At 66.8% G+C, this 55329-nt stretch carries 57 protein-coding genes and 1 tRNA gene (1 of these 58 only partly in view); 27 read left to right on the top strand and 31 right to left on the bottom strand.

The window, feature by feature from the left end:
- A protein-coding gene (locus tag FFS56_RS10360) for a response regulator transcription factor (protein ID WP_046747263.1) crosses the window boundary here: on the bottom strand, positions 1-331 show its 5' portion. The gene continues 272 nt to the left of window position 1, outside the view; only the first 331 of its 603 coding nucleotides appear in the window; its start codon is at positions 329-331; its stop codon lies off the left edge, out of view.
- Positions 328-1527: a histidine kinase gene (locus FFS56_RS10355; RefSeq protein WP_249352972.1), complete on the bottom strand. Its 1200-nt coding sequence runs from the start codon at positions 1525-1527 to the stop codon at positions 328-330. The genes FFS56_RS10360 and FFS56_RS10355 overlap by 4 nt, the downstream gene beginning before the upstream one ends.
- A gap of 156 nt (positions 1528-1683) precedes the next feature.
- On the opposite strand from FFS56_RS10355, the gene FFS56_RS10350 reads away from it, so the two are divergent.
- From FFS56_RS10350 to FFS56_RS10330, 5 genes are all read left to right on the top strand, one after another.
- Positions 1684-2232 (top strand): hypothetical protein, encoded by a 549-nt coding sequence (locus tag FFS56_RS10350; RefSeq protein WP_058630427.1) that lies wholly within the window; start codon positions 1684-1686, stop codon positions 2230-2232.
- A gap of 61 nt (positions 2233-2293) precedes the next feature.
- A complete protein-coding gene (locus FFS56_RS10345; protein WP_127011819.1) occupies positions 2294-2629 on the top strand; it encodes a metalloregulator ArsR/SmtB family transcription factor in 336 nt (111 codons plus the stop codon).
- Positions 2629-3336, top strand: a complete 708-nt coding sequence (locus FFS56_RS10340) for a cation transporter (protein WP_127011818.1) — start codon at positions 2629-2631, stop codon at positions 3334-3336. Before FFS56_RS10345 ends, FFS56_RS10340 begins: the two co-directional genes overlap by 1 nt.
- Before the next feature lie 34 nt (positions 3337-3370).
- Positions 3371-4279 carry an SDR family NAD(P)-dependent oxidoreductase gene (locus FFS56_RS10335; protein WP_127011817.1) on the top strand — a complete coding sequence of 303 codons (909 nt, stop codon included), beginning with the start codon at positions 3371-3373 and terminating at the stop codon, positions 4277-4279.
- 38 nt (positions 4280-4317) lie between these two features.
- The gene (locus FFS56_RS10330; protein ID WP_127011816.1) at positions 4318-5223 is read left to right on the top strand and encodes an arginase family protein; all 906 of its coding nucleotides are present in this window, start codon (positions 4318-4320) and stop codon (positions 5221-5223) included.
- Positions 5224-5239: 16 nt separating this feature from the next.
- Here FFS56_RS10330 and FFS56_RS10325 read toward each other — a convergent pair whose 3' ends face one another.
- From FFS56_RS10325 to FFS56_RS10315, 3 genes are all read right to left on the bottom strand, one after another.
- Positions 5240-6520, bottom strand: a complete 1281-nt coding sequence (locus tag FFS56_RS10325; protein WP_113681772.1) for a hemolysin family protein — start codon at positions 6518-6520, stop codon at positions 5240-5242.
- Positions 6521-6614: 94 nt separating this feature from the next.
- Positions 6615-7643 carry a TerC family protein gene (locus FFS56_RS10320; protein WP_127011815.1) on the bottom strand — a complete coding sequence of 343 codons (1029 nt, stop codon included), beginning with the start codon at positions 7641-7643 and terminating at the stop codon, positions 6615-6617.
- A gap of 234 nt (positions 7644-7877) precedes the next feature.
- Entirely contained in the window at positions 7878-8567 is a 690-nt protein-coding gene (locus FFS56_RS10315; protein ID WP_233437382.1) for a GntR family transcriptional regulator, read from the bottom strand.
- A gap of 114 nt (positions 8568-8681) precedes the next feature.
- Here FFS56_RS10315 and FFS56_RS10310 point away from each other — a divergent pair, with 114 nt between their 5' ends.
- The 5 genes from FFS56_RS10310 (at position 8682) to hrpB (ending at position 15889) form a co-directional block, all read left to right on the top strand.
- Positions 8682-9644: a bile acid:sodium symporter gene (locus tag FFS56_RS10310; RefSeq protein WP_046747260.1), complete on the top strand. Its 963-nt coding sequence runs from the start codon at positions 8682-8684 to the stop codon at positions 9642-9644.
- Between the two features lie 84 nt (positions 9645-9728).
- A complete protein-coding gene (locus FFS56_RS10305; protein ID WP_127011814.1) occupies positions 9729-10901 on the top strand; it encodes a DUF418 domain-containing protein in 1173 nt (390 codons plus the stop codon).
- Positions 10902-11065: 164 nt separating this feature from the next.
- Positions 11066-11494, top strand: a complete 429-nt coding sequence (locus FFS56_RS10300) for a MarR family transcriptional regulator (RefSeq protein ID WP_046746699.1) — start codon at positions 11066-11068, stop codon at positions 11492-11494.
- A gap of 170 nt (positions 11495-11664) precedes the next feature.
- Entirely contained in the window at positions 11665-13257 is a 1593-nt protein-coding gene (locus FFS56_RS10295; protein ID WP_046746700.1) for a flotillin family protein, read from the top strand.
- Between the two features lie 76 nt (positions 13258-13333).
- The gene (gene hrpB / locus FFS56_RS10290; protein WP_127011812.1) at positions 13334-15889 is read left to right on the top strand and encodes an ATP-dependent helicase HrpB; all 2556 of its coding nucleotides are present in this window, start codon (positions 13334-13336) and stop codon (positions 15887-15889) included.
- A 20-nt stretch (positions 15890-15909) separates the two neighbouring features.
- Here hrpB and FFS56_RS10285 read toward each other — a convergent pair whose 3' ends face one another.
- The 5 genes from FFS56_RS10285 to FFS56_RS10265 all read right to left on the bottom strand — a co-directional run bounded on the left by FFS56_RS10285 (position 15910) and on the right by FFS56_RS10265 (position 20522).
- Positions 15910-16644 (bottom strand): ABC transporter permease, encoded by a 735-nt coding sequence (locus tag FFS56_RS10285; RefSeq protein ID WP_046746701.1) that lies wholly within the window; start codon positions 16642-16644, stop codon positions 15910-15912.
- Positions 16641-17426: an ABC transporter ATP-binding protein gene (locus FFS56_RS10280; RefSeq protein ID WP_208644295.1), complete on the bottom strand. Its 786-nt coding sequence runs from the start codon at positions 17424-17426 to the stop codon at positions 16641-16643. The genes FFS56_RS10285 and FFS56_RS10280 overlap by 4 nt, the downstream gene beginning before the upstream one ends.
- Before the next feature lie 134 nt (positions 17427-17560).
- A complete protein-coding gene (locus FFS56_RS10275) occupies positions 17561-18157 on the bottom strand; it encodes a TetR family transcriptional regulator (RefSeq protein ID WP_058631477.1) in 597 nt (198 codons plus the stop codon).
- 42 nt (positions 18158-18199) lie between these two features.
- Positions 18200-18955: an AAA family ATPase gene (locus FFS56_RS10270; RefSeq protein WP_127011811.1), complete on the bottom strand. Its 756-nt coding sequence runs from the start codon at positions 18953-18955 to the stop codon at positions 18200-18202.
- Between the two features lie 70 nt (positions 18956-19025).
- Positions 19026-20522 carry an L-serine ammonia-lyase, iron-sulfur-dependent, subunit alpha gene (locus FFS56_RS10265; protein ID WP_046746704.1) on the bottom strand — a complete coding sequence of 499 codons (1497 nt, stop codon included), beginning with the start codon at positions 20520-20522 and terminating at the stop codon, positions 19026-19028.
- A gap of 126 nt (positions 20523-20648) precedes the next feature.
- On the opposite strand from FFS56_RS10265, the gene FFS56_RS10260 reads away from it, so the two are divergent.
- Entirely contained in the window at positions 20649-20945 is a 297-nt protein-coding gene (locus tag FFS56_RS10260; protein WP_046746705.1) for a hypothetical protein, read from the top strand.
- 84 nt (positions 20946-21029) lie between these two features.
- On the opposite strand, the gene FFS56_RS10255 is transcribed toward FFS56_RS10260, so the two are convergent.
- Positions 21030-22760 carry an FAD-binding protein gene (locus FFS56_RS10255; RefSeq protein ID WP_046746706.1) on the bottom strand — a complete coding sequence of 577 codons (1731 nt, stop codon included), beginning with the start codon at positions 22758-22760 and terminating at the stop codon, positions 21030-21032.
- 71 nt (positions 22761-22831) lie between these two features.
- Between FFS56_RS10255 and FFS56_RS10250 the strand changes: the two genes are divergently transcribed.
- On the top strand, positions 22832-23770 hold the full coding sequence (locus tag FFS56_RS10250; protein WP_046746707.1) for a LysR family transcriptional regulator: 939 nt from the start codon (positions 22832-22834) through the stop codon (positions 23768-23770).
- Between the two features lie 101 nt (positions 23771-23871).
- Here FFS56_RS10250 and FFS56_RS10245 read toward each other — a convergent pair.
- A tRNA-Arg gene (locus tag FFS56_RS10245) sits at positions 23872-23944 on the bottom strand.
- A 64-nt stretch (positions 23945-24008) separates the two neighbouring features.
- Positions 24009-24593, bottom strand: a complete 585-nt coding sequence (locus FFS56_RS10240) for a hypothetical protein (protein ID WP_058631503.1) — start codon at positions 24591-24593, stop codon at positions 24009-24011.
- 129 nt (positions 24594-24722) lie between these two features.
- On the opposite strand from FFS56_RS10240, the gene FFS56_RS10235 reads away from it, so the two are divergent.
- On the top strand, positions 24723-25562 hold the full coding sequence (locus FFS56_RS10235; RefSeq protein ID WP_127011810.1) for an SDR family oxidoreductase: 840 nt from the start codon (positions 24723-24725) through the stop codon (positions 25560-25562).
- Positions 25563-25610: 48 nt separating this feature from the next.
- Here FFS56_RS10235 and FFS56_RS10230 read toward each other — a convergent pair whose 3' ends face one another.
- The 8 genes from FFS56_RS10230 to FFS56_RS10195 all read right to left on the bottom strand — a co-directional run bounded on the left by FFS56_RS10230 (position 25611) and on the right by FFS56_RS10195 (position 31427).
- Positions 25611-26471, bottom strand: a complete 861-nt coding sequence (locus FFS56_RS10230) for a hypothetical protein (RefSeq protein ID WP_127011809.1) — start codon at positions 26469-26471, stop codon at positions 25611-25613.
- Positions 26471-26716: a hypothetical protein gene (locus FFS56_RS10225; protein WP_127011808.1), complete on the bottom strand. Its 246-nt coding sequence runs from the start codon at positions 26714-26716 to the stop codon at positions 26471-26473. Before FFS56_RS10225 ends, FFS56_RS10230 begins: the two co-directional genes overlap by 1 nt.
- 112 nt (positions 26717-26828) lie before the next feature.
- Positions 26829-27494, bottom strand: coding sequence for a GntR family transcriptional regulator (locus FFS56_RS10220; RefSeq protein WP_046746712.1), 666 nt, complete (start codon positions 27492-27494; stop codon positions 26829-26831).
- 114 nt (positions 27495-27608) lie between these two features.
- Complete coding sequence (locus FFS56_RS10215) at positions 27609-28250, bottom strand: NAD(P)-binding domain-containing protein (protein ID WP_127011807.1); 642 nt, start codon at positions 28248-28250, stop codon at positions 27609-27611.
- Between the two features lie 56 nt (positions 28251-28306).
- Positions 28307-29248 carry a GNAT family N-acetyltransferase gene (locus tag FFS56_RS10210; protein WP_164734081.1) on the bottom strand — a complete coding sequence of 314 codons (942 nt, stop codon included), beginning with the start codon at positions 29246-29248 and terminating at the stop codon, positions 28307-28309.
- 16 nt (positions 29249-29264) lie between these two features.
- Positions 29265-29699, bottom strand: coding sequence for a Fe-S cluster assembly sulfur transfer protein SufU (gene sufU, locus FFS56_RS10205; RefSeq protein WP_046746714.1), 435 nt, complete (start codon positions 29697-29699; stop codon positions 29265-29267).
- Complete coding sequence (locus FFS56_RS10200; RefSeq protein ID WP_127011805.1) at positions 29696-31003, bottom strand: SufS family cysteine desulfurase; 1308 nt, start codon at positions 31001-31003, stop codon at positions 29696-29698. Before FFS56_RS10200 ends, sufU begins: the two co-directional genes overlap by 4 nt.
- A 43-nt stretch (positions 31004-31046) precedes the next feature.
- Positions 31047-31427, bottom strand: a complete 381-nt coding sequence (locus FFS56_RS10195) for a helix-turn-helix domain-containing protein (protein WP_127011804.1) — start codon at positions 31425-31427, stop codon at positions 31047-31049.
- Between the two features lie 89 nt (positions 31428-31516).
- Here FFS56_RS10195 and FFS56_RS10190 point away from each other — a divergent pair, with 89 nt between their 5' ends.
- Positions 31517-31924 (top strand): nuclear transport factor 2 family protein, encoded by a 408-nt coding sequence (locus FFS56_RS10190; RefSeq protein ID WP_046746717.1) that lies wholly within the window; start codon positions 31517-31519, stop codon positions 31922-31924.
- Positions 31925-32000: 76 nt separating this feature from the next.
- Entirely contained in the window at positions 32001-32648 is a 648-nt protein-coding gene (locus FFS56_RS10185; RefSeq protein ID WP_046746718.1) for a LysE family translocator, read from the top strand.
- A 10-nt stretch (positions 32649-32658) separates the two neighbouring features.
- Here the strand turns inward: FFS56_RS10185 and FFS56_RS10180 are convergent, their stop codons facing one another.
- The 6 genes from FFS56_RS10180 to FFS56_RS10155 form a co-directional block, all read right to left on the bottom strand.
- Positions 32659-33459, bottom strand: a complete 801-nt coding sequence (locus FFS56_RS10180) for a DUF1206 domain-containing protein (protein ID WP_058631512.1) — start codon at positions 33457-33459, stop codon at positions 32659-32661.
- A gap of 76 nt (positions 33460-33535) precedes the next feature.
- Positions 33536-34171, bottom strand: a complete 636-nt coding sequence (locus tag FFS56_RS10175; protein ID WP_046746720.1) for a GyrI-like domain-containing protein — start codon at positions 34169-34171, stop codon at positions 33536-33538.
- An 84-nt stretch (positions 34172-34255) separates the two neighbouring features.
- Entirely contained in the window at positions 34256-35122 is an 867-nt protein-coding gene (locus tag FFS56_RS10170; protein WP_127011803.1) for a GyrI-like domain-containing protein, read from the bottom strand.
- A gap of 93 nt (positions 35123-35215) precedes the next feature.
- Positions 35216-35350, bottom strand: coding sequence for a methionine/alanine import family NSS transporter small subunit (locus FFS56_RS10165; protein ID WP_082108540.1), 135 nt, complete (start codon positions 35348-35350; stop codon positions 35216-35218).
- Complete coding sequence (locus FFS56_RS10160; RefSeq protein ID WP_058631515.1) at positions 35347-36969, bottom strand: sodium-dependent transporter; 1623 nt, start codon at positions 36967-36969, stop codon at positions 35347-35349. Before FFS56_RS10160 ends, FFS56_RS10165 begins: the two co-directional genes overlap by 4 nt.
- Positions 36970-37038: 69 nt before the next feature.
- Positions 37039-37713 carry a haloacid dehalogenase type II gene (locus FFS56_RS10155; protein WP_127011802.1) on the bottom strand — a complete coding sequence of 225 codons (675 nt, stop codon included), beginning with the start codon at positions 37711-37713 and terminating at the stop codon, positions 37039-37041.
- Between the two features lie 923 nt (positions 37714-38636).
- Between FFS56_RS10155 and FFS56_RS10150 the strand changes: the two genes are divergently transcribed.
- The 5 genes from FFS56_RS10150 to FFS56_RS10130 all read left to right on the top strand — a co-directional run bounded on the left by FFS56_RS10150 (position 38637) and on the right by FFS56_RS10130 (position 46529).
- Positions 38637-40535 carry a site-specific DNA-methyltransferase gene (locus tag FFS56_RS10150; RefSeq protein ID WP_164734080.1) on the top strand — a complete coding sequence of 633 codons (1899 nt, stop codon included), beginning with the start codon at positions 38637-38639 and terminating at the stop codon, positions 40533-40535.
- Positions 40532-43030 (top strand): DEAD/DEAH box helicase family protein, encoded by a 2499-nt coding sequence (locus tag FFS56_RS10145; protein WP_137771926.1) that lies wholly within the window; start codon positions 40532-40534, stop codon positions 43028-43030. Before FFS56_RS10150 ends, FFS56_RS10145 begins: the two co-directional genes overlap by 4 nt.
- Before the next feature lie 244 nt (positions 43031-43274).
- Positions 43275-44039: a DUF6338 family protein gene (locus FFS56_RS10140; protein ID WP_127011798.1), complete on the top strand. Its 765-nt coding sequence runs from the start codon at positions 43275-43277 to the stop codon at positions 44037-44039.
- Positions 44040-44341: 302 nt separating this feature from the next.
- Positions 44342-45454 (top strand): DNA sulfur modification protein DndB, encoded by a 1113-nt coding sequence (locus tag FFS56_RS10135; protein WP_127011797.1) that lies wholly within the window; start codon positions 44342-44344, stop codon positions 45452-45454.
- Positions 45455-45626: 172 nt separating this feature from the next.
- Entirely contained in the window at positions 45627-46529 is a 903-nt protein-coding gene (locus FFS56_RS10130) for a hypothetical protein (RefSeq protein ID WP_127011796.1), read from the top strand.
- A gap of 96 nt (positions 46530-46625) precedes the next feature.
- Here the strand turns inward: FFS56_RS10130 and FFS56_RS10125 are convergent, their stop codons facing one another.
- From FFS56_RS10125 to FFS56_RS10115, 3 genes are all read right to left on the bottom strand, one after another.
- A complete protein-coding gene (locus tag FFS56_RS10125) occupies positions 46626-47195 on the bottom strand; it encodes a recombinase family protein (RefSeq protein WP_127011795.1) in 570 nt (189 codons plus the stop codon).
- Positions 47196-47453: 258 nt separating this feature from the next.
- Positions 47454-47972, bottom strand: coding sequence for a DUF305 domain-containing protein (locus tag FFS56_RS10120; RefSeq protein WP_200838872.1), 519 nt, complete (start codon positions 47970-47972; stop codon positions 47454-47456).
- Positions 47969-48370 carry a four-helix bundle copper-binding protein gene (locus FFS56_RS10115; protein WP_082750002.1) on the bottom strand — a complete coding sequence of 134 codons (402 nt, stop codon included), beginning with the start codon at positions 48368-48370 and terminating at the stop codon, positions 47969-47971. Before FFS56_RS10115 ends, FFS56_RS10120 begins: the two co-directional genes overlap by 4 nt.
- Before the next feature lie 215 nt (positions 48371-48585).
- On the opposite strand from FFS56_RS10115, the gene FFS56_RS10110 reads away from it, so the two are divergent.
- The 7 genes from FFS56_RS10110 (at position 48586) to FFS56_RS10080 (ending at position 54250) form a co-directional block, all read left to right on the top strand.
- A complete protein-coding gene (locus FFS56_RS10110) occupies positions 48586-48867 on the top strand; it encodes a metal-sensitive transcriptional regulator (RefSeq protein WP_053095982.1) in 282 nt (93 codons plus the stop codon).
- 30 nt (positions 48868-48897) lie between these two features.
- On the top strand, positions 48898-49221 hold the full coding sequence (locus tag FFS56_RS10105) for a heavy metal-associated domain-containing protein (protein ID WP_060921756.1): 324 nt from the start codon (positions 48898-48900) through the stop codon (positions 49219-49221).
- Positions 49222-49360: 139 nt separating this feature from the next.
- Positions 49361-51415 (top strand): heavy metal translocating P-type ATPase, encoded by a 2055-nt coding sequence (locus FFS56_RS10100; protein ID WP_231919681.1) that lies wholly within the window; start codon positions 49361-49363, stop codon positions 51413-51415.
- Between the two features lie 47 nt (positions 51416-51462).
- Positions 51463-51993, top strand: coding sequence for a DUF6153 family protein (locus FFS56_RS10095; RefSeq protein ID WP_127011794.1), 531 nt, complete (start codon positions 51463-51465; stop codon positions 51991-51993).
- Complete coding sequence (locus FFS56_RS10090) at positions 51990-52586, top strand: DUF305 domain-containing protein (RefSeq protein ID WP_026049681.1); 597 nt, start codon at positions 51990-51992, stop codon at positions 52584-52586. The genes FFS56_RS10095 and FFS56_RS10090 overlap by 4 nt, the downstream gene beginning before the upstream one ends.
- 143 nt (positions 52587-52729) lie before the next feature.
- Positions 52730-53575, top strand: coding sequence for a F510_1955 family glycosylhydrolase (locus tag FFS56_RS10085; protein WP_017201937.1), 846 nt, complete (start codon positions 52730-52732; stop codon positions 53573-53575).
- A gap of 420 nt (positions 53576-53995) precedes the next feature.
- Positions 53996-54250 carry a hypothetical protein gene (locus FFS56_RS10080; protein ID WP_081859903.1) on the top strand — a complete coding sequence of 85 codons (255 nt, stop codon included), beginning with the start codon at positions 53996-53998 and terminating at the stop codon, positions 54248-54250.
- A gap of 91 nt (positions 54251-54341) precedes the next feature.
- Here FFS56_RS10080 and FFS56_RS10075 read toward each other — a convergent pair whose 3' ends face one another.
- Complete coding sequence (locus FFS56_RS10075; protein ID WP_127011793.1) at positions 54342-55064, bottom strand: hypothetical protein; 723 nt, start codon at positions 55062-55064, stop codon at positions 54342-54344.
- Between the last annotated feature and the right edge of the window lie 265 nt (positions 55065-55329).

The raw sequence follows: 55329 nt of genomic DNA, 5'->3' as shown, positions 1-55329 counted from the left end.
CGACCTCATCGGCCCCACGGGACTTCGGCAGGAAGCCGGAGACACCCGAGGCCAGGGCACGGCGCAGCACGCCTGGACGCGCGTGACGGGTGACGACCACGCACCGCGTCGCGATCGCCCTGTGCAGCTTCTCGGCCACCTGAACGCCGTCGAGCCCCGGCATCTCGAGGTCCAGCAGGCACACATCCGGCTGAAGTCGCAGAGCCTCGACGACCGCCTGCTCGCCGTCCTCGCACTCGGCGATGACCTCGATATCGTCTTCCAAGCGGAGGAGGGCTGCGAGCGCGGATCGGATCATCGCCTCGTCATCGGCGAGCAGCACCCGGATCATCGAGCCTCCTCCGATCCCATCGGCACAGTGACGACGACGACGAATTCGGTGGCCTCACGCCGGACATCGAGAGTTCCGCGCGCTTCCTCGATCCGCCGCCGCACACCGTCGAGGCCCGATCCGTCGTGCTCGATATCGGCGTCGACCGCGACATCATTCGCGATCTCATAGCGCCAGTCGTCGCCGACGCGACCCAGCAGGAGGCGTGCATACCGTCCGCCGCCGTGTCGGAGAACGTTCGTCGTCGTCTCCCTGATGACCGGACCGAGGGCGGATGCCGGTGCGGCGTTCGCATCCGCATCGATCGTGGCTCCCACATCGAGGCCGGCCGCCGTCAGGAGATCACGGGCGTTGGCGAGTTCGTCTCCCAGCGGCACGGAGCGGAAGCGCGTCGCGAGGTCTCTGGTCCCCTGTCGCGCCTCGTCGACGCTGATCCGCGCCGCACGGAGTTGCTCCATCCCCGCATCGGCGTCACTCGGCAGCAGACGCTCGGCGAGCTCCAGCTGCAGCGCGATGACCTGGAGGTGATGCCCCTGCAGGTCGTGCACGTCGGTCGCCACCCGGAGGCGTTCCTGCGTGGCGGCGAGCCGAGCCTCGGAGGCCCTGGCGCGACCGAGGGTGATCAAGACATCCCACCACCACAGCGAGGTGACCGTCATCACGGGGAGGAAGACGGTGTAGGCGGCGGTGAAGAGGAAGGGCACCTCGGGAGCGACGTCGAGGTGCGAGTCGACCACTGCGAGGGCGGCCAGGACGACCGTCGCAGCGATGACGACCTTGTATCGGACACCCGGCTGCCAGTTCAGCAGCACGATCGACTGCACGATGGGCATGAGGGCGAGCTGCCAGCTCCCGATCAAGCCGCCGGCAGCCGCACCATAGGCGACCGCGATGAGGAGCGGTGCGCCGAGGCGCATCCAACGCACACCCGGCTCCGCGTCCAGACGATGCCGATAGTCGAGGAGCAGCGAGACTGTGGAGGCGACCCAGAGGATTCCACCGCCTCCGACGATCACACCGCCGATACCCCGGAGGTCGACCGCGAGCGTGGTGACCGTCCACGCAGCGACAAGCGCGAGTTCGAACATGATGACTGCGGACGCCGTGTACCACCAGGTCGCGGTCACACCCCGCGACAACTGCCTCGCTCCCGGACTCGGCCCGACGGGGGCAGGGGGCTCGATACGACTGCTCACGCTCCCCACGATAGGGCCGTGACAGTTGTCACGGACGCGTCGTGCGATCTGCCCGGGAAGCGATGACAGGCCGACACTGCCGCCGCAGGGAGCATTCGGCTGGACTGGAGTCATCGCATCGGAGACTCCGATCGCACCGACAACCGGGAGTATCCCATGAACCTCATCGAGACCTTCCAGAACCTGGTGGCCCAGGTCCCCGAACTCGTGCAGCCGCTCATCGTCGCCCTCGCCGGCGCGATCCCCTTCATCGAGGGTGAAGGGGCGGTGAGCATCGGCATCATCGGCGGCATCTCTCCGGTGATAGCCGCGATCGCCGCGATCGTGGGCAACTTCCTCTGCGTCCTGGTGGTAGTGATCGTCAGCTCCGGAGCCCGACAGGCCGTCGTGAACCGTTCGCGAGCCAAGACCGCGGCGCTCGCCGGTGCCGGCGGCGGCACGATCGACGAGCCGGCCGCGGATGCGGCCGACACTGGTCGCGGCACCGCGCGTCGCGAGAAGTTCCAACGTGCGTTCGAGCGCTACGGCGTTCCCGGGGTGAGCCTGCTCGGACCGCTCCTGCTGCCGACGCAGTTCACCGCGACCATGCTTGCGGCTTCCGGCATCGGCAGGGCGCGCATCCTCTTCTGGCAGGCTCTGGCCATCATCGGCTGGACCACCGTCGTCGCCGTCATCGTCGGAAGCGCGGTGTACGCGATCCGCTGATCTTCGTGAGGAGACTGGATTCAGAATGTCTTGAATTCAGTCTTTTCTGTACAGTTGAGCTGTGAACACCGCTCTCGCCTCCCTCACCCACACGGCAGCAGTCGCCCGTCTGGGGCACGCCCTCTCGGACGCCACCCGGGCCGGTGTGCTGCTGGCACTGCGAGAAGCGCCCCGATACCCCGCCGACCTGGCCGATGCGCTCGGCGTCTCACGCCAGGCCATGTCGAACCACCTCGCCTGCCTCCGCGGATGCGGGCTCGTCGAGAGCGTTCCGGACGGACGCCGAAGCAGCTACCGACTCGCGGATCGCCACCTCGCTCCAGCCCTCGACATGCTCATGCGGGTCACGCTCATCGTCGAGCCGGACTGCTGCTCGGGTGAAGGCTGCACCTGCTGATGACCCCCACGGCAGCCGCGACGCGCCGCGAGACCCTCCACCACCGCATCCGCCTGATCGTCGGAATCACCATCGGATACAACCTGATCGAGGCGGTCATCGCGATCGCCGCCGGATCCGTCGCCTCGTCAGCCGCGCTCGTCGGCTTCGGACTGGACTCCACGATCGAGGTGCTCTCCGCGGCCGCGGTCGCCTGGCAGTTCACCCGCCGCGATCCGGAACGCTGGGAGAAGCCGACTCTGCGCGTGATCGCCATCGCCTTCTTCGCACTGGCGATCTATGTGACGGCGACGTCCGCGACCGCGCTGGTCACGGCCGAGCGCCCCGAGCACAGCACGATCGGCATCGCTCTGACCGCGATCAGCGTCGCGGTCATGCCGTTCCTCTCCCTCGCCGAACGCCGCGCGGGGCGAGAACTGGGTTCGGCCACGGCGGTCGCAGACTCGAAGCAGACCCTCATCTGCACCTACCTCTCCGCCGCGGTGCTGGTCGGGCTGGTCGCGAACTCGCTGCTCGGCTGGTGGTGGGCCGATGCGGTCGCCGGTCTCGTCATCGCCGCCTTCGCGGTGCGCGAGGGCCTCGAGGCATGGCGGGGCGACGCCTGCGCGACGTCGGTCGGGATGCTGCTCGAGGACGACGCCCACGACCACAACCACAACCACAACCACAACCACAACCACGACAACGACCCCGACGACGCGCGCTGAAGCGGCCCCCAGGGGCGGCACCTAGGCTGAGGGGATGGAAACCGCTCCTCCGACGTCGGCTCGGGATCTGCTCGGTCGGACGGTTCTCGTCACGGGCGCGAACGCGGGCATCGGCTACTGGTGTGCGGAGCAGCTCGCCGCACGTGGCGCACGCGTCGTCCTCGGCTGTCGCTCCCCCGAACGCGCGCGCACGGCGGTCTCCTCGATCAGAAGCCGGGTGCCGGACGCCGACCTGCGCGTGCTGGCACTCGACCTCGGCTCGCTCGGAAGCGTGTCAGACGCAGCCTCCGGAGTGGACGAACGCCTCGACGCGATCATCTGCAACGCCGGCGTGAAGGCGGCGGATCGGGCGGCGCGCACGAGCGACGGCCACGACCTCATGGTCGGCACGAACTTCCTCGGTCACTTCGCCCTGGTCGCACAGCTCGAGGCGGGGCTCGCTCCGGATGCCCGTGTGGTCGCGGTCGGCTCGATCGCCCACCGTTTCGCACGCCTCGACCCGGCGACGCTCGACGACCCGTGGACCGGTTCCTCACTGCAGCAGTACGGGCGGTCGAAGGCGTCTCTGATGGCTTTCGCGTTCGAGCTGGCACGGCGCTGGGGCGGCTCATCCCGCTCGGCGGTCTGCGCGCACCCGGGCTATGCGGTCGACCCGCTCACCCCTCAGCGCCCCGGCCTGGCGGCGGTGCCCGGAATCGTCCGCGCGCTGGCGGCACCGACCAGGGTGCTCGTGCAGGGCAAGGATGGCGGGGCGCTGCCGATCGTCCATGCTGCGACATCGGCGGAAGTCCTCAACGGCGAGTACTGGGGTCCCGGCGGTGTGCTCGAGTTCCGCGGAAGCCCCGCGCGGGTGGCGGCGTCGGAGGAGGTGCGCTCATCCGAGGTGGGCGCGGCGCTGTGGGCGGCGGCCGAGCGCCTCACCGGGGTGCCCTTCCCGACGTGACGGTGCCGGGTGTCCGACCCCCGCGACAGGATGAGGCCATGATCACGCTGCTCTCCGCGCCGTCCAACCTCGGCCTCCGCCCGCCACAGCCCGGCGCGGTTCCGGGTGCGGCGAAGGCCCCGGAAGCGCTGCGCGAGGCCGGGCTGTTCAGCCGATTCGCCGCGTTCGGCGCCACCGACTCGGGCGTCGTCCTCCCCGGACGCTATGTCGACGACGCCGCGACGAGGCCCCCCGGCCACGTGCGGAACGAGGTCGCGATGGTCGATCACGCGCGACGCCTCGCCGCCCGCATCGGTCAGGCGTTCGACAGGGATGAGGCGCCGCTGGTGATCGGCGGCGACTGCTCGATCCTCCTGGGTGCAGGCATCGCCTCCGCCCATCGCGGCGGGATCGGACTCGTGCACATCGACGGCCACACCGACTTCCGCCACCCCGGCAACGACCCCGACAGTGCGAGCGTGGCCGGGGAAGACCTCGCCGCGGCGGTGGGACTGCACTGGCCGGCCATCGCCGACATCGACGGCAGCGGCCCTTACTTCCCTGCCGCCCGCACCGCGCACATCGGCCACCGCGACGACGACGAGCAGCAGCAGGAGGCACGCGCCGTCCTGGGGAGGGTTGCTCCGGCAGCGGAGGTCCTGTCCCGCGGAGCACAGTGGGTCGGCGCGGAGTGTGCCGCAGTGGCAGGGCCGGCCTACTGGCTGCAGCTCGACGTGGATGTGCTCGACCCCTCCGTCATGCCCGCGGTCGACAGTCCCGACCCGGGAGGGATCGGCGCGGCGGAGCTCACCGCACTGCTGCGGGAGCTCGCGCCGCGCGCCGTCGGCGCCTCCGTGACGGTTTTCGACCCCGACCTCGACCCCGATGGGCGCTACGCCCGCCTGCTGGTCGATGTCCTCTCGGAGGGACTCCACGAGCTGGGAACCCTGACACCGCGCACCTGACGACGGAGGCGCGGGATCAGGCGTCCGACTCCGCGATGGGATCGGTCATGACCCGCACGCGCGCGATGCGTCGGCGGTCCATCTCGGCGACCTGGATCGTCGCACCGGGAACCTCCACGGTGTCTCCGACGACGGCGAGGCGTCCCAGCTGCTCGGTCACGAAGCCGGCGATGGTGTCGGACGATCCGCGCGGCATCGCCAACCCGGTCGCCTCTTCGAAGTCCTGCAGGTTGAGTCGCCCGTCGATGCCGTCGTCCGCCGAGATGAACACCTCCGCGTCGTACTCGTCGAAGATCTCGCCGACCACCTCCTCCACGAGGTCTTCGAGGGTGACGAGACCGTCCGTCCCGCCGTACTCGTCGACGACCACCGCTATGTGATGCCCCTCGGCCCTCATGCGGGTCAAGGTCGGCAGCACGCGCGCGGTCGAGGGGATGTAGGGGATGTCGCGCATGAGCGCGCTCAGCGGACGAGTCGGATCGTCGGCGGCAGCCTCGAACAGGTCGCGCACGTGCACGAACCCGGTGATGTCGTCGATCGAGGTCTCCGACACGGGGTAGCGCGAGAACGGCAGGTCGCGCACCTGCGCGATCACCTCTCCGACCCGCGCGGCCTCGTCGAGGGCGACGACCTCGGGGCGCGGCCGCATGACCTCACTGACCTGGCGTCCGCGCAGGGACAGCACGTCGTCGAGGATGCGTCGTTCGTCATCCGGGAGCCCCTGGTGGCTCGCCACGATGTCGCGCACCTCCTCGTCGGTCATCTCGTCGCTGGTCTTGTGCGGATCCCCTCCGAGCAGCCGGACGAGGGCGTTGGTCGAGACCGAGAGCAGCCAGATCACCGGACGCATGATCGTCGCGAACCCGTTGAGGGCTGGCGCGACCGCGTAGGCGAACTGCGCGTTGCGCTGGATCGCGAGACGCTTCGGCACGAGCTCGCCGAGCACCAGCGACAGGTACGCGATCACGAGGGTGAGCACGAGCGTCGCGACGGTCAGCGAGAGGGCGGGCGTCAGCCCCCACGACTCGAGAACCGGTGCCAGGGACGGCGCGATCGACGTCGCACCGTATGCCGCCGAGGCGAAGCCCGCGACAGTCACACCGATCTGCACCGCGGACAGGAAGGTGTTGGGATTGCGAGCGAGGGAGGCGACCTTCGCTCCACGACGACCGCGCTGCCCGATGGCGTTGATCTGACTCTCACGCAGCGTGACCAGCGCCATCTCCGTCGCAGCGAAGACACCGCCGATCAGCACGAACGCGAGGACGAGGGCGATGTTCCAGAGCAGGTCGCCCATCAGCGGGCCGCCTCGTCTGTGGTGGGGTGAGCGCCCGGGACGAACCGGGCGCTCGTACTGTCAGAGTCCGAAGAGTCAGAACAGCGCTGCGCGCTCAAGAATGCTCCTTGTTGTTGGTGTGGGTGGTGGATTCGGTGGATGAGACCTCGTGGCCCGAGGCCGGGACGCGACGGGTCTTGATCAGGCTGGCCACGGTGGCCACGGCGATCGTCGCGCCGATGAAGAGCAGCGAGAACCAGATCGGGATCTCGGGGGCCCACTCGACGCCCTGGCCGCCGTTGATGAACGGAAGCTCGTTGACGTGCAGCGCGTGCAGGACCAGCTTGACGCCGATGAACGCGAGGATGACGGCGAGGCCCTGAGCAAGGTAGACGAGCCGCTCGAGCAGCCCGCCGATCAGGAAGTACAGCTGACGCAGACCCATGAGCGCGAAGGCGTTGGCCGTGAAGACGATGTACGCCTGGTCGGTGAGGCCGTAGATCGCGGGGATCGAGTCGACGGCGAAGACGAGGTCGATGAACCCGATCGCGATGATCGTGAGGAGCATCGGGGTGACGAAGCGCTTGCCGTTCTTCACGACGGTGAGCCGGTCGCCGTTGTACTCGTCACTGACGGGCAGGTGCCGGCGGACGAAGGTCATGAAGCGCCCGTTCGCCGGGTTGCTCTCGTGGTTGCTGAACGCCTGACGGTAGGCGAGCACCAGCAGAGCAGCACCGAACACATAGAAGATCCAGGAGAGATTCTCGATGAGCGTCGCGCCGATGGCGATGAAGATGCCTCGCAGGATCAGCGCGATCACGATGCCGATCATCAGCACCTTCTGCTGATAGATCCTGGGCACGGCGAAGCCGGTCATCAAGATGAGGAAGACGAAGAGGTTGTCGATCGACAGGGCCTTCTCGGTGAGATATCCGGCGAAGTACTCGCCGCCGAACGTCCACCCGGAGAAGACGCCGATGCCGACGCCGAACAGCAGCGCGAGGCTGATGTAGAAGATCGACCACCGTGCCGATTCCGCGATCGTCGGTTCGTGCGGCGTGCGCACGTGCGCGAAGAACTCGTAGACGAAGAACGCGATCGTGACGGCGATCGTGATGATCCAGATCAGGGGGGTGACGTCCAAATTCGGGCTCCAGACTCGGGGTACGACAGTACCGCCAAAGTCTTCTCCATTCCATGGAACATGGAACCGGTGGCCCGGGATGCGACATGCATCCGTAATGACGACCCCACCGTGTCGGAGTACTCCCCTTGGGTTCCCCCAGACTAGGAGAACACCCTTTGCGCTTCCTGTGGATCTGCCGGGAACGTCCCGCTCCGAGCGAGGAAGGAGCGTCGGCGATCGATGCGGGAGCTGCTAGTCCCCGATCTCGGGCCGGGTGAGCTCCTGCTCCTCGGCGCGATCGATGATCGCGGGGAGCACTTCATCGAAGAACGTCACGAGCACGGCCCGGGTCCCCACGGCATCACGCTCGAGGATCGCGCTGCGCAGGGAGTCGACGAATCCACCGACGCCCTCCCAGTCGAAGGCATCCCTCGCGTGCTGACCGAACCGGCGGATCTGCGGCCCGAGGCGTTCGATGATGACCGCCCGCGAGGCGTTGCCCTCGATGCGCGCGAAGCCCGTCGCCGTGCCTCGCAGTGCGACACCGAAGCCGGCGACGTCGCGCGATTTGATCGCGGCGGACATCTCATCCGCGAGCTCGGCGAGGTACGCGAGATCGTCATCCTGGATGAGCGGCATCACGTGGCGCACCGATCCGATCCAGATGTCTCCGAAGAGGTCGACCGCGTTGCGGACCTGATCGAGGTCGATCGGCGCGACCCGGGTGTAGCGGTTGCGCTGCATCTCGACGAGGCCGTGGTCTGCCAGTCGGTCGAGAGCGTGCCGGATCGGAGTCTTCGAGGTTCCGAGGCGCTCGGCGAGCTCGTAGTCACGCAGCCGCTCTCCCGGGCGCAGCTCGCCGCTGATGATCGCGTCCTGCAGCCGGTTGTAGGCCTCATCGCTCATCGACCTGCGCTCGAGGGGTCCGCCTGAGAGTGCCACTGCCTTGTCCTCCGCTCGAGCACGCAAATGTAGTAGAGCCTGAAGTTCTACCTACACTGCAATGTATCGCATCCCGCGTAATCGCCGTGAAAAAACAGGGTCTTGGAGGTGGTGATGCGCGAGCTGACGGCATGGGGCGAGCGGCACCAGGTGATGTTGTACCTGACGTCCATCGTCGTCGGCGCCGCGATCGGTCTATGGGCACCTGCGAGTGCTCCGTGGTGGGAGTCTGCGATGACCCCTGCCCTGGGGCTGCTTCTCTACGCGACGTTCTTGAGCGTGCCTTTCTCTCGCGTCGGGCGGGCCTTCACCGACTGGCGTTTCCTCGTCACGCTGCTGATCGTGAACTTCGCCGTCGTGCCGCTCGTGGTGTTCGGCCTGACCAGGTTCGTCGCCACCGACGAAGCCGTGCTCCTCGGTGTACTGCTCGTGCTGCTCACTCCCTGCGTGGACTACGTGATCGTGTTCACCGGCCTCGCCGGTGGCGAACGCGCCCGGCTGCTGGCGGCGACTCCACTGCTCATGCTGGTGCAGATCCTCCTGCTCCCCGTCTACGTCTCCCTCATCATGGGGCCGGGCGTTCTGCGTTCGTTCGATGCCCGCCCTTTCGTCGACGCGTTCCTCCTCCTGATCGTGCTGCCTCTCGGGCTGGCCGCGCTGACGCAGCTGACGGCGAGGAGACACGCGTTCGCTCGGGCCGTCGAGCAGGGATCGGCAGGGGGAATGGTGCCGCTCATGATGCTGACCCTGTCCACCGTCGTCGCCTCGCAGGTGGCGGACCTCGGCGATGCATGGGCAGGCGTGCTCGTGACGGTTCCGCTCTTTCTGGGATTCGCCGTGATCGTCGGGCCGCTCGGAGCCCTGGCGGCACGCGTCGCACGACTCGATGCGCCGGGGCGGCGTGCCGTGGTGTTCAGCGCCGTCACCCGCAACTCGCTCGTGGTGCTGCCGTTGGCACTGGCACTTCCGAGTGCTTTCGCGATCGCCCCGCTCATCGTCGTGACGCAGACGATGGTGGAACTGATCGTCATGGTCGTGATGGTGGCGCTCGTCCCACGCCTGGTCCGTGGCGACTGACCGCTCTCCACCCACAGCCCGATATCCCGCCCGTATCGAAAACGCCATACGCTCCGGCAACCGCCTCTGCCGTGGGCTGGACCCATGAACGATCTCGCTCCACCTTCCGCGACACCTGCGGCACCGACATCCTCCCGCCGTATCGCGTCGCTCGACGTCATCCGCGGCGTGGCCATCATCGGCACCCTCGCGAGCAACATCTGGCTGTTCCGCGCGTTCTTCGGCGAACGGGTCATCGACATCTGGTGGGATGACCTGCTGTCGGCCGCCTCGAACGGCAAGTTCCTCGGGCTCCTGACGATCATGTTCGGGATCGGACTCGAGATCCAGCGTCAAGCCGCTCTGCGCCGGGGAAGCCGGTGGCCCGGCACCTACCTCATCCGCACCGGGCTGCTGTTCCTCGACGGAATGCTGAACTACATCTTCGTGGTGCAGTTCGACGTGCTCCGGGCCTATGCGATCCTCGGTTTCGTGGTCGCCTTCGTGCTCCTGCTGCCCGAGAAGCGCCAGTGGATCTTCATCGGGGTCGCACTGACCGCGCACATCACCCTCATGCTCATGCCGCTGTTCACCGCCGATGGCACCTTCATGCTCCCGGGGCTCGTGTTCCCGGGAGACGCGGGCGATTCGAGCGGCCAATCGGGGTACTGGGCGACGGTGCAGGCGAACTCACTGACCGTGTTCTCCGACCTCACCATCGGCACGGACACCGGGTCCATCCTTTCGCTCGGGCTCGTGCTCTTCACGCTGGGCGCGATCCTGTATCGTCACGGGCTGTTCGAACCGCGAGGGGCACGCCTGCGCAGGTGGGTCATGATCATCGGACTCGGCATCGGTCTTCCGCTGGAGCTCACCTTCTTCCTCGCGCAGGACCAGTTCGGGCTCGACCGGTTCCTCTCCGCTCCCTTCGTCGCCTTCGGCATCCTCGCCCTGATGGCCGCGTTCTATCAGAGACACCCCATCGGGTTCGTCGGGCGGCAACTCTCCCTCGTCGGACGGATGGCGTTGAGCTGCTACGTGCTGCAGAACATCCTCGGGAGAGTCGCGCAGCAGCTGATCGGTCACTCGCCGCTGTCGACGACGCTCGACCCACTCGTGGGAACCCTCGTGATGTTCGTCGGCATCGCCGGCATCGTCGTCCTCTTCGCGAACCTCTGGTCCCGCCGGTTCCGGAAAGGACCGCTCGAGTACATCTGGGACGTCAGCTTCCGATTCCTCACTCGCAGGCGCGCGATGCCTGCGCTCAAGATTCCGTGATCAAACCGTTGCATTCGTTATCTCGCCGTTATACAGTGATCGCACGGTGAATGTTTGCTGTGGCATCCACCGCATGTGATTGCAGGACACTCTTGGTGCAAGGGACAAGGGCCGGTCGGGAGCCTCTCCGACCGGCCCTTTACTGTTCGCACTATTCTGTGAGGATGACCGATCGCAAGCTCGCCCTGGAGGCCTGGGAGAGCCTGTTCCGCGCGCAGCACGAGCTGTTCACCGAGATGACGGGCGACTTCGAGCACAGCGATATCGCGCAGGCCGAGTACGACGTGCTGCTCACCGTCACCCGCTCCCCCGACCTCACAGCGCGGCTGCGGGACATCACGGCGAATATGCTCATCAGCCAACCCAGCGTCTCGCGACTGGTCGACCGCATGGTCGCGCGCGGTCTCGTGGCGAAGTGCCCCGACCCCGACGACGGTCGCGGCGCACTGATCCGCGCGACGGACGAGGGGGCACGGGCCTTCCGCTCGCTCGCCACTGTGCACGGACGCTCGATCGCCGAGCGCATGTCCCGCCTCGACGACGACGAGCTCCGCGCCCTGCGCGACCTCGCGGAGAAGCTCCGCAAGGGCTGACGTCCGACTCTCCTCCACAGCTTCTCTGGGGGAGGATGAGTTCCCCATGGGGAACGGGAGATGACGTCCGCCGCGGCGACGCCGGGCGCTTTTCTGGCAGGGTGGGGGCGAAGGCGCGCATTACGGCGCGTCCGAGACCGCCCCCTCGGGGGGAACCAGGGAGGTCATCCATGGAGATCGCCGGAATCGTCGGCATCCTCGTCATCGTCGGCATCGCCGTCGTCGTCGCCGTCGTCCTACTGCTCGTCCTGCTGCTGTTCGCGCGCAGCTGGATCAAGGTCGCTCGCGCCGACGAGGCACTCGTCATCTCGGGGCGCAAGCAGAAGGTGCAGACGGCAGTGCTCTCGGCCGACGGCTCGAGCAGGTCCGAGATGTCGGAGTCGCCGGTCACCGTGATCGTGAACGGCAAGTCGCTCGTGAACCCGATCACGCAGCGTCACGAGATCATCTCGCTGCGTTCTCGTCAGGTCTCCCTGAACGCCGAAGCGCAGTCGCTCGACAGCGTGACCCTGAACGTCGACGGTGTCGCGATCGTGAAGATCGGATCCGACCCGATCCTGGTCCGCCGCGCAGCCGAGCGATTCGCCTCGCAGGACAAGGCCATCGAGCAGTTCACCACCGAGCAGCTCGAAGGTGCGCTCCGCGGTATCGTCGCCACCCTGTCGGTCGTCGAGCTGATGCGCGAGCGCAAGAAGTTCTCGGACCAGATCGCCGCAGACGTCTCGCAGGAGCTCGCCGAGCAGGGTCTGATCCTCGACTCGTTCCAGATCAAGGGCATCACCGACAAAGTGGGCTACATCCAGTCGCTCGGCGCCCCCGAGATCCAGGCGAAGCGCCAGTCCGCCGAGATCTCGCAGACCAACGCCGACCGCGCGATCAACCAGAAGAACATCGCCAACCAGGAAGCGAACCTGATCGAGCAGACCGCGCTCGACACCAACACCGCCAACGCGGACTCCGGCATCGGCCGGGCGCGCGCCGAAGCCGAGCAGGCCGAGGCACTCGCCCGCGCGCAGGCCGAGCAGGCGGTGCTGCAGCAGCAGGCCGAGAACAAGCAGGCACAGCTCGACGCCGACGTGAAGCGCGTCGCCGACGCCCAGCGCTACGAGGCGGAGACCCGAGCCCAGGCCGAGCTCTACACACGTGAGCGCTCGGCGGAGGCCGCCGCGATCGAGCAGGTCAAGCAGGCTGAGGCCCGCACGCGCATCGCCGAACAGCAGGCCCAGGCCGACAAGGCCCGCGCCGAGGGTGAAGCAGCAGCGGCGATCGCGAAGGCCAGCGGTGAGGCGAATGCCCTCCGAGCCCAGGCCGAGGCCGAAGCAGAAGCCCGCCGCCTCCGCGCCAGCGCCGAGGCCGACGCGATCCGTGCCGAGGGTGACGCCCGTGCGGCAGCCCTGGAGGCGGAGGCCAAGGCCATCGCCTCGAACCAGGACGCATTCCTCTCGCAGCGCGTCCTCGAGGTGCTGCCGTCGATCATGGCCGAGTTCTCGAAGGGCTATGCGGCGATCGGCAACGTGTCGATCATCGGCAGCTCCGGCGAAGACGGCGCATCCACCGTCGTGGGCGCCGACAGCGCCAAGGCGCTCGCCTCGGTGTTCGACAGCGTCCACTCGGCTACGGGGCTCGACCTGGCCGGCATCATCCAGGGTCAGGCCGTGGGCCGCGGCTTCGGCGCAGGAGTCGCAGAGGCTTCGGCGGCCGCGCCCACGCCGCGCGTCGCGACGCCGACCACGCCACCGCCGCCCGCGCCGCCCGCGGAGTAGTCGGCGCATGACGGCAGATGCCGCGATCGATTCGGTCGCGGCATCCGCCGTTTCTCCGACCGGGCAGACTGGACGGATGACGCGCGCCGCCTTCGACATCGCCACGATCGGCGCCGGCCTGTCGTTCGCCGGCGCCGTCGAGGAGCTCTCCGCCGCCCTCGACACGAGTTCATCCGTGGTAGTGACCGCACCGCCGGGCACGGGCAAGACCACCCTGGTGCCTCCGCTTCTCGCCTCGCGAACCCCCGGGCGGGTGATCGTCACCCAACCGCGCCGGGTCGCCGCACGCGCGGCCGCTCGCCGACTCGCGCAGCTCGACGGCTCGCCGCTCGGCGGGCGCGTGGGATTCACCGTCCGCGGCGAGCGCTCCGCGGGAGCCGACACGAAAGTCGAGTTCGTCACGGCGGGGGTCCTCCTGCGACGGATGCTCGACGACCCGGGACTCGACGGTGTGGGCGCGGTCATCATCGACGAGGTGCACGAGCGCGCCATCGAGACCGACCTCCTCGTCGGTCTGCTCTCCGAGGTGCGCGAGCTGCGGGACGACCTGATGGTCGTGGCGATGTCGGCCACCCTCGACGCCGCCCGGATCGCCGCCATCATCGGCACCGACGAGTCCCCTGCGCCGGTCGTCGACCACGACGTCCCGGCCTTCCCCCTCACCGAGCGATGGGCTCCGAGTCCCGTGCCCCGCCTCGACGAACGCGGAGTCACCCGGGGGTTCCTCGACCACGTCGCGAGCATCACCGCATCCGCAGCCGCCGAACTGGTCCGCGAAGACCCGGAAGCCGATGTGCTGGTCTTCGCCCCCGGCGCTGGTGAGGTGTCGGAGATCGCGCGACGCCTCCGCTCCCTCAGCGACGCCTTCGACGTGCGCGAGTTGCACGGGCGGATCGCCCCGGCGGAACAGGACGCCGTGATCCGCGGCCGCGCGCCGCGCGAGGTCCCCCGCATCATCGTCACCACCTCCCTGGCCGAGTCATCTCTCACCGTGCCGGGTGTACGGCTAGTCGTGGACACCTGCCTGTCGCGGCAGCCCCAGCGTGACGCGGCCCGTGGCATGACGGGTCTGGTCACCACCGCCGCCTCACGCTCCTCGTGCGTGCAGCGTGCCGGACGCGCCACCCGGCAGGGCCCCGGCGCCGTGATCCGCTGCGTCGACGAGCGCACTTACGCCGCGGCTCCCGCTCGTCCGTCGGCGGAGATCGCCACGGCCGACCTCACCGACGCCGCCCTCCTCCTCGCCTGCTGGGGCGCACCGGGTGGCGCGGGTCTGCGCATGATCGAACCGCTGCGAGCCGACAGCCTCGCCGACGCCGTGGCCGTGCTCCGCGGACTCGGCGCGATCGACGACGACGGTCGCGCCACGGCACACGGCCGAGTGCTGGCACGTATCCCGACCGACCCGCGACTGGCCAGGGCGCTGCGGGACGGCAGTCCCGTGGTGGGGAACCGACTCGCCGCTGAGGTGGTCGCGCTTCTGAGCGGAGACCAGCGCGTCCCCGACACCGACGTCGCCCACGCTCTCATCGCACTGCGCGGAAGTCGGACCCCCGACGCTCGCCGTTGGCACGAGGACGCGCGTCGCCTGGAGCGGATGGTCGATCCGACGCCGGACACGCGTTCGGGCCTCGAGGGGGTGGGTCTCGTGATCGCGCTGGCCTTCCCTGACCGTGTCGCCCACCGCGTCGAGCGCTCGGAGTCGGGCGCGACCTTCCTGCTGGCTTCGGGCACCCGGGCCGGGGTCACCGGTCCGCTCGCCGCCGTGGAGTGGCTGGCCGTGGCCGACGTCACCCGGGCCTCATCGCGGGCGGCGGCGGGCTCCGGCGCGGTCATCCGATCGGCGGCGGTGCTGACGGAGGGGCAGATGGAGAGCGCGGCCAGCCACCTGATGACAGACCGCATCGAGGCCGAGTTCGTCGGAGGTCGCGTGCAGGCCCGCCGTGAGCGCCGGATCGGGGCGATCGTCCGCTCATCGGTGCCGGTGCGGGCGGCGGCGGCGGAAGGCCGGGATGCCGTGGAGCGGGCGCTCCGACGCGACGGACTCGGCATGTTCACCTGGTCCGAGAGTGCGGATGCCCTGCGCCGCCGACTCGCGCTGCTGCGACGCGAGCTCGGCGAACCCTGGCCCGACGTGTCGGACTCGGGGCTGCTCGAATCGCTCGACACGTGGCTGGCGACGGAGCTCGATGCCCTCGCGTCCGGTGCCCCCGCCAGCCGGCTGGATCTCACGTCCGCCCTTCGCCGTCTGCTGCCCTGGCCGGAAGCCGTGCACCTGGATACGCTCGCCCCGGAACGGCTCGCCGTGCCCAGCGGGTCCCGGGTGCGCATCACCTACCCGGAGCCCGACGGCGACGCGACCGCACGCCCCGTCGTGGCAGTGAAGCTGCAGGAGTGCTTCGGCTGGGCGGAGACGCCGCGGCTGGTGGACGGACGCGTTCTCGTGCTCTTCCACCTGCTGTCCCCGGCGGGGCGGCCGCTCGCCGTCACAGACGACCTCGCCTCCTTCTGGTCCGGTCCCTACGCCCAGGTGCGCGCCGAGATGCGCGGCCGCTACCCCCGGCACCCGTGGCCCGAGGACCCATGGGCCGCGGCGCCGACCAAGCACACCAAGAACCGCGCCGCTCGCTGACCCGCACCCCCGAGCCGGTCTCAGCCAGTTCGCCGCCGCAGTGTGAGGGCGGCAAGCGCCAGGGCGCCGACGGCGAACGCCACGACGATGAGCAGCGGACCGAACACGTCCGCGCCCTCGTCCCCCGCCGCGACCGCGTTGATCGTGTCGATCGCGTAGCTGAGCGGCAGCCAGTCGGAGATGGCGTGCAGCACATCGGGCATCTGGTCTCGGGGCATGAACAGACCGCCGAGGATGATCTGCGGGAACACCAGCAGCGGCATGAACTGCACGGCCTGGAACTCGGTCTGGGCGAACGCGCTCGCCAGCAGCCCGAGCGCCGTGCCGAGCAGAGCATCGACAACCGCGACGAGGCCGAGCTGCCACAGCGGCCCGTCGACGTCGAGGCCGCACACCGCGACCGCGAACGACACCGTGATCACCGCCTGCAGCAGGGCCATCAGCCCGAACGCGAGTGCGTAGCCGAGGATGAAGTCGGCCTTCTCGAGTGGCGTGGTCATCAGCCGTTCGAGCGTGCCGGAACGGCGCTCGCGCAGGGTGGTGATCGATGTGATGAGGAACATCACGATGAACGGGAACAGCGCCAGGATCGCACCGCCGAACTGATCGAACACACCGTCCTGCTCGCTGAACAGCCAGGCGAAGAGACCGACGAGCAGGCTCGGGGCGATGAGCATCAGGGCGATCGACCGCGGGTCGTGCCGCAGCTGCGTGAGCACGCGCCCGGCGGTCGCGAACAGCCGACGTCCGTTCATCCCTCGACCCCCTCATTCCGCTCGTGCGCCTCTCGCCGCGCCCGCCTTGTGGTCGCGGCGCCGGCCGCCCTGTCGCGCTCGATCAGAGCGAGGAACGCGGCTTCGGCGTCGCTCGTGCCGGTGTCGGCAAGCAGCGACGACGGCGTCGTGTCGGCGATGATCCGCCCTTCCCGCATCAGGAGCAGCCGATCGCAGCGCACCGCCTCGTCCATCACATGGCTCGAGACGATGAGTGTGACGCCCCGGTCGGCAAGGCGGCGGAACAGGCTCCACAGCTCGGCGCGCAGCACAGGGTCGAGGCCGACCGTCGGCTCGTCCAGCACGATGAGCTCGGGGGCGCCGATCAACGCCACCGCGAGCGACACCCGCGTCGCCTGGCCGCCGCTCAGCGAATCGACGAGCTGCGCCGCCTGCGCGCCGAGGCCCACCTCCTGGATGACCCGGTCGACGTCGCCCCTCGGCGCCTTCAGGAGCGACGCAAAGTATGAGAGGTTCTGCCTCACGCTGAGATCGCCGTAGACCGAGGCGCCCTGCGTGCCGTACGCGACACGATGCCGCAGCTGGCGGGAACCGCCCGGCTCACCGAGAACGGTCACGTCGCCCGACGCGATCCGCTGCACGCCGACGATCGACCGCATGAGCGTGGTCTTGCCGCACCCCGAGGGTCCCAACAGTCCCGTGATCTGGCCGCGGGGCACGGCGAGGTCGATGCCGTCGAACACACGAACGGCCCCGCGCCGCACGCGCAGCTGCGTGATCTCGACGGCAACATTATTCATCATGCGATGAATTATGCGCCTCCCGATCGACGGCGTCAACGGGTTCTCCAGAGCGCAGAAAGGTGCACAGCAGTAGAAGGCGCAGAGCAGGAGAAGGTGCAGAGCAGGAGGAAGTGGAGCTCAGAAGGAAGTGGAGCTCAGTCGAAGAGGTAGCGCTGCACCGTGGGGCCCAGCCGTGCGACGAGGTCCTCCACCGGGGCGGCAGCGAGCGCCGGGAGCTTCAGCACATATCGGGCGATCAGCATCCCGGCGATCTGCGAGGCGACGAGCGATGCCCTGAGGTCGGCGTCGTCGACGTCGAGGCTCCGCGAGATGCGGGAGAGGAGCTCACGCGAGAGGAATCCTGCCAGCAGCGGTGTCGTCACCCGACTCCCGATCGCGGTGCGGAGGAGCATGACCCCGCGCCGGCGCACCTCGGGCTGTTCGAACGCCTCGAGGACGTATCGGATCAGACGTTCACCGACCTCGTCACGCGGACCCGTGAGGATCCCCGGCACATCGATGTCCGGACGCAGCGGGATGCCCACGGCTTCGGCGAAGAGGTCGGCTTTGGTGCCGAAGTAGTGGTGCACGAGGGCGGAGTCCACCCCGGCCCGCGCGGCGATGGAGCGGATCGTCGCTCCGTCGTAGCCCTTCTCCCCGAAGTCGTCCACGGCGGACGCGATGATGCGCGCCCGCGAGTCCGAGACGCCGCGGGGACGGCCACGCCGTCTGGGGGGCTTGTGCTCGGTCATGCCCGTCAGCCTATGATGCGCGGCGATGGCACGGCGCGCCGGTCAGTCGAGCAGATGACGCAGATAGCGCGTCGGATGCTCGAGGAACGAACGCCAGTGGTTCACGATCTCGAGGTCGTCCCACTCGGCCGGGCGCACACCCCACTCGCCTACCTCGAGGATCTTCGCTCCCGGCAGGGCCGCCAGCACCGGCGAGTGGGTGGCGCACAGCACCTGCCCTCCCTCGTCGGCGATGCGTCGGAGCACGGCGATCAGGGCGAGGGTGGAGTTGAAGGACAACGCGGCCTCCGGCTCGTCGAGACAGTAGAAGCCCGGCTCGTCGAAACGGCTCTCCAGCAGTGCGAGGAACGACTCGCCGTGGCTCATCTCGTGGAACGGCACATCGGGTGCGCTGGTCGACGGGTTCTCCTCGAGGTAGGTGTAGAAGGAGTGCATCGTCTCTGCACGGAGGAAGAACCCCCATCGGCTCGAGCCCACTCCCCGCTGCAGCCGCAACCACTCGGACAACGGCGATTCGGTCGCCCGCGTGGTGTGTCGAGCCTGCCGGGAACCTCCCTCGGGCGAGAGGCCGTACGCGATCGCGACGCCCTCGACCAGGGTGGACTTGCCGCTGCCGTTCTCGCCGACCAGGAAGGTCACCCCGGGGCCGAGGTCGATCCCCTCACGCAGCACCTGGGCGACCGCGGGGATGTTCGTCGGCCACCCCGTGCCCGTCGTCGGTGCCTCATCGTTCGGACGGACCGCGACGACGGGCTGCTGCCGTCGTCGTCGAGAGGTCGGCTCCCAGAACGCATCCATCGTGATCCCTCCCCGTGTGGCGTCTCGGAGAGGCTACCCGCATCCCCCGACAGGGACACGGGAAGGAGCCTCAGCACTCGATGACGTTGACAGCGAGGCCACCCTCGCTCGTCTCCTTGTACTTGGTGGACATGTCGGCCCCCGTCTGGCGCATCGTCTCGACGACGGCGTCCAGCGAGACGTAGTGGCTGCCGTCGCCGCGAAGGGCGAGCCGCGCAGCGGTTACGGCGGTCGAGGCGGCGATCGCGTTGCGCTCGATGCACGGAATCTGCACGAGCCCGCCGATCGGATCGCACGTGAGACCGAGGTGGTGCTCCATCGCGATCTCGGCCGCGTTCTCGATCTGCCGGTTCGTGCCGCCCATCACCGCGGTGAGGCCGCCGGCCGCCATGGCACAGGCGCTGCCGACCTCGGCCTGGCACCCGCCCTCCGCGCCGGAGATCGACGCGTTGGCCTTGAACAGCGACCCGAGTGCCGTCGCGGTCAGCAGGAAGCGACGGATGCCGCGGCGACGGTTCGCCTCAGCGGTCTGCTCCTCGTCGAGGTCGCTCCCGTCGCTCACCGCACGCACGTCCGACTCGAAACCGAGCAGCGCACTGCCGACCAGCTCGCCGTACGGGGTGACCGCGTTGCCCGCCCCGAGCCCCGAGTCGGCAAGGAAACGCCACCAGTACATCGCGACGGCGGGGAGGATGCCTGCTGCTCCATTGGTCGGCGCCGTGACGACACGACCGCCCGCCGCGTTCTCCTCGTTCACGGCGAGCGCGAAGGCCCCGAGCCATTCCCCGGGAAGCTCGCGATGCCCGTCGGCTTCCACCTCCTCGAGCTGGCCGCGGATCACACCGGCGCGCCGCTTGACCTTGAGGATTCCGGGGAGCGTGCCCTCGGCGTGGAGGCCGGCATCGACACACCCCGACATCGCATCCCAGATCGCATCGAGCCCGGCAGCGACCTCCTCCTCCGAGCGCAGCGATGTCTCGTTCAGTCGCGCCACCTCGGCGATCGACAGTCCGTTCTCGTCGCAGAGCGCGAGCAGCGACGCCGCATCCGCGTAGGAATACGGGAATCCGGCGGTCGTGAGCTTCGCCTCCTCGCCGTCGCGTCGGATGAAGCCTCCGCCGACCGAGTAGTAGGTCTCCTCGGCGAGCACCGCACCCGCGTCGTCCCAGGCGGTGATCGTCATGGCGTTCGGGTGTCCGGGAAGCCGGGTGCGCGGCGCGAACACGATGTCGTCCTTCGCGAAGGGGACGTCGTGGGTGCCGTCGATGCGGATCATGGCTTGCGCGGGCAGATCGGTCCAGGCTGCACGGACGTCGGCAGGATCGCAGGTCTCCGGCGTGAGACCGCGCAGGCCCGCGACGACCGCATCCGGGGTGCCGTGCCCGATACCCGTCGCTCCGAGCGAACCGTAGAGGGTGGTGCCGATCCGGGCGACCTGGGGAAGGATGCCCGTCGCTGTGAGTCGCCGAGCGAAGTCGAGGGCCGCTCGCATCGGTCCGACCGTATGGGAGCTCGATGGCCCCACTCCGATGGAGAAGAGGTCGAAGGCCGAGACGTACGCTGTCACCCCTCCAGGCTACGCCGGATTCACCACTTCGGTTCACCGCGGTTAACTCACCAGCGCGTCAAGCCCCTTCCCGTCCTGCGTGTGCGGAGCCATCCTGTTCGGAACACATCGTCGAAAGGGGTCATCATGACCGACACCACTCCCGACCCGGAGACCACGGACGAGGCCTCCCCCGAATCGCAGACCCCCACGCCCACGCCGTCGTCGGACACGAGCGAGGGCGAGGTCACGACACCCGCCGAGGCGGAATCGCCAGAAGACGCCGACCCGAGCGAGGTTCCGAGCACCGAGGAGCTCGAAGAGCCCAGCACCGAGAAGGCCCCGGGCGAAGAGCCCAAGGCTCCGAAGCGCGATGAGCCCGAGCCCGATCACGAGGCGGTCGGCATCGGCGTGATCGACACGGAAGAGCCGCAGGCCGACTGAGCTCCCGAAGAATCCGGAGCACCACAGAGGCCCCGTCCTGCTGTCATCGGCAGGACGGGGCCTCGGTCGTGAACGGGGTCCCCGCTACTCGACGAGCTTGCCCTCGGTGTCGACCTCCCGCATGAGCTCGGCGATCTCGGGCGAGATCTCAGGGATCGCCTCTCGGGTCACACCGTCCTTCGGCGACCACACCAGGTTCACCTGCAGTGTCGGGTCGGTGTCGGGGAAGTCGCTGCGGTTGTGGCATCCGCGGGTCTCCCGACGTTCCAGCGCCGCCTCGAGGGTGGCGCGCGCAGCGAGCGCCGACGCCTTGAGATCGAACGCGTGCGCGAGGTCCTGGAAACCCGCGATGTCGGGGTGGATGCCGATGTCCTCCATGCGCCCCTCGATCATGTCGAGGTCGGCGAGTCCCGCGCGCAGCCCCTCCTCCGAGCGCACGACTCCGGCGTACTCGGTCATCAGGTTGCGGATCGCCCGCTGCAGGGCGCGGACGTTCTCACGTCCCTCCGCGGCGAGCAGGTCGTCGATCTCCGCACGCGCCTCGGCGACGGCCGTCGCCGACCGACGCTGCGCATCCAGCCCGGCCGCATGCTCCATGGCCGCCTGCCCCACGATCCGCCCGTAGACGAGCAGCTCGATGAGCGAGTTGCCCCCGAGTCGGTTGGCGCCGTGCAGTCCGCTCGAAGCCTCGCCGATCGCGTAGAGGCCGTCGACGTCGGTCTGGTGGTCTTCCGGCCGCACCCACACACCGCCCATCGAGTAGTGCGCGGTCGGTGCGATCTCGATCGGGTCGGTGGTGATGTCGAGCATCTGCAGCTCCATCATCGTCTGATAGACGCGTGGCAGCCGGGTCATGATCGTCTCGCGCGGCAGGTGCGACACGTCGAGCCAGACGCCACCGTTCTCGGTGCCGCGACCTTCCTGGATCTCGGTGTACGCCGCGAGCGCGACGCGGTCCCGCGTCGACAGCTCCATCCGCTCGGGGTCGTACTTCGCCATGAACCGCTCACCGAGCGCGTTGCGCAGGATGCCGCCCTCGCCGCGAGCCGCCTCGGAGATCAGGGTTCCCGCCGCGCTCTCCGGCTCGATGATGCCGGACGGGTGGAACTGGACGAGCTCGGGGTCGCGCAGGCGAGCTCCCGCGTCGACCGCCAGGCGGAAGGAGTCGCCCGTGTTCTCGTCACGGCGGGAAGAGGTGCGGCGCCAGATGCGGTTGTGTCCGCCCGCGGCGAGGATCACGGCATCCGCGTGGATGAGGTAGCGGGTGCCGTCGGCCTGGTCGAAGCCGTAGGCCCCGAACACGACGTTGTCGCGCACCAGGAGGCGGGTGATGTAGACGTGGTCGAGGATCGGCACGTCGAGCTGCTCGGCCTTGCGCACGAGGGTGCGCTGGATCTCGAGCCCCGTGTAGTCGCCGGCGAATGCCGTGCGGCGGAAGGTGTGAGCGCCGAAGAACCGCTGCGAGATGCGGCCGTCGTCTTCACGCGCGAAGTCCATGCCCCAGCGCTCGAGGTCGCGGATGCCCCGCTCGGCGCCCTGGGTGACGATCTCGACCGTGTGCGGGTTGGCGAGGAGGTAGCTCTCCTTGATGGTGTCGGCCGCATGCTGCTGCCAGCTGTCCTCCGCGTCCATCGTGCCGAGCGCGGCGTTGATGCCGCCGGCGGCGAGCGAGGTGTGCGCGTCCTGCCGCGGCCGTTTGCCCACGGCGAGCACGTCGACGCCGTGTTCGGCGATCTCGATCGCTGCCCGGAGGCCCGAACCTCCGGTGCCGATGACGAGGACGGTGGTGGATATTTGACGTTCGCGCGTAGCCATGCGGTCCACGGTAGTTAGGGGATCCTAATAACTCCAATGCATAGTTCGACTTGAAACGATGCGGGTAGGCTATGGCCATGAACCTCGAGCAGCTCCGCGGGTTCGTCGAGGTCGCGCGTCTCGGACACTTCACCCGCGCCTCCGAGCACCTGCACCTGGCACAGCCGTCTTTGAGCCGGCAGATCTCGACGCTGGAGCGCGAACTCGGCGCCGAGTTGTTCCATCGTGCGCGCGGTCACATCGCCCTCACGGCCGCCGGCGAGACGCTCCTCCCCCGCGCACAGCGCATGCTGGCGGAGGCCGATGCCATCCGCGACGAGATGGGCGAGCTGGCCGGGCTCCGACGGGGACGCGTGCGCCTCGGCGCCCCTCCCACCCTCTGCATCAGCCTCGTCGCCGAGGCGATCCGCTCCTTCCACGCCGCGCACCCCGGCGTCGACCTGCATCTCACCGAAAGCGGATCTCGCCGCCTCGTCGAGGAGCTCGCCGTCGGCGCCGTCGACATCGCACTCATCACGGAATCCGACGGCCCTCCACCCTCGGGGTTCAGCCTCACGAGGATGCCGCTGCTCACCGAGGAACTCGTCGTCGTCTCGGCCGCGACCGAGCCGCCCGTATCGAGCTCGGCATCCATGACGCTCCTCCACCTCGCGTCCCTCCCCCTGATCGCGCTCGACGAGACCTACGAGCTTCGAGCCACGACCGATGCGGCGTTCCGCGCCGAGGGTCTCAGGCCCACCCATGTGCTCGAAGGCGCCGAGATGGACGCGGTACTGCGTTTCGTCGAGCGCGGTGTCGGCGTCGCGGTGGTGCCGGCGATGGTGCTCCTCGATCGCCCCGCCCTGCGATCGGTCCGGCTGACGCACCCCATGATGACCCGCACGGTCAGCCTCGCCCACCGTGCGGATGTGACACCGGCCGTCGCCGTCGCGGCGATCCGCGACGTGATCGTCGCGACCGCCGCCGAGGTGGCCGACCGCGACCCGGCGATCACGAGCCTGCTCACCTGACGACGCGGGGCTCATCCTCAACGATGAGTCGGCTCGTTCCCGACAACGCAGAAACGGCCTCCACCGAAGTGGAAGCCGTTTCTCACTGTCTCAACACAGTGTGCGCCCGAAGGGACTCGAACCCCTAACCTTCTGATCCGTAGTCAGATGCTCTATCCATTGAGCTACGGGCGCCCGGCCCGCTCAGCGGGCCGTAGAACAGCCTACAACAGTCCCGACGCGAAAGCGAAACGAGGCCTCAGTCGTCGGCCGATGCGGCCTTCTGCTGCTTCTTCCGCCTCTTGGCCTTGGCTCTCTGCTCCGAGGAGAGCGCCTGCAGGTCGACGAGTCGAAGGGCCTGCATCCGGGCCTCGCGCATGCGGTTGTAGTCGGGATCCTGGTCGGGGCGCATCCCCTCGACACGCAGTCGACGGTCGAGATTGTGGCGCACGTCGGCCCAGGCCGCGCTCCTCGCCTCCTCGACGATGGCGGCGAGCTGCTCCCGGTCCTGCATGATCTCGCGCAGACGCACAGCGACGCCGGTGGACTGCTTGGCCCGACGGCGGAGGTTGCGCACATCGCGATCGCGGTAGTCGTGCGTTCCCACCGGGTCGGAATGCCGGCCCCTCGCCCGCTTGCGCAGGGCGGTGACGGTGGCCGCGGCTTCTTCAGACTCCTCTGCCATGGCACGGAGCGCCTCACGCGCGTCGTCGATGTACTTGTCCATGTCGAACACGCCGTCCTCGGCGATGGTGCCGATGAGGATGTGGTTCTTGACGGCCAGGCGCGCGGCAGCGGTCGCGATCGCGACGCCTTCGGCGATGGCATCCGCTGTCCGTCCCACCGGTACCTCCTCTCCTTGAGCGTACCGGTATCGATGCGGCCCGGTGTCGGCCAGAATGGTCGGAATCAGCATGCCCCACCCATCCGACATCCGCGGGCTCGCGCCCCGATCACGCCCTGCAGGAGACGCATGAAACACCTCGATCTCACCGGGGGCACCACCGTGATCACCGGAGGCGCCAACGGGATGGGCGCGGAGATCGCACGCCGGCTCGCCACCCGAGGAACATCTCTCGCGCTGGTCGACCACGACACCGCGGCTCTCGCGAGGATCGCCGAGGAGCTGCACGACGCACGGGTGACCACGCACGTCGTCGACCTCCGCGACGACGACGCCGTCTTCGCAGCCGTCACGGACATCACCGAGTCGCACCCGCGGATCAATGCGCTGATCACGTGCGCCGGCTCCTCCATGCTCGGCGACATCGATCAGCTGACGATGGAGGAGATGCGCTGGCTCACCGACGTGAACCTCTGGGGCACCGTGTCCGTCACCAAAGCGCTCCTCCCCGCGCTCCGCGCCGCCCCTGCCGCCCACATCACCCATCTGGCGAGCGTCTACGCCCTCGCCGCCCCCGCCGGACGGATCCCCTACGCGGTGAGCAAATTCGCCGTCCGCGCCTTCTCGGAAGCACTGCGGCACGAGCTGGAGGGCACCTCTGTGACCGTCGGCGCCGTGTACCCGGCAGGGGTGCGCACCGGGATCATCCTGCACGGCCGCTATGCCGCGGCGATCGACCCGGAGGTCGCCGCCCGCGCCGCCGCCGCCCAGGCGGAGATGTACCACACCGAGCCCGCAGACGCGGCGGCGCGGATCATCCGCGCGACCGAACGACGGGCTGCACGGACCATGGTCGGCCGCGAGGCGCGCCTCATCGATGTGCTCACCCGTATCGCGCCGGCGTCGTACTGGCGTGTGATGCGGCGGCCGCTGCGCGAAGCGATCGACACGACGACGCCGATATCCTGACGCCGCTGTGCTGACGACGCTGTCCTGACGCCGCTGAGGCGCACCGCCTCAGCGGACGACGCCCACCCAGATGCCCGAGGCCCACGCCTGCTGATCGCCGTTGCAGCCGACCGATCCGGGATATCCGCGCACCACGGCCATGCAGTTGGCGAGGAACTCCGGGTCGCCGCCGAACAGCGACCCGTAGGCACCGGACGACGTGAGCGAGCCCCATACACGGAACTGATAGATGTGCGCGAGCTCGTGCGCCATCGCCCAGTTCAACCGGCCGGCGCCCCAGTTCGCGATGTCGGCGCGGTACTTGATGTACCCGTTGCTGTTCGCGCAGGCCGGGGCGTTTCCCCCCGCACAGGACGACGATTCGTAGAGCCCGACGCCTCCACCGCCGACGAGGTCGAGCGCCGCCCGCACCCGCGCGTAGCCGTCAGGGCCGCTCGACGCCCACGCCGGCCCGCCGGGGCCCGAGCTCTGCGCCGCCTGCCACGAGGCGACCTCCGTGCCGACCTTCTCGGTGAGCGCGTGCACGGTCGCCGTGGCCGCAGCGACCGTGTCGGGGTTCTCCTTCTCGGCGGCGACGGTCTGCTGTGCCGAAAGCGCGGCAGCACGGTGCGCGGCGGTGTCCACCCGCCCCTCCGCACCCTTGAGGGCGACGGTGAGCGCCTGCACCTCCGCGAGGAAGGCGGGACGCTGGGCGAGGACGGCGGCGCGCTCCGCGGTGTCCTGCTCCGCGCGGTCGACCGCGCCGTCGAGGTAGTCCGTGCGCTGTCCGGCATCGTGGTACTGCTCGGTGAGCGCGGTCAGCTCAGCGACGGCGGACGCCCTCTCCTGCTCAAGGCCCTGGGATCTGCCGATCATCCCCGAGACGAGGAGCACGGAGGCCGCGAGCGCGACGGCCACGGCGCGACGCATCACGGGAGGAAGCCCGTCGTGTCCGCGATCTGCGCGTCCTGCTCGGCGAGCTGAGAACGCAGCGCGGTCAGCTGCGCGGCGAGCTCCCGGTTGTCGCTCCTCGTCGTCTCCAGCGCGCGTTCGATCCGCACGATCTCCGCTTTGACCGCGGCGATCGATTCCAGACGCTCCTGATCGGCGATGGCGACGACTGTGATCCCACCGACAAGCAAGAGGCATCCGACCGCGACAGCAAGACCTCGCATCTCGCTCCCCAGGACAGCGCACCAGTTCCGGACCGACTCCGATCGCCCCAATATACAACCGGAGGCGCCTCCGCAGGACCTCACCTCGGGGGGGGGCGCGGACCCGCGAGGCTCAGACCGTCAGGTCGCTGCGCGCCGCAAGCCGCCGCTCCGCCGCGGACTGGCCGCTGGCGAGGTGCGCCGGCACGATCCGACGCAGCGCTTCCGTATCCCGCGCCGTCATCGCCTCGAGGATGATCCTGTGCTCGTCCGCCATGGCGAGCAGGTCGTCGTGCTGACCGAACAGCCAGCGCAGACGGGTGAGGAAGACGGCGATCAGCTCTCCGAGCATCTCGTTCGCGGCGAGTTCGACGGCGACCTCATGGAACTCCGCCGCCGCGATCCTCGCCGCCTCGGAATCCTCGGCACGTGCGGCCGCGAGCTCGCGCTCGTACGCGGCACGGATGCGGGCGATACCCGCCTCGTCGTGCCGCTCCGCCGCGAAGACGAAGATCAGCGTCTCGATGGCCTCGCGCACCTCTGCGAAGTCCTGGATGTCGCGGTGCGTGAACTCCCTCACGACAGCCCAGGTACGAGGACGCGCGACCACGATCCCCTCGGCGACGAGCGTGCGGATGGCTTCGCGGACCGGAAGGCGGGACACGTTCAACTCCGCGGCGATGTCCCGCTCGACGAGTCGCGCACCCGGCTTCCGGTGTCCGAGGATGATGTCGTCACGAAGGATGCGGGTGACCCGCACCGACTCGAGTTCCCCGCCTGCTGCTATAGCCCCCGCCATCTGGGCATTGTCGCACCCCTGCCGGTGTTCCTCAACTTTTGGTATCCCAAGGCTCCGCGCCGATGGACCCCGACGACCGGGCGAGAGGATGCGTCTCCCCGCCCGCATCGATGGTCAGGGCAGACGGTTCGCGCGTGCGAGGTTCTCCGTCAGCTCTTCCGCGTTCTGTCGGACCACATACGCCGGACGGTCACGCTCGACCCGCCACGACTCGCTGAGCGGTCCCACGTTGACGGTGTCGAACCCTGCCTCGTCGTAGAAGCGGGTCACGAAGGCGACAGCCTCCGCATCATCACCGGCAGTCGCCAACGCCCGCCGGTTCGGCGTGCCGGCAGGAGTGCCGTCCGACGTGATCTCCGAGGCGAAGATGTGGTTGAAGGCCTTCGCGATCTTGGAGTTCGGGAGCGCGCGCTGCACCAGCTCCGACGTCGTCGTCTCCCCCTTGTCGAGGGCTTCGATGTGCCCGTCCCGCTCGAAGTAGTAGTTGTTCGTGTCGAGCACGATCTTGCCGGCGAGCTGCTCTGCAGGCAGGTCGTCGATCGCGCGGAGCGGCACCGTGACGACCGCGACGTCCGCAGCGGCGGCGGCGTCCTCCGCAGCGGCGGCGCGAGCGTTCGGGCCGAGCTCGGCGACGAGGTCGGCGAGGGTCTCCGGTCCCCGCGAGTTCGCGATCACCACGTCGTACCCGTTCGCGATCGCCACGCGTGCGACCTGGCTGCCGATGTGTCCTGCACCGATGATTCCGAGAGTTGTCATGTCGGGACCAACGCCGGGCGCTCGAGGCTATTCCCGTCGAGTCCTCCTACGACGGCTCAGACGTCACGGAGCAGGCTCTCCTCGGTGCGGCGGTAGCCCAGCTGCTCGTACAGGTCGATCGCTCCCGTGTTGAAGCCGAAGACGTGCAGACCGATCGAGTCCGCACCGAGCCGGCGCGCCTCCCGCTCGACGGCATGCATCAGTTCGCGCCCGTACCCTCTGCGCCGGTGCTCGGCGGCCACCTCGATGTCCAGGACGAACACATGAGGACGACCTTCGCGCTGACGCACGCCGACCCACAGGATGCCGACCTCCGTCCCGTCGACGGAGGCCGTGAAGAGCTCCTGCCCCGCGGTGTCGAGTCCGTCGGGAAGCTCGGCGATCATCTGACGATGCGACTCGGCGAGCGCCTCCTCCGGGGTGTAGCGACCGGACTCGACGAGGTCGTTCGCGAACCCCTCCTCCGATGCGGCGGCGAACGTCGGGAAGCGCTCCGGGGTCATCGGCGACACGTCGACGTGGGAAGCGACGTCGCGCGCAGGGAGCGGCTCGAGCACCATCTGAATGGAGGCCACCTCGAAGCCTCTCCCGCTCGCGAACGCCCGACCGGTCGAGTCCTGCGGGAACAGCTGCATGCCGACCTGCGTGGCGCCCTCTTCTCGCGCGACCCGCAGGATCTCTGCGAGCAGATCGTCGCTGTGCGCGTCGGTGAACGGCTCGTCGACGACGAGGTCGAGGAGGAAGAGCTTGTCGTCCCGCAGAATCAGCAGGAGCGTCCCGACCTCCCCTTCCGCGTCCATGACCACGCGCATGACCCGCGCGGTCGCGGTCGCGGCGGAGTCCGGGAACACCTCGCCGAAGAGCTGATCGACGTGGGCGACCGCGTCGACGCCGGGGCGCCGGTCCGACGCCCTGTTGCCGTCGATGAGACGCTTCCGCGCGGCGGACCGCCATTCGCCGAAGCGTTCGGCGGGCAGAGGCATCAGCTGCACGGACATGCGTCCATCCTGCACCTCAGCTGCGGGTGAGCGCGTCTTCCGCTGCGACCCAGGCGAGCATGGCGCACTTGACGCGTGCGACGTACTTCGACACCCCACCGAGAGCTGCGGCATCTCCGAGCAGCTCCTCATCGGGTTCGATCTTGCCGCGGGAGCGCATCGCCTCGCGGAATGCGGCGATGCGCACCTCGAGGTCTTCGACGCTGAGCCCCTCGGCGAGCTCTGCCAGCAGCGAGGCGGATGCCTGCGAGATCGCGCAGCCGTGTCCCTCCCAGGCGATAGCCTCGATGCCGCCGTCGGCTCCGCGGTGCACCTGGAGGGTGATCTCGTCGCCGCAGGTCGGGTTCAGCTGGTGCGACTGCGCCGGGATCTCCTCCCGCAGCCCATACCCGTGCGGGGTGCGCGAGTGGTCGAGGATCAGCTCCTGATACAGGTTCTGCAGGTCGCTCATGCGCCCCTCCGGAAGAAGTCGATGGCTCCGGCGACGCCCTCGATCACGGCATCCACCTCGGCATCGGTCGTGTAGAGATAGGTGCTCGCCCTGGTGGACGAGGTCACGCCGAGCCGGCGGTGCAGCGGCTGTGCGCAGTGATGGCCGACGCGCACCGCGATGCCGAGATCGTCGAGGAACTGCCCCACGTCGTGGGAGTGGATGCCCTGGACGTCGAAGCTCGCCAGTCCCACGCGGGGCAGGTCGATACCGGCGCCGAGCACGCGCACCCCGTCGAGCGCGCTCAGACCGTCGACGAGTCGTCGACCGAAGGCCGCCTCATGCGCGGCGATACGCGGCATCCCGACCTCGGTCAGGTAGCCGACCGCTGCGGCGAGCGCGATCGCCTGCGACACCCGCTGCGTGCCCGCCTCGAAACGCTGCGGCGGCGGAAGGTACTCGGCTTCGGTCGTGGTGACCGTCGTGATCATCGAGCCGCCCGTCAGGAAGGGCGGCATCGCTGCCAGCACCTCGCGGCGGCCGTAGAGGGCACCGATCCCGGTGGGGCCGAGCATCTTGTGTCCGGACAGCACGGCGAAGTCGACGTCGAGGGCGCGCACATCGAGGGGCAGATGCGGTGCCGACTGGCAGGCGTCGAGCAGCGTCAGCGCCCCGACCTCACGGGCGAGCGCGACCAGCTGCTCCACGGGATTGATGACTCCCAGAACGTTGGAGACGTGCGTGAAGGCGACGAGCTTGGTGCGTGCCGTGATCAGCTCGGCCGCGGCGTCGAGCCGCAGGGCACCGTCGTCGTCGAGGGGGATCACCTTGAGCGTGGCGCCGGTGCGGGCCGCGAGCTCCTGCCACGGAATGAGGTTCGCGTGGTGCTCCATCTCGGTGGTGACGATCTCGTCGCCCTCTCGGAGCCGCAGGCGCTCCGCAGCCGCACCGCCACGCCCGAGCGACGCGTTCGAGACGGAGTACGCGACGAGGTTGATCGCCTCGGTGGCGTTGGAGGTCCAGACGATCTCGTCGTCGTCCGCGCCGACGAATCGGGCGACGGCCGTGCGGGCGTCCTCGAACAGCTCGGTCGCCTCGGCAGCGAGCGTGTGCGCACCGCGATGCACGGCCGAGTTCATCGAGGTGGCGAAGTCGCGCTCGGCGTCGAGCACAGCCACCGGTCGCTGTGACGTCGCCCCGGAGTCCAGATACACCAGCGGACGCCCGTGCACCTGTGCCCCCAGGATCGGGAAGTCGCCGCGAATGCGCCGCACCTCGGCGTCGTTGAGGGGGGCGATCACGTCGAGACCGGGAGAAGTGCTCATCCCTCCATGTTCCCACCTGCGGACCGGGGGTGGGCGCGACGGGTCAGGGGCCGCCGAGAGTCTTCGCGTCGGCGGCCGCGTCGTAGCGGTCCTGCGCGTCACGTACGTCCTCGACATGCGACTCCGCCCAGACCTGCAGCGCCTGGAGGGGCTCATGCAGGGTACGACCCAGCGTCGTCAGCAGATAACGGGAGTGGCCGTCGTCTCCGACGCCGCGCTCCAGCATGCCGTCGCGTTCCAGGGCGCGGAGCGTGTCGACGAGCACCTTCTTCGTGATTCCGTCCATCCTGGTGTGCAATTCGCCGAAGCGCAGAGGCTGCTCGTGCAGGAGGACGACGATCATCGCGGTCCATTTGTTCGCGATGCGCGCGAGTGATGCGCGCGACGGGCAGCTGGCCGAGAACACCGTCCACGTGTTCGACATCCGCTGCCCCTTCCGGTGACGTTGAAGTAACCGCGCCCCTGCCGAGACGCTGGATGCTCCACAGTACCGACCCATCGAGAAGGAGCATCATGTCGGCGATCGACGTCGTAGGACAGTACGGTGCGGCCATGGCCGCCGGAGACATGGAGGCGCTGGCGGCGACCTTCCATCCGGATGCCGTCTGGCACCAGCCTGGAGCGAACCAGCTGTCAGGAGATCACGTCGGCCCCGACGCGATCATCGCGCACCTGGGACGGTTCATGCAGCTGAGCGGGGGCACGTTCGCCCTCGAGACGGAGTCGGCGACCGAGAGCGGTGCCCTGGTATCCGCCACCGTGCGATTCCGCGCGCAGCGTGTGGGGCACGATGACCTCGATCAGCACGTTCTCGATCAGCACGGTGTCGACGTGTTCCGTGTCGCCGACGGCCGCATCGTCGAGGTCTGGCTGATGAGCGAGGACCAGGAAGCGGAGGACCGCTTCTGGGGTACGGCCTGATCCGTCCCCCGATTCGAGCGACGCCGGGTGGTCGCGGACCTCGACCGCCCGGCGTCCGCGCCTCTAAGCTCGTCCCATGATCGCCCAGGACACGCTGTTCACCTTCGTCGTCGCGGCGTTCATCATGGTCGTCATCCCCGGGCCGACCGTGCTCTTCACGATCGGCCGAGCCATGGCGCTCGGTCGAATGGGCGGATTCCTCAGCATCCTGGGCACGGCGGTCGGATCGATCGTGCTCGTCGTCGCGGTGGCTCTCGGCGTCGGCACCGTGATCGCGCAGTCGGTCGTGCTGTTCACGATCGTCAAGGTGCTCGGCGCCGGCTACCTGATCTTCCTGGGCATCCAGGCGATCCGCCACCGGAAGGACACGGCGAGAGCCATGGCCACGGCGCCGGCGAAGCGCTCGGGCTGGCGGCTTCTCACCGAGGGCTTCGTCGTCGGCGTCACGAACCCGAAGTCCATCGCGTTCTTCCTCGCGATCCTCCCGCAGTTCGTCGATCTGCATGCCGGATCGGTGCCGGCGCAGCTGTTCCTGCTCGGGGTGATCGTCGTGGTGATCGGCGTGAGCTGCGACGCCGTATGGGTGCTCCTGGCGAGCGCCGCCCGTGACTGGTTCGGCCGCTCGCCCCGACGTATTGAGGCGATGGGGGCGACCGGTGGCGGGCTGATGATCGCTCTCGGCGCTTTCCTGCTGGTGTGGAGCGAGAAGCCCGCCACCGCGTGAACGCTCGAACTCACATCCTGGCGTAGCGGGCCCTGGCGATGCAGAAGACGCCGTAGACGGCGAACCCCGCGCCGACAGCACCCAGGACGAGTCCGCCGAGGGGCAGATCGAGCAGACTGTGCAGGGCGGCATCGAGCCCCGCGCCCTTCTCCGGGTCCTGCGTGACGGCGGCGACGACGAAGAGCACCCCGGTCACGGCGACGGCGGTGCCCTTGCCGAAGTAGCCGATCACCCCCAGCGTCACGATGCCCCTGCGGGCGACTCCCGATGGCAGGTCGAGCAGCTTCTCGAAGCCGCGGGTGAAGCCGCCGACGATGAACCCGACCCCGACCCCGACGACCGAGAGCCCCACGACGACCAACAGGGCGACGCCGCCGGGCGCCGAGAGCAGCACCGCGCTCAGGGTCTTCGACGCCGTCTCGGAGTCGGCATCACCACCCACGGCGTAGATCAGGGCCATGCCCCCGACGATGAGGTAGGCGGCGGCGATGCCGAACAGCTTGACGCGCTGACCCCACTTCTTCGTCTCGGCCGGATCGGCGGCGAGGAAGGCACTGGCGATCTGCCACACGGCGAGCGCGATCAGCCCGGCGGCCACGAGCACGAGCAGCAGCCCTCCGATCGGGCTCTGGCGGATCTGCTCCATGGCCCCGTCCTGGTCGGCGTCACCGGAGGCGCCGGCCGCGATGGAGATCGCCACCGAGCCGATGATGACGTGGATGAGACCGAGGACGACGAAGCCGGCACGAGCGATCCGTCGGAACGTCGACGACCTCTTGGCGACGCGCGCCGCATTCTTGACCGTGCTCATCGTTGAAGCGTATCCGTCGTGCGGAACCCCGCCGAGGGGCTTGATTTCGCCTCGCCTGTCGCTCCCGCCCTGTCGCTCAGGCGTGCGGCATGACCGGCTGCCGGAGGATGGTGCGCAGCTTCGCCGGATCGGCACGGCGCAGGTCGCTCAGGTAGATCTCGTGATGGAGCCCCCGCATCTGGAGCCCGTTGTCGGGGATGAAGTGGTGATGCAGCTCTTCGAGCACCGGTCCTTCGTCGTCGAACGGTCCGACGTGGAGTGTCTGTACGCAGCTGCCCTCGTCGAGGGTCTGCAGCCGCACGGAGTCGAGCGCAGGGATCGGCTCCCTCTTCTTCACAGCCTTCTGCGACACCGACTCGACGGCTGCCGCGAACATCGCGGGGGTGATGTGATCGCCGACCATGATCATCATCGTCCACATCCAGGCCGACTTGTCACGGCGGGAGGTGAACGACTCCATGTCGGGCGCATGCCAGAGTCCCTCGAGCGGCATGACGACGGTGTCGATGCCGAGGTCGTTCCGACTCGCGAACTTCAGCGCGTATGCCAGGGGGAACAGCGCCGACACGGCGTCCCGATAGGCGGGCGCGGTGTTCGGGTCTCCTGCCCCGTCGATCGTCAGGTACTGCAGGGGCGGCACCTCGACGACGCGGAACTCGCCCCGCTTCGCCCGGTACGCGTCGAGTGTCTTCTTCGGATCGATGGCCGCCATCACGTGCCTCCCTGGATCGTGCGCTCAGTGTCGCACGGGCCACGGACACGGGGTGGGTGCGCACGCGCGCCCACCCCGCCGGCCTCAGGCCGGTTCGACCGGAAGCCAGAGCTCGCACGACGCGGAGTCACCGCTGAACTCCAGGTAGCGCACGACCGACGGGCCGGGGCGCAGCCTCCACGGGTTCGACGGGAACCACTCCGTCGCCGTGGCCGCCCACAGCGTCTGCAGAGCGGCGGGGAAGGGACCGCTGGCGGCGAAGACCGCCCACGATCCCTCTTCGACCGGAAGCACGTCGAGGTCTTCCGGAACCGATGTCGTGCTGTGCACCGCGACGCCGTGCAGATACCTCAGCAGCGAGCCTTCCGGGGCATCGGGATCGACGTCTGCCGTGACGGCCAGGATCCCCGAGGGCTCGGCATCGCCGAGGGTCTTGAGCCGCGCATGCTCCTCGGGCGGGATGGCCGCGATGTGCGCCTGGATGTGCGGATTGACGCCTTCGTGGATCAACGGAACCTCGACGGCGTGACCGACGAGCACGAGCGCGGGCCGGTGGGTGATGGTGACGTGCATGGGGATGCTCCCTTCCACGCTCAGGCGGAACCGGAGCGAGGGTTGTGTACGGAGAGGACCCCCGTCACGGCGCGCATCGGCCGGTCCGATGCCGTGCACCGCGCGGAAGGCGCGAGCGAACGCCTCGACCGAGCCGTATCCGTGGCGCACGGCCACGTCGAGCAGGCTCGGGGCGCCGGCTGCGAGTTCCGCTCCCGCGTGCGTCATCCGGCGACGACGCACGTACTCCGAGAGCGGCATCCCCGCCAGCGCCGAGAACATCCGACGCAGGTGGTACTCCGTCGTGCCGTTCTCACGGGCGAACGCGTCGATGTCGATCTCTCCCGCGACACCGTAGGTGTCGACGAGGTCGACCAGGGCGTTCAGCGTGCCGATCATGAGGTCCTCCTTTCCCCACCATCGTCGCTGCGCATCTCATACGCCGACCCGATTTCTCCGGTCGGATGCGATCGGTTCTCCGTCGACGCCCGGTCAGAGCTCGACGGGAGGTGCCGGCTCCGTCTCCGACTCCTCGGGATGACGGGCCAGGTTCACGATCCCGGCGACCAGCCCGCCCCATACCGTGACCATGGCGATGATCATCATGACGACAGCGATCGGAGTCATGCGCTCGCTCCCTTCGTCGTGGTGCCGACGGCCGGGATCGCGGACGTCTCCGCATCCGGCTCGTACTCCTCTTCGACGAGGAACTCGTCGTACTCGGGATCGTCCTTCGCGTGGGAACGGCCGCTCCACGGCAGCGCCGACAGGACCAGGGCCAGCACCACGAGGGCGATCACCATGCCCCATCCGAAGACGGCGAGGAACCAGGCGGGGTAGCCGCTGTAGGGCTCGGACGTCTTCGCGATGAGCTCGCTGATGAAGAGGTACCCGAGCACGACGGGTGCCAGCACGCCGACGAGCAGCTTCCAGATCGCGCCCACCCGGAAGCTCGATCGACGATTGAGGTGCTCGACCAGCACCGGCAGCTTGTGCAGCAACCAGGCCACGATGATCACGGCCACCAGGGCGACCGCCATGATGCCGAAGGAGTTCACGAAGGCATCGACCGTATCGAGGACGGAGAGCGCCGTCGTCGTCGAGAACAGCGCCATCGAGACGATAGCGAGCGGGATCGCCACGGTCAGGGTCGTGCGCACACGCGCCCAGCCCAGCTTGTCCTGCAGCGCGGCGACGATCACCTCGAGGATGGAGATGAGCGAGGTGACTCCGGCGAACACCAGAGCCCCGAAGAAGAGGACGCCGATGATCGATCCGCCCGTCGCCTGCGACACGATCGTCGGGAACGCGATGAACGCCAATCCGATGCCGGAAGAGGCGACTCCCGCCACCTCGGTCCCCTGCGCCTGCGCCATGAAGCCGAGGGCCGCGAAGACACCGATACCGGCGAGGATCTCGAAGCCCGAGTTCGCGAAGGCCACGACGAGTCCCGAACCGGTCAGGTCGGTCTTGCGCTTGAGATACGAGGAGTAGGTCACCATGATGCCGAACGCGACCGACAGCGAGAAGAAGATGTGGCCGTACGCGGAGGCCCAGACGCCCGGGTCGGCGAGTGCCTCCCAGTTCGGGGTGAAGAAGGCGTTGAGGCCGTCCATCGCACCGGGGAGGAACAGCGACTGCACCACGAGGATCGCGAACATGACCGTGAGCAACGGCATCAGGATCATGTTCGCCCTGCCGATGCCGCGCTTCACACCCAGCGCCATGATCACGATGACGATGAGCCACACGACCACGAGGGGGATGCCGACCTGGGGGACGAAGTCGGTCGAGACGCCGACTTCGGCCACGTCCGCCGAGCGCAGGAAGTCGATGAAGAAGAAGTCGTTCTCGTTGCCCGCGCCCCAGGTGAGCTGGGCCGAGAACCAGGTGTACATCGCCGCCCACGCGATGATCACCGCGTAGTAGACGGCGATCACGACGCAGATGAGCACCTGCCACCATCCGAGGGGCTCGGCCGCACGGTGCAGACGACGGAAGGCGAGAGGCGCCGATCCGCGGTATCGATGACCGATCGCGTAGTCGAAGAACAGCAGCGGGATGCCGGCGGTCAGCAGCGCGCACAGGTACGGGATGAGGAATGCCCCGCCGCCGCCCTCGTAGGCGACGTAGGGGAACCGCCAGATGTTGCCGAGGCCGACCGCGGAGCCGATCGCGGAGAGGATGAACACGTTGCGCGAGCCGAAGGCTTCGCGTTTGTGGGTCTGCGTCGTGGCGGAAGACATGCGGACGAGGCTACCCGAGGGCCGAGCCGAACGTCGGGTCGGACACAGACACGACACGATCCCGATGCATCAGCCCAGCGCCTCCGCCAACTCGGCCAAGCTGGAGAAACGCCCGTCGAAGGCGTCGGGGTCTGCGGGCGGATCACCTGCCGGACGCGGTACGTAGGCGGTCCTCATCCCCACAGCTCCGGCGCCTCGGAGGTCCCAAGCATGAGCGGCGACCATGAGCACTCTCTGCGGGTCGCCACCGGCCTCCTCCATCGCGAATCGGTATACCCGCGGTGAAGGCTTGTAGGCCTCGACGGCGTCCGCGGAGAGCGCCCCGTGCCATGGCAGTCCGGCGTGCTCCCCGAGCGCTTGCAAAGACTCCGGGTTCGCATTCGACAGCCCGAGCACACGGAACCGGGCCGCGAGTCGCGCGACCCCATCGCGTGAGTCCGGCCAGGCGGGAAGACGCTGCGTCGCGGCGGCGAGGCGATCGATGGCCGCGGCGTCCGTGATCCCCGCGATCTGCGCCACCCGTGTCGCGGCCTCGCGATCCAGGATCCCGGAGTCGGCGTAGTCGCGCTCACCCCGTGCGATCCGGCGCTGCTCCCCGTCGATATGACGTTGCCAGACGGCGAGGAGTCCATCGGAATCGCGGGGAGAGCCAACCGCCTCCTCGATGGCAGCGCGAAGCCCTCCGGGCTCATCGACCAGGGTGCCCAGCACGTCGAAGACGATCGTGGTGATGTCGCGAAGCATGATTCGAGTCTGCCCCGACACGGGAGCCCAGGGGCCGGGAACGAGAAAACCCCCGCCGGAGCGGGGGTTCTTCTGCGGAGACGAGGGGATTTGAACCCCTGGTCCCCGTGAGGGGACTCCACCTTAGCAGAGTGATTCGTGCGATCCTCCGGCACCACAACACCGCACCTGATCACGCCACAAAACGCCAATTCTCCATCGAGACCAGGGATTCTCTGGATCCACGCGGCGCACGTCCGACACGCGAGGAGTCGGCTGAATCAGTATCCTCGCGCAACGCGGGGACACCTGGGGGACACCTGGCATCGAACTTCGTCCGCCCCCTAGGCCGGAATGCGGGGCGGTTCAGGCAACACCTTCGAAGGGAACTTTGTGTGAGCGTGCTTGGACCTCGGCGACGCCCACGCCCCCAGCCCGTGAGGACTCGCGAAACCGGCCAACACCCGAGAGCAGAACACGCTTGAGAGCTCTCGTTTTACGAGCAATGAGTCGCGTACTCGTGGGAGCGGTTCGCGTACTCGTGGGAGCGGTTCGCGTACTCGTGGGAGCGGTTCGCGTACTCGTGGGAGCGGTTCGCGTACCAGCCGTCCTCGTCCTCGTCGAACTGAGGATTGAGGCCTTCCGCTCCGCTATTAGCCCCAATTCTCGCTCGGCGGAAGGCTCAGAACGCGGCGCGGATCTTCCCCAGCTCAGCGGCACCGCGGCTCTGGGAGCAGAGTACGCCGCTAAACGGTTGCCGTCCAGAACGGAACATCCCCCAAGTTGCGGACCCGATCTGCTCCAATGCCCTCGCGGCCTGCCATCGCACCCTCGCTCCAAACTGTGCTGATAGTCGTAATTATGTCATTTGTTGGCGGATGGCTCCGCTCCGGCGACGAAGTAGGCTTACGCGAGTATCCGCGCGCGTACCAAGGAGATCGACGATGCCGACCGATGGCCCTGTTCAGCACACTGGTCGGCTCGAACTGACTTGGACAGACAAGGATCGTCGTCTGATCTCGTACGAAGATGGATCGTTCCAGTGGGCCGATCGTGGTGACTACCGTGTTAACGAGGTTCGTCTCCTGCACGACGTGACGACCGTGGGGGCAGTTAACTCAGAATCCCGGGCGCACGACAATCTCCTAATTCGGGGCGATGCTCTACACGCCCTCACGTCGCTCGCGAAGATTCCCGAATTCGCCGAGGAGTACCTCGGTCGAGTCCGACTCGCGTACATCGATCCACCGTTCAACACGGGTCAAGCCTTCAAGCAGTATGACGACAACCTCGAGCACTCCATCTGGCTGACGATGATGCGAGATCGCCTCGAGCAGATTCGGGAATTACTCGCCCCGAATGGATCAGTCTGGCTACATCTAGACGACGTCGAGGTACATCGAGCTCGGCTCGTATTGGACGAGGTCTTTGGCCCGGCGTCCTTCGTGACCTCGTTCGTGTGGCAGAAGGTCGACAGCCCGAACGATAACAAGGTTTCGGTCACGCCCGATCATGAGACGATTCTGTGCTACACCAAAGCTCCCGGGGGAGGCGCTGCGTTTGCGCGCAAGCTGGACCAATCGATCCTCGCGGCATATGGGAACACCGCTCCGGACGGGCGTAGGTATCGAGACCGCCTTCTGAAGAAGAACGGCAAGAACAGCCTCCGCGCAGACCGGCAGACTATGTGGTATCCGATTTCCGGTCCGGATGGGGTTGAAGTTTGGCCCATCCACGATGATGGTCGAGAAGCGAACTGGTCGCTCGGCCGCAAACGGGTTACCGAGCTGGAGCGCGCAGGAGAGCTGATCTGGAAGCAACGGCCAGACGGGAAGAAGAAGACCAAGTGGGTTCCGTACACGCGTGAATGGGCTCCCGCCGATCCCACGCGTCCTTGGCCAACCATCTGGGCGGATCTACCCACCACGCGTCAAGCGAAGGCTCACCTCACGGCTCTATTCCCTGGAGTCACACCGTTTGCCACGCCGAAGCCAGAACAACTCCTTGCGCGCATCATCGAGATGGCGTCAGAGCCTGGCGAGGTGGTCTTGGATTGCTTTGTCGGCTCCGGGACGACCGCCGCGGTCGCGCACAAGCTCGGACGCCGATGGCTCGCAGCGGAATGGTCTCGCGAAACGGTGGAATCCTTCGTCCTTCCACGCCTTCAACGAGTCGTCGACGGGACGGACCCCGGAGGGATCGGCGTATCTGAACAGATCATCGCAGCGAGCGAAATGCCGGGTGACGCTACTACGGCCGATGCAGCTGCGGCAGTGCGCCTCCTGACTGCATGGGCCGAAGACCCCGAGCAAGGGCCGGGCATGACCGCTTCTCAGCTATCCGCCGCGGCGAAGCTTGCTAAGCGACTTGCGCAAACGAAGATTCGAAGGACGCCACTCTGGGCCGGCGGAGGTGGCTTCCGTGTGCTCGACGTCGGCCCATCGATGTTCGAAGAAGAAGACGGGCAAATGTACCTGGCGCCGTGGGCGGCCGGCGATCGACTGGCTGAGGCTGTCGCTGCGCAGTATCACTTCGACTACGGACTGGACGCGCCATTCTCTGGTCGCAGAGGAGACGAGCGTCTAGCGGTGATCGACGGGCTCGTGAACGATGCGGTCGTCGATTTCTTGCTGGATTGGCTTCCTGATGGGCAGCTGCTCGTTGTGTACGGCACTGGTATCGATCCATATGCACAGGAGCGGCTCGCTGAGTTGCACCGCGGATCATCCCTCGAGAAAATCCCCGAGGCGATCATCTCGAACTACCGGCAGCTCGGCCGGCGTTCTACTCGTGGCCTGACCTGGGCTTCTGACTTTACGAATCCTTCGGGGGGATCTGCATGACCGGAGTCATCGATATCGATGAAGGTCTCATCGAGCAAATCGCTCGACGCATGGCGTTGCGGGAACCTAACCGGCAGGCACTTGAGACAGTTGCTGCGTACGTCTCGGAGCACTATGACGTCTATGCAAAGCCCGCGCCATTCGAGGGCGTGATCGTCTCGGCGACAGGCGTAGGCAAAACCTACGTCATCGGCGGTGTCATCGACTACCTCGCGCAGGACCGCGGCTGGAGCGACTTCGTCATCGTCGTGCCCGGCGCTACCATCCGGAAGAAGACGATCGAAAACTTCACGCCGGGCGCAGTAAAATCTCTAACGCGGATGCTTGGTGTACGGACCGTGCTGGTCACCGCCGACAACTACAACACTCCGTCCATGGCGCAAGTGATCAACGATCCCGCCGTAGTAAAGGTCTACGTGCTCACGGTGCAGATGCTGCTTGCGCCTAACGAAGGTATTGCTCGGCGCACCCACGAGTACACCGAGGGGCTTGGCGGGCAGCTCTACGGGTTGCTGAAGAATCGTGATGATCTCGTCGTGCTCGCTGACGAACACCACCTGTACTACGGGCCGCGGTTCTCCGAAGCCGTGCGCGGCCTAAATCCCAAGGTGCTCCTGGGCCTCACCGCGACCGCTCACAAGCTGACCAGCGATGATGAGATCATCTACCGCTACCCTCTCGCCGCGGCTATTGGCGCCAAGTTCGTCAAGACTCCTGTGATCGTCGGGCGTAAGGACGACCGCAAGGATCTCCTCACCAAGCTTGTCGATGGCACCGCGCTGCTCGAGGCGAAAGAGCGAGCGATCGCTGCGTACCGCGCTCGCGTCTCTACCGCTTCCGCCGTCAATCCAGTGATGCTGGTTCTCGCGAGAGATACAGGCGAAGCGGACCGAATCGCGGCGATACTACGCGACGAGTCCTTCAAAGAAGGCCGCTACGCGGACGCAGTGATTCAGGTTGATTCCTCGGTGACTGAAAAGAATGAGCCCGCGATGTGGGATCGTCTTTCCCGCGTCGAAGAGCCAGAATCACCCATCCGTGTGATCGTTTCGGTGAGGATGCTCAAGGAGGGTTGGGACGTCAAGAACGTGTACGTGTTGCTATCCACGCAGCCCTCGCTGTCCGATGTCCTCACTGAACAAGTTCTAGGTCGAGGACTGCGGCTACCGTTCGGCAAGTACACCGGCGTGCAAATGATCGACACTCTCGAGGTGGTCGCCCACGACCGCTTCCGACAGCTGCTGGACAACGCGGGAGTACTCAACGAAGAGTTCGTGTCGTACAGTACCCGCGCGACCGTCAAGACCAACGACCTAGGGGAAACGTACCTCAGCCGCGAAGAGGAAGAAGTCGGTCACGGCCTTCTCGAGGAAGCCTCGACTGCCGTCGAGAGAGCTACGGATGCTCCGGGTTCTATACAGATTGGGGACCTCGATTCCCGGACAGCTGTCGGCGGGGCCACCGAAGCCGCGTTTGAGCGGGCCCCAGTAGTTCTGCGTGCAGACGCACCCGCAGTTGTCCTGCCGATCCTCCGGGCAACCAAAGTGGGCGCTAGCTTCTCGTTGCGCGACATTACTGACGAGTCGCCATTCCGCGAGCTGGGCCGACGCTTGCGAGTCAATCCAGATTCCGAACTGAGACGAATGACGGTTTCCGCCAAGCGAGTTCGCGGAATCGACGGAGTCGAGCGCATGCAGCTGGTCAGAGCCACTGCACAGGACCGAGTGGTCACGCAAACGGCCATCCAACTGACAACCTCCGAGCTCCGCGCTCTACTCTTGCAAGCCATGCTTGCCGCCCCAGCGGTGAGCGCGCGGCGAGAACACCGAGATGTTGAACGGCTGGCCGCCGAGCCGCTGCTTGACGCGTTCTTCGACGGCCTCAACGGGGGCGCCGATGAGTTGCTCTCGGCCTACCTCGAACGCGCTGCCGCACGTCTAGTGCGGCTAGTCAACGACGAACAGCACCGCCTCTCTTCAGCCGCAGAAACCGAGCAAGTCGCAGTCGGTCGCATCTTCCAGCCTCAGCGTCAGAACACGCGCACGGAGGAAAGCGATGATCCTCGATCGCGGTTCAGCAAGGACGTCTCCTACACCGGTTTCAGCAAGACGCTGATGACAGCCGACTGGTTCGATTCCTCCCCCGAGCGTGACGTTGCCCTCCTCCTGGATGACGACGCTGCGGTCCAATGGTGGGTACGGCTTCAGGTCGGAGATCTCCCAATCAGTTGGCGAGCCGGTGGCGGTTATAACCCCGACTTCCTAGTAGCCGCACAGCCAGAACAGCACTGGATCGTCGAGGTCAAAGCCGACAACCAGATGAAGAGCGCCGAAGTCACGGGCAAACGCGCAGCAGCCAAGCGGTGGGCAAACTACGTCAACACCTCCCCCGAGTTCACGGCCGGACCCCGCTGGTCCTACCTGCTGGTCTCAGAGTCGGACGTCGAAGACGCGAAGGGATCGTGGGCCGCGCTGAAAGGACTGGGCGGTGCATAACAGCGTCGCGGGCACGGGAGGAGCGGAACGCGTAAACCTGCAATTACTAGCGAGTAGCTCGAGGCTCCGCTGCTGCAGGCGGCTTGGGAAGCTGAGAAGGGGGCCGGACGATGGCCTGGATGCGCCGGTTAACCGGCTGCTGGGCGTGCTCCAGGTGGGTCTGATTGTTCATCGTTTCCGTTGCCATGGTGCTCTCCTCTCGTCCCTGTGATACTTATTCTACGATCGAAAGCCAGGTTAGGGAATGCCAACAGATCTGGCCGGTGTGGCCTTCTACCTGCTGCTGATCATCCCGGGAGTCGCGTTCTCCATCAGCCGAGAGCGCCATCGCCCGAAGGTGAAGCGGTCCGCTTTCCGCGAGACAGCAACTGCGGTGTTCGTCAGCGCTGCCATCTTCGCCATCTTCGCGCTAGTCGTTGCGGTGCTCTCCATGGTGAACGGCTCCATTCGGGCGGAGGTGACTGGTTTCCTCCTCGACCCGGGCTCCTACACGCGAACGCATTTCGATTGGTTCGTCATCACCAGCACATCAGCTCTGACCGTTGCTGCTGTGGCTGGCTGGCTGGCGGGTGGCAAGAGGGCTCACGAGCTCACTTTTGGGCGCTGGCAGGACGACCCCGACAGAGAGTCGTGGGGCTACGTATTCAATCGCTTCCCCGACGCGTTAAATTTTGCCGGCGTGCAGCTCAAGGATGGCACCTGGATCGAGGGATATGTCGATACCTATGGGAATGTGGGTGAGGAAGGCGAGCCGAAGGCTCTGACGCTTCTCGGAGATATCTCGGTTCGCCCGCCTGGAGGGGAACTGCAACAGTTCGCAGCCGAGACCATCGTCCTGAAGGACGCCGACATCTCCTACCTGTCAGTAAGTTATGTGTCCGACCAAGAAACAGACGCAGACCCTGTGGCGCAGGAGCCCCGTGGGAGATCTCGTGTAGCGATCGGCGCAGTGATGATCGTCTTGTTTATCCTGGGGTACGTCGTTGGGGCGAGGCCAACGGGCGGGTGAGTTCAATGATCCGCCGACGATGGTGCGCGCCACAGATCTGAAGATCTCCGCGAAGCCCGCACTCGGGAGACTGGCTCATCTCCATCCAAGCTCTGTCGCCTCAGCCTTTACTCGCCGCTCGGTGCCGCCTGCGCCGAAGCCACCACCTTTCACGTCTGGCACCACGACAGCGAGGACACACCCGAAGGGCCGCGGACACTAGGGACGCGGTAAACCTACCCGGTCTTCAAAACACACGTACCCCTTGCGTAAAGACACGTACCTATGCAATACTGCACGTACCACCTATTGAAGGAGACCTCATGACCCAGATAACGCCGACGGCGGTGATCCGTCACCTGCGTCCCGTGAACGACGCGGGCGCGACTCATTACGAAGGTGTGATGTCAGGATCTTGGTTCTCGGAGAATCTTGACTCCGGCGTTCTGGAGTTCGGGGGCAACATTCGACCCGATTGGCAAGACGGCGGGCGCATGGGGGCGAAGACTAAGCGCAAAGTCGACCGATGGACCGAGGAGCTGTTGGCGAACAGCGCAGTGATGGGCAACCTGAGCGTGCGCCTCGATCCCACGAAGTGTGACTACGACGTGGAGCAAGATGAAGACGGGGACTACACGCTGACTCTCTGGTCAGGTCACCTCGACACCGCGGTCGACTCGCAGTCGCGCATCACGGCAATCAACCGTGCCGCTAGGAACCCTGTCGGCTCATTTGATGTACATACAAAGTTCGCGACGCGCATCTGGATCGCGGACGACCAGCTCGCTGCACGCGTCGGCTCCGACTACAACACTCGAGGGGACAAGGTGAACGACACGGCCGCGAAGTTCGCCTATCAGGACGACGGGGAGAAGCGCATTGCCAGGATGCTTCTCGAACAGAGTCCCCACCTCGGCGTGGAGAACGTAGAGGTGCTGAAGAACACTGTCTCGGCATCGAGCTCGAAGCTGTTTGCCTTCAACACCCTGACCCAAGCCATGGAATCGTTCTGGAAGGGTGAGCCAACAGGTCCATCAGAGGAACAGGCCCAGGCCGCGTTCCTCGCGAGCTTCTGGGATGCCTTGGTCGCTGTCAGGCCTGAGTTCGGAAGGCTTGGAAAGACCGACCGGACGTCTCTGCGAGGAACGTCCATGGCCGGGACAGCCTTGTCGATCCACGGCCTCATCGCTGTGGCGTCTGCTATCTACGGGAAGGAACTTGATCCGGCATCTGTGCTCGCTCGGCTCGGCGAACCCGTGATCGTCGACGATGAACCTGTCGACTACTTCTCCTACCGCAATCCAGCGTGGCAGAAAATCGGAGCCCTGGTAGATGCGAACGGTCGACCACAGCTCAGGATGAGCTTTCAGTCCCGACGAGCGGTTGCCGCGGAGCTCCTGAACCGCGTGGGACTTCCAGACGAGAAAATCCGATGAACAGTCCCCTATAAAAACTTCGGCCCCCTCCATGGCAGTGGATGGGGCCGGATCCAGGCCCGAAGACGCTGGTAGAGACGTGCAGTCACTACATTCAGCGTAACCGAAGTTCGCAGAAGCCGGATCACCGACTTCGCTTCTCCGAGGGCCTCCTTGAAAGAAAGGAGCCCTCGTGGCTTCCATCACCGCCCACTACGGGATCACTACTCCCGTTCCGTTCCAGAACATCGACGTCGCTCGCGACAATCGAATCTTCGTCGACCCTCATGCCATCCGCCTATCACGAGGGCCGTCTCCGTTCGCAGCCGATGCTGTCACAGCCCTCGACACTTTCTTCGACACCGTGAGCATCGATGCGATGTCGAGCAGCGTCGCTGACCATCGACACGGCCTCGACCTGCTGCAGCACTTCGAAGAACCGTGGGAGACCCGGATGGGCATGGCCCAGGTTGGCTTCCGCGGCCACGGGGGTTCAGCCGACGTCGGCAGCTGGATCTGGGACGCACTTCGTGGCGACCTTTCGGCACTGCTGAGGGTCGGGATTCTCAAGCATCTCGAGGATCTACCTCTGTTCGTGAACGGTATCGACCGTGACATCACGTCGGACATCACCACCCGCATCATCTTCGCGGCGCTGGCAGACTTCACCGCCGACATGGTGAACATCTATCCGGAATTCACTACGCACGGTCATACGACAGGGGTCGTCCAGCGACAGGTGTGGGACTCGACATCCCGCAGCTGGGCCGTCGCCAGCGTGGAGCTCCCGACCGTCAATGGCAAGCCGCTGCTGCTGGTTCCTGCCGGATGGGCACGCCCGCGCCTGCTCATGTCGGCCGGGAGATACTACGAAACAGAAGTTCTGACGTTTGCGCAGCTCGAGCGGGCTACTTCACGGAACGGCAAGCTTCTGAAAACTCCGAAGGATCGCCTCAAGGAGCAGCCTGGACTCGGCCGCGGTCGCGGCACGAACAAGGTTGTTACAGCGCGAGCAGAAGATGCCGGCCACGACATACTGGCCCAGTTTCGACGGTTCGTCGACGAGCGGGCCGAACGGGCTGCACGCGCTGCTTGAACGCAGAGAGTTGGTGCGTGCAGCCGACCGCACGCACCAACTCCCTACGGATCGCCGTCGTGCACGGCCTGCACCAGAGCGCCTCGATCACTGAGGTTAGCTCTTGGCGCTCCCGGATAGAGCTCGGCGAACGCTCGACGGGCCCACTCCGAGAACTCGCCCAATACTCTCCCAGCTTTGATGTTCGGCACGCATACGCTCGGCGGTCGCGGTCCGTTCGGGCGTCATCACGCTCGGCCGGCCGCCGACGCGGCCTTGGCTACGGGCGTAGTCGAGGCCCCGCTGCGTGTTGTCCCGGATGGTGTCGACGCGAAGTTGAGCGAACACGGCGACGATGCCGTAGAGAGCTCGACCCATCGGGGTTGTCGTGTCAATCATTGGTTCGGTAAGGCTAACGATGTTGACCTGGCGTGCGTCTAGGTCCTGCAAAGTTTCGATGAGAATGCGCTCACTGCCGGCGAGCCGGTCGAGGCGTCGGACTTTGAGGGTGTCCCCCGGGCGGAGGTAGTCGAGACAGGCGAGCCACTGTGGTCGGTCGGTGATGCGGCTCGATTCGCCGTGGTCGACGAACACTCGTTCGCAGCCAGCTGCGCGCAGCTCCGCTTCTTGCGCCTCGGGGTTCTGGTCTCGCTTCGAGACGCGGGCGTATCCGACTTGGTGTGCCATGCCGAAAACGGTACCGCCGAAGTTCCGGCGCGTTCAGGTTTCGGCAGGGGGTTTCGGCAGGTCCAAACTCGGCGTGTCGCGCACCTAGCCGACGGAGTCGGCCAGTCGCCGTAAACGATCGTTTTCGGCAGCTCTCGCGTAAGGCTGAGGCGTAAGGTTGCCTGGTCGACCCGGACCCTGTCGACGGCGGTGATCCGGTCCGCTCGTCATGAGCGCGGTAGCCGGTCCACTCGTCGCAAGGGTGGTGCCGACGCCCCACTAATCGTCGAGACGGTCGAGAATCTCATTCATCTGGTCGATCTCTTCCTGCTGTGACGAGATGATCTGCTCACAGAGATCTTGGATCTCCGGGTCGCTGATGTCTGATTGCTCACACACCAGAATCGCTCGAGAGTGATGCGGGATCATGGAACGGAGGAACTGGTCGTTACCGACGAACGCTTCCGAGCGTCCCATGAAGAAGGCGACAAGGAAAAGCGCGGCGAAACCTACGAGCAAGCTGATGTTCGCGGCCTTGTTCGGGAACATCTTCCACATGACGATGACCATGATGATGCCCATGGGGAAGACCATCATCAGTGCCATGTAGAGGTTGCTGATGTTGAGGAAGAGATCGTCCAGGACGTTGATCATCGCAAACGTGAGGAAGTACATCACAACGAAGCTGAGCGATAGCGAGACGGCGAGCTTAAGGTAGCTCGACATCCCGCCCTGATTCTTCCCCTGGGAGTGGCCGGCCGGCGGGCGTGAACCGTTGTCGGCGTGCTGGCTTGTCATAGCGACTCCAGCAGTGCAACGCACGCCTGTTCGCAGCGTCGGCATGCCTCAGCGCAGATCGTGCAGTGTTCGTGCATGGTGTGCTGTTCACACTCGTTAGCACAGCTCAGGCACGCCGCTCGGCAAGCTTCGAGCGCGGCACGGGTGACGCTGGCGTCGTGCCCGGTGCGACGGGAGAGGATCCGGGTGGTGGTTACGCAAAGGTCTGCACAGTCCTGGTTCGCGCGAATGCACTTGATTAGGTCAGCAACCATGTCCTCGCTGAGGCAAGCGTCGGCACATGCGGTGCAGGCTTGCGCGCACGCGAGACACGCGTCGATGCAGTCGACGAGCTTCTTCTGATCAATTCCGCCCAGATCTTTCGGATACGTGCTGAGCATTTCTTCGGTGACGGTCATGAGAGAACTCCTTTCGTGAGCCACGAAAGTACGCTCGCATCGCCCGCGCACTGAGGCCCTTGAATACCCCGCTGGGGTCTGGTAACCCGGTATTGATAAGCCGCCGCGCTGCGCAGATCAGCCTGTGAGCTGAACAGAGTCGGCGACCACGTTCGCCTAGCGGGAATAGAAGCGAAAACATTGAGTTAGATACCCCCAGGGGGTATGCTCGAGGCATGAACGGGTACGACGGAAGCAAGGACGACCTGCGCAAGCGGTTGAATCGCGTCGAAGGCCAGGTGCGGGGGATCTCCCGGATGGTTGATGAGGACAAGTACTGCATCGACATCCTTACGCAGGTCTCTGCGGCGACGAAGGCCCTGGAGACGGTGGCGTTGTCGTTGCTGAGCGATCATCTGAGTCACTGCGTCGCTCAGGCAAGTGCTGAGGGTGGCGACTTCGCAGCGGAGAAGGTTCGTGAGGCCAACGAAGCCATCGCCCGCCTGGTTCGTTCATGACCACACGTCTGTTTAGTAAAGGAGAACACCATGACTGATCGCATCGAGCTGGGACTGACGGATGCGAACGCTGGTTGCGCATGCTGCGCTGCCCCATCGAACACAGAGACAGCCGTCCACGACGATTCTGCGGTCACATCGGAGGTGCTCGTCGACGGGATGACATGCTCGCATTGCGCATCGAGCGTCAGTGAGGAGCTGGGCGCTGTCGACGGTGTCGAGTCCGTCACCGTGGATCTCAACGCGGGTGGCACCTCCCGGGTGACCATCCGCAGCACCGCCCCGGTTGACCCCGCCGCTGTGAAGGCTGCGGTGGAGGAGGCCGGCTACGCTCTCGCGACCAGCCAGCCCTGAGTTGCATCTGTCGGCGTCCGGCTTACCCCGGGCGCACCTGAGCAAGGAGTCTCCGATGAGCCAGCACGACGAACACACCGATCACACCGCGCACCGCAACCACACGGCGGCGGCAACGACGGAGCACGACCATGGGGCGATGAGCCACGATCACGCTGCACCGCACGAAGACACCGGGCACGGCGGCCACGAAGATCACGCCGGTCACGGCGGGCATGGCGGCCACGGGGATCATGTGGGGCAGTTCCGGCGCCTGTTCTGGATCATGCTGCTCCTCGCCGTGCCGGTGGTCGGATTCTCGACGATGTTCTCGATGATCCTGGGGTACCCGCTGCCGGACGCGGCGTGGGTCGCGTGGGTGTCACCGGCTCTCGGAACGGTGATGTACGTGTGGGGCGGTGCCCCGTTCCTGACCGGTGCGGTCGGTGAACTTCGTGCCCGCAAACCGGGGATGATGCTGCTGATCGCCCTCGCGATCACCGTGGCGTTCCTCGCCTCCTGGGGGGCGAGCATCGGGCTGCTGCACCACGAGCTGGATTTCTGGTGGGAGCTGGCGCTGCTGATCGTGATCATGCTGCTCGGCCACTGGATCGAGATGCGTTCCCTCGCCCAGACGACGTCGGCGTTGGATTCCCTCGCCGCATTGCTGCCCGACGAGGCGGAGAAGGTCGACGGAGACACCACTGTCACCGTCGCACCGGCTGATCTGCAGGTCGGAGACGTGGTGGTGGTGCGTCCGGGCGGGCGGGTCCCCGCGGATGGGCGGATCGTGCAGGGTTCGGCCAGCATGGACGAGTCGATGATCACCGGAGAGTCTCGGCCGGTGCGCCGCAGCGATGGTGACCCGGTAATCGCTGGAACCGTAGCCACCGATTCCGGGGTGCGGGTAGAGATCACCGCCATTGGTGAAGACACCGCACTCGCGGGCATCCAGAAACTGGTCACGGAGGCGCAGAGTTCATCGTCGCGGGCGCAACGACTCGCGGATAAGGCAGCGGGGTGGCTGTTCTGGTTCGCGCTCGGCGCTGCCGCGATCACCGCGATTGTGTGGACTCTCGTCGGCCAGCCCGAGGCAGCCGTGATCCGCACCATCACCGTGCTGGTCATCGCCTGCCCGCACGCGCTGGGTCTCGCGATCCCACTGGTCGTGTCGATAGCGACCGAACGCGCCGCCCGTGGAGGTGTGCTGATCAAGGATCGTCTCGCCCTGGAGAGCATGCGCACCGTCGACACGATCCTGTTCGACAAGACCGGCACGCTCACCAAGGGCACCCCCGCCGTGACCGCGATCGATCCCGTCACAGGGGCCGACGCCGATCAGCTGCTCGCGTGGGCGGCGGCCGCGGAAGCGGACTCCGAGCACCCCCTCGCCCGTGCGATCGTCAACGCAGCGAAAGAGAAGAACCTCACCGTTCCGCGATCGACCGATTTTGAATCCTCCCCCGCCGTGGGGGTGCGTGCCCGTGTCGACGGACACGTCGTGCAGGTCGGCGGCCCGTACATGCTCGAGCAAGAACACGCCGCCGAGCTGCCGGTTGCCGACGAGTGGCGCGGTGAGGGTGCGATCATCCTCCACGTGCTCGTCGACGGTCAGGTGACGGGCGCGCTGCGCCTCGCGGATGAAATCCGCTCCGAGTCGCGTCACGCGGTCGTTGCGCTTCACGAGCGCGGCGTGCAGGTGGTCATGATCACCGGTGACGCTGACGCGGTCGCCGCGTCCGTCGCCGGCGAGCTGGGTATCGACCGGTACTTCGCCGGGGTCCGTCCGGAGGACAAAGCCTCCAAGGTGAAAGAACTGCAAAACGAAGGCCGCAAGGTCGGGATGGTCGGTGACGGCGTGAACGACGCCCCCGCCCTCGCCCAGGCAGACGTAGGGATTGCGATCGGTGCAGGAACGGACGTTGCGATCGCCTCCGCAGGTGTCATCCTCGCCAGCGACGACCCCCGATCGGTGATCTCCGTGATTGAGCTGTCGCGGGCCAGTTACCGGAAGATGAAACAGAACCTCTGGTGGGCCGCCGGGTACAACCTTCTCTCGGTGCCGTTGGCTGCCGGTGCGCTCGCCCCCGTCGGGTTCGTGTTGCCGATGTCGGTCGGTGCAGTGTTGATGTCACTATCCACGATCGTTGTCGCGCTGAATGCGCAGTTGCTGCGACGGCTGAACCTCAGCCCGGACGCCGTCGTCGACAAGTAGGCGCATGGGCGGCGGCGACGTACCCTGGAAGAAAGGGAGGTGGGACAGTGTTGACGACGATCGCACGGCGCGTGCATGACCAGCGCACCCTCACCCGCACCCTGCTGACCGTCGTCGCCGTCGCCTTTTCCGTGATCTTCGGGCTTCTGGCGATGCACTCGATGAACACGCACACCATGCCCTCCGGGCACAGCGAAACCATCGCGGTCGCACCCGCGCATGCCGACGCTCACCCCGCACACGCCTCAGGCGAAGCTGCAGCGATGGATGAGACGGGCTGTGCGACGTGCTCTGACGATCACGGCATGTCGTGGATGGCCTGCGTTCTCGCGCTCCTCATCGCCGTAGTGCTGGTCACCCGGCCGCCCGCCTGGTGGCGCTCACTCACCGAAACCCCTGGTCCGCTCCTTTCACGTTTTGCGCTTCGCGGCGCGCTGTACCCGCTGCGGCCGCCGTCTCTCACCGTTCTCTGCATCAGTCGCACCTGCTGGCTGGCATGCCCGTTCTATGGGCAACGCCCCCTCGCCCAGCCTGTCTCGCTGGGCACCATCATCGACTCTTGGAGAGAACCATCATGAAGACCCGTTTTGCGGCGACCGCCGCACTCACTCTCACTGCTGTGCTCGCCCTTGCCGGCTGCGCTGGAAACACCTCCGGCGGAGGCGATATGCCCGGCATGAATCACGAGAGCAGCAGCTCCGCCCCGGCGTCGGCGGACGCCAATGACGCCGACATCATGTTCGCCAGCATGATGAAGGAGCACCACGCTCAGGCCATCGAGATGTCTGACATGCTCCTCAGCAAGGACGGCGTCAACGAGCGCGTCGCCGCCCTCGCGGAAGAGATCAAGGCAGCGCAGGGCCCCGAAATCCAGAAGATGGAGCAGTGGCTCGAAGAGTGGGGCGCTGATACCTCCAACATGGAAGGCATGGACCACGGCGGCGGCATGATGTCCGACGACGACATGCAGGCCCTCGAAGATGCCACCGGGGCGGACGCCAGCCGTCTGTTCCTCGAGCAGATGATCGAGCACCACCAGGGTGCCGTCGAAATGGCCCAAGACGAAGTCGACAACGGCCAGAACAGTGACGCGGTCGCCCTGGCCGAGACGATCATCGAGGCACAGACCACGGAGATCGCCACGATGAAAGACCTCCTCGACACACTCTGATCTACCTTCGGGGGTGCGGCGCTCGCCCGCACCCCCGAACTGGCCTTCTCGCAGTAACCCACGCCACCGCGCTGGTGCCATGTCGCGACTCTCATTCGCGTACCGCTCGCGCACCTGCATGCATTTCTTCACGTCGGAGTCTCATGAACCGCCACTCGCCCCTACCCGCTTTCGCGATCGCTCTCGCAGCCGTCGCCCTCACCGGCTGCGCCGTGCCGCAGGCCTCCGGCACCAACGCGGTCCCCCCCGTTATCCAACACATTCACGGTGTTGCCGCTGACCCCCGCGGTGAGGACCTCTTCATAGCCACCCACGGAGGACTCTTCACCCTCACTCCTGAAGGTGCGATCGCCGGTCCCATCGGAGGCCACGATTTCGATGCGATGGGCTTTACCGTCCTCGACGACGCCCTCTTCGCATCCGGTCACCCGGGCACACAGACACCCGCAGAGCTCGGCTCCCCGAACCTAGGTGTCATTCGTAGTGACGACTTCGGCGAATCGTGGTCACCGATCGCCCTCACTGGCAGTACGGACTTCCATGTCCTCACCGCCGGACCAGACGGCACTCTCTACGGGATCGCCTCCGATGGCGTCGATCTGCTCATCAGCACTGACGACGGTCTCGAATGGACCCGCGGCGCAACACTTGCCGCGGCAGACCTCGCCGCCACCGGCGACGGTCTCTACGCCGCCGCGGAAGAAGGACTGCTCCTCAGCACCGACAACGGCGCCACCTTCACCCCCGTCGCCGACGCCCCGCTGCTCTACACACTCGACGCCAAACCCAATGGCTCGCTCGCAGGAGTCGGAACCGACGGTGCCCTCTGGTCACAGAACACCGAAGGAACATGGCAACGCCTCGACGCGCTTCAAGGGGCCGCTCAGGCCTTCACCGCGATCGATGACGAACGCTTCATCGTTGTCGACGACCGCGGCATCGTCCAGATCACAGCCGACGACACAACCATCCTCGCCCCCGCCCGGTAGAGAACGCCACCACCAGAACGGCCACCCATGGTCCCCCGCCGCAATCCCTTCCGACGCATATCCGTCTTCATCGCGTGCGCCACAGTCCTCGCCCTGCTTCTCGCCCTTGCGAGCTTCTACCTCATCGGAGCCATATTCAGATGACCCGCCACCTGCACCCAGCTCGGCACCGTCCACGAGCACACGTTCCCACGCGCACCAGCCACATGTCCCCACAGCGGCGTCACGATCGCCTCGTACGTATCGGGGCCTTCCTTCTCCTGGCCGCCGTCGCACTGATCGCAACTCATCTCCTCATCGACACAACCGTTCCAGACCAACGGTCACTCTGGGCATACACGCTCGGAAGCTACGAAACAGCGTTCATCCTCGCGATCGTCGGACTGGCGCTCGTGCTGCGTGAACCCCCGGGAGGCGCGGATGAATCTCAATGACTACTGGACCAACGCCTTTTGGTCCGTCATCCCCACGATCGCCGTCGTCGCAGCATTCTGGTTCGTCCTGCGGTCCATCATCAGAGCCGACCGCAACGAACGAAAAGCACACGCCAAGATCGAGCAACAACTCCGCGCGGAACGAAACCATCCTCGCCAACTCGCATCGGCGGACGACGAGCGAGACCCGCTACCTGAACGCCGGAAACGTCTGCCGAAAGCAGATACCGGCGAACGTTAACGGCGGGCGCACGATGACGGGCGACGCGAACTCGCCGGAAACGATCGTTATCGGCAGAGCATGGCACTTAGAGAATCACAGGCCGAGCGGTTCAGTCAGTCCAGGTGGGGGTCGTCTCGAGGGCGCCCTTGACGATGAAATAGCGCTTGCGCCTTCGGAGCTGATAGTCGTCATCTCCCCAGTAGACGGACTTCGTGCGGAGGATCCCGAAGCGCTCTAGCTCCTTCGTCGCTCGGGTCCAGGTGTCATCGGAGAGTCCGTACTGTCGCTTGCGGTGCCCGTCCATTAGGGCACCGTCAGGGTCTTTTTCGCCGCCGTTGAGTTCGAGAAGCGCCATGAGGACGGCTATCGCTTTCCCGCTCAGACGCAGGATCCACATGTTGGTCCATAGCGAGAAGGGCACCCCAACCCACCGGGCCCCGTTCCCTTCCCACTCATCCCCTGAGCCGTCAGGATGTAGGAGGAGCAGCCCCGGTTTTCCGTCAGGCTGCGGCTGTGACCTGATGAAATTTTCGGCCTTCAGCCACTTCATCGCGTCGTTGGCTCGACGGGGCCCCGTGTCGGGAGACAGATTCATCAGCCGCGCCAGCGATTGTGTCGGCCGATCTGGGAGTGTGTGCGGAGCTTTCGTTGCCTGCATAACCAGGGTCATGTGCAGTTTCAGCCGAAGCTCATGGGATTGCAGCATCCGCGCAGCGGACGGGGTGCGATCGCCGCGCTTCACGTAGGCGATGGGAAAGTTGACGCTCGACTTGCGCTGTGACCGCTCGACCGCGCGCCCCATCGATTCGATTGCCTCTGAGGGAACGTCCATCCGGCACTCCAGAAAACTAATTGACGTTTTCAGCGGAGTGATAAGCACTCCGGGGGTACCCGGCATCCCTGGGGTACTGTCTTTCTCTTAACATACCGCCCAGGCGACGGTCTTGCTCCGCTGAAACCGTCGAATCAGTCTTGCGAAAAAAGCCTCTACCGCCGCTCGATCCGCACTCCGTCCCCGCTAAACCCGGGGCCGACCAAACTTGCCGCCGACGCACCCTGCGTCGAGAGTGGTTTCAAGCAGAAGCCCCTCCGTCCGC

The sequence above is a fragment of the Microbacterium sp. Beta genome (genome assembly GCF_005502545.1).
Classification (GTDB): Bacteria; Actinomycetota; Actinomycetes; order Actinomycetales; family Microbacteriaceae; genus Microbacterium; species Microbacterium oxydans.
This window is presented reverse-complemented; position numbering and strand designations above follow the sequence as displayed.

Coding starts and splice junctions, on each gene's coding strand:
- FFS56_RS10220 (WP_046746712.1), bottom strand. CDS start 27,494: ATGGCGGGGGCTATAGCAGCAGGCGGGGAACTCGAGTCGGTGCGGGTC.
- FFS56_RS10305 (WP_127011814.1), top strand. CDS start 9,729: ATGAACGATCTCGCTCCACCTTCCGCGACACCTGCGGCACCGACATCC.
- FFS56_RS10350 (WP_058630427.1), top strand. CDS start 1,684: ATGAACCTCATCGAGACCTTCCAGAACCTGGTGGCCCAGGTCCCCGAA.
- FFS56_RS10185 (WP_046746718.1), top strand. CDS start 32,001: ATGATCGCCCAGGACACGCTGTTCACCTTCGTCGTCGCGGCGTTCATC.
- FFS56_RS10190 (WP_046746717.1), top strand. CDS start 31,517: ATGTCGGCGATCGACGTCGTAGGACAGTACGGTGCGGCCATGGCCGCC.
- FFS56_RS10140 (WP_127011798.1), top strand. CDS start 43,275: ATGCCAACAGATCTGGCCGGTGTGGCCTTCTACCTGCTGCTGATCATC.
- FFS56_RS10255 (WP_046746706.1), bottom strand. CDS start 22,760: ATGGCTACGCGCGAACGTCAAATATCCACCACCGTCCTCGTCATCGGC.
- FFS56_RS10175 (WP_046746720.1), bottom strand. CDS start 34,171: ATGGCGGCCATCGATCCGAAGAAGACACTCGACGCGTACCGGGCGAAG.
- FFS56_RS10115 (WP_082750002.1), bottom strand. CDS start 48,370: ATGACCGTCACCGAAGAAATGCTCAGCACGTATCCGAAAGATCTGGGC.
- FFS56_RS10155 (WP_127011802.1), bottom strand. CDS start 37,713: ATGCTTCGCGACATCACCACGATCGTCTTCGACGTGCTGGGCACCCTG.
- FFS56_RS10195 (WP_127011804.1), bottom strand. CDS start 31,427: ATGTCGAACACGTGGACGGTGTTCTCGGCCAGCTGCCCGTCGCGCGCA.
- FFS56_RS10330 (WP_127011816.1), top strand. CDS start 4,318: ATGATCACGCTGCTCTCCGCGCCGTCCAACCTCGGCCTCCGCCCGCCA.
- FFS56_RS10075 (WP_127011793.1), bottom strand. CDS start 55,064: ATGGACGTTCCCTCAGAGGCAATCGAATCGATGGGGCGCGCGGTCGAG.
- FFS56_RS10100 (WP_231919681.1), top strand. CDS start 49,361: ATGAGCCACGATCACGCTGCACCGCACGAAGACACCGGGCACGGCGGC.
- FFS56_RS10160 (WP_058631515.1), bottom strand. CDS start 36,969: ATGTCTTCCGCCACGACGCAGACCCACAAACGCGAAGCCTTCGGCTCG.
- FFS56_RS10165 (WP_082108540.1), bottom strand. CDS start 35,350: ATGACTCCGATCGCTGTCGTCATGATGATCATCGCCATGGTCACGGTA.
- FFS56_RS10250 (WP_046746707.1), top strand. CDS start 22,832: ATGGCCATGAACCTCGAGCAGCTCCGCGGGTTCGTCGAGGTCGCGCGT.
- FFS56_RS10170 (WP_127011803.1), bottom strand. CDS start 35,122: ATGATCGGCACGCTGAACGCCCTGGTCGACCTCGTCGACACCTACGGT.
- FFS56_RS10135 (WP_127011797.1), top strand. CDS start 44,342: ATGACCCAGATAACGCCGACGGCGGTGATCCGTCACCTGCGTCCCGTG.
- FFS56_RS10335 (WP_127011817.1), top strand. CDS start 3,371: ATGGAAACCGCTCCTCCGACGTCGGCTCGGGATCTGCTCGGTCGGACG.
- FFS56_RS10280 (WP_208644295.1), bottom strand. CDS start 17,426: ATGATGAATAATGTTGCCGTCGAGATCACGCAGCTGCGCGTGCGGCGC.
- FFS56_RS10310 (WP_046747260.1), top strand. CDS start 8,682: ATGCGCGAGCTGACGGCATGGGGCGAGCGGCACCAGGTGATGTTGTAC.
- FFS56_RS10110 (WP_053095982.1), top strand. CDS start 48,586: ATGAACGGGTACGACGGAAGCAAGGACGACCTGCGCAAGCGGTTGAAT.
- FFS56_RS10260 (WP_046746705.1), top strand. CDS start 20,649: ATGACCGACACCACTCCCGACCCGGAGACCACGGACGAGGCCTCCCCC.
- FFS56_RS10180 (WP_058631512.1), bottom strand. CDS start 33,459: ATGAGCACGGTCAAGAATGCGGCGCGCGTCGCCAAGAGGTCGTCGACG.
- FFS56_RS10085 (WP_017201937.1), top strand. CDS start 52,730: ATGAACCGCCACTCGCCCCTACCCGCTTTCGCGATCGCTCTCGCAGCC.
- FFS56_RS10215 (WP_127011807.1), bottom strand. CDS start 28,250: ATGACAACTCTCGGAATCATCGGTGCAGGACACATCGGCAGCCAGGTC.
- FFS56_RS10275 (WP_058631477.1), bottom strand. CDS start 18,157: ATGACCGAGCACAAGCCCCCCAGACGGCGTGGCCGTCCCCGCGGCGTC.
- FFS56_RS10285 (WP_046746701.1), bottom strand. CDS start 16,644: ATGAACGGACGTCGGCTGTTCGCGACCGCCGGGCGCGTGCTCACGCAG.
- FFS56_RS10150 (WP_164734080.1), top strand. CDS start 38,637: ATGCCGACCGATGGCCCTGTTCAGCACACTGGTCGGCTCGAACTGACT.
- FFS56_RS10230 (WP_127011809.1), bottom strand. CDS start 26,471: ATGCGTCGCGCCGTGGCCGTCGCGCTCGCGGCCTCCGTGCTCCTCGTC.
- FFS56_RS10105 (WP_060921756.1), top strand. CDS start 48,898: ATGACTGATCGCATCGAGCTGGGACTGACGGATGCGAACGCTGGTTGC.
- FFS56_RS10340 (WP_127011818.1), top strand. CDS start 2,629: ATGACCCCCACGGCAGCCGCGACGCGCCGCGAGACCCTCCACCACCGC.
- hrpB (WP_127011812.1), top strand. CDS start 13,334: ATGACGCGCGCCGCCTTCGACATCGCCACGATCGGCGCCGGCCTGTCG.
- FFS56_RS10210 (WP_164734081.1), bottom strand. CDS start 29,248: ATGTCCGTGCAGCTGATGCCTCTGCCCGCCGAACGCTTCGGCGAATGG.
- FFS56_RS10325 (WP_113681772.1), bottom strand. CDS start 6,520: ATGGGCGACCTGCTCTGGAACATCGCCCTCGTCCTCGCGTTCGTGCTG.
- sufU (WP_046746714.1), bottom strand. CDS start 29,699: ATGAGCGACCTGCAGAACCTGTATCAGGAGCTGATCCTCGACCACTCG.
- FFS56_RS10200 (WP_127011805.1), bottom strand. CDS start 31,003: ATGAGCACTTCTCCCGGTCTCGACGTGATCGCCCCCCTCAACGACGCC.
- FFS56_RS10225 (WP_127011808.1), bottom strand. CDS start 26,716: ATGCGAGGTCTTGCTGTCGCGGTCGGATGCCTCTTGCTTGTCGGTGGG.
- FFS56_RS10300 (WP_046746699.1), top strand. CDS start 11,066: ATGACCGATCGCAAGCTCGCCCTGGAGGCCTGGGAGAGCCTGTTCCGC.
- FFS56_RS10090 (WP_026049681.1), top strand. CDS start 51,990: ATGAAGACCCGTTTTGCGGCGACCGCCGCACTCACTCTCACTGCTGTG.
- FFS56_RS10295 (WP_046746700.1), top strand. CDS start 11,665: ATGGAGATCGCCGGAATCGTCGGCATCCTCGTCATCGTCGGCATCGCC.
- FFS56_RS10120 (WP_200838872.1), bottom strand. CDS start 47,972: ATGACAAGCCAGCACGCCGACAACGGTTCACGCCCGCCGGCCGGCCAC.
- FFS56_RS10145 (WP_137771926.1), top strand. CDS start 40,532: ATGACCGGAGTCATCGATATCGATGAAGGTCTCATCGAGCAAATCGCT.
- FFS56_RS10270 (WP_127011811.1), bottom strand. CDS start 18,955: ATGGATGCGTTCTGGGAGCCGACCTCTCGACGACGACGGCAGCAGCCC.
- FFS56_RS10125 (WP_127011795.1), bottom strand. CDS start 47,195: ATGGCACACCAAGTCGGATACGCCCGCGTCTCGAAGCGAGACCAGAAC.
- FFS56_RS10235 (WP_127011810.1), top strand. CDS start 24,723: ATGAAACACCTCGATCTCACCGGGGGCACCACCGTGATCACCGGAGGC.
- FFS56_RS10080 (WP_081859903.1), top strand. CDS start 53,996: ATGAATCTCAATGACTACTGGACCAACGCCTTTTGGTCCGTCATCCCC.